This is a genomic window from Chelativorans sp. ZYF759 (assembly GCF_012911015.1).
GTDB lineage: Bacteria > Pseudomonadota > Alphaproteobacteria > Rhizobiales > Rhizobiaceae > ZYF759.
In genome coordinates, this window is record NZ_WVVV01000006.1 from 54,339 (window position 1) to 103,736 (window position 49,398).

General features: G+C 63.1%; 74 protein-coding genes, 2 tRNA genes and 1 pseudogene (2 of these 77 running past the window's edge). 33 read left to right on the forward strand and 44 right to left on the reverse strand.

Annotation, left to right across the window (positions count from 1 at the left end; translation table 11 throughout):
- The 10 genes in view from GRZ55_RS11315 to GRZ55_RS11355 are tightly spaced (each overlapping or abutting the next) and all read right to left on the reverse strand, a layout consistent with a single transcriptional unit that may run on beyond the window.
- A protein-coding gene (locus GRZ55_RS11315) for a hypothetical protein (RefSeq protein ID WP_169287036.1) crosses the window boundary here: on the reverse strand, positions 1-162 show its 5' portion. Its footprint begins 144 nt before the window's first position; 162 of the gene's 306 nt are visible here — the first part of the coding sequence; its start codon is at positions 160-162; its stop codon lies off the left edge, out of view.
- Positions 159-635 (reverse strand): hypothetical protein, encoded by a 477-nt coding sequence (locus GRZ55_RS11320; RefSeq protein ID WP_169287037.1) that lies wholly within the window; start codon positions 633-635, stop codon positions 159-161. The genes GRZ55_RS11315 and GRZ55_RS11320 overlap by 4 nt, the downstream gene beginning before the upstream one ends.
- Positions 632-1,000 (reverse strand): hypothetical protein, encoded by a 369-nt coding sequence (locus GRZ55_RS11325; RefSeq protein WP_169287038.1) that lies wholly within the window; start codon positions 998-1,000, stop codon positions 632-634. The genes GRZ55_RS11320 and GRZ55_RS11325 overlap by 4 nt, the downstream gene beginning before the upstream one ends.
- Positions 993-1,331 carry a hypothetical protein gene (locus GRZ55_RS11330; protein ID WP_169287039.1) on the reverse strand — a complete coding sequence of 113 codons (339 nt, stop codon included), beginning with the start codon at positions 1,329-1,331 and terminating at the stop codon, positions 993-995. The genes GRZ55_RS11325 and GRZ55_RS11330 overlap by 8 nt, the downstream gene beginning before the upstream one ends.
- Complete coding sequence (locus tag GRZ55_RS23235) at positions 1,328-1,678, reverse strand: hypothetical protein (RefSeq protein ID WP_210257326.1); 351 nt, start codon at positions 1,676-1,678, stop codon at positions 1,328-1,330. Before GRZ55_RS23235 ends, GRZ55_RS11330 begins: the two co-directional genes overlap by 4 nt.
- Positions 1,675-4,308 carry a DNA methyltransferase gene (locus GRZ55_RS11335; protein WP_169287040.1) on the reverse strand — a complete coding sequence of 878 codons (2,634 nt, stop codon included), beginning with the start codon at positions 4,306-4,308 and terminating at the stop codon, positions 1,675-1,677. The genes GRZ55_RS23235 and GRZ55_RS11335 overlap by 4 nt, the downstream gene beginning before the upstream one ends.
- Entirely contained in the window at positions 4,305-4,757 is a 453-nt protein-coding gene (locus tag GRZ55_RS11340; RefSeq protein ID WP_169287041.1) for a GcrA family cell cycle regulator, read from the reverse strand. Before GRZ55_RS11340 ends, GRZ55_RS11335 begins: the two co-directional genes overlap by 4 nt.
- Entirely contained in the window at positions 4,754-5,254 is a 501-nt protein-coding gene (locus GRZ55_RS11345; RefSeq protein ID WP_169287042.1) for a phage regulatory CII family protein, read from the reverse strand. The genes GRZ55_RS11340 and GRZ55_RS11345 overlap by 4 nt, the downstream gene beginning before the upstream one ends.
- A complete protein-coding gene (locus GRZ55_RS11350; protein WP_169287043.1) occupies positions 5,247-5,549 on the reverse strand; it encodes a hypothetical protein in 303 nt (100 codons plus the stop codon). The genes GRZ55_RS11345 and GRZ55_RS11350 overlap by 8 nt, the downstream gene beginning before the upstream one ends.
- Positions 5,546-5,803 carry a hypothetical protein gene (locus GRZ55_RS11355; protein ID WP_169287044.1) on the reverse strand — a complete coding sequence of 86 codons (258 nt, stop codon included), beginning with the start codon at positions 5,801-5,803 and terminating at the stop codon, positions 5,546-5,548. Before GRZ55_RS11355 ends, GRZ55_RS11350 begins: the two co-directional genes overlap by 4 nt.
- A 96-nt stretch (positions 5,804-5,899) precedes the next feature.
- On the opposite strand from GRZ55_RS11355, the gene GRZ55_RS11360 reads away from it, so the two are divergent.
- On the forward strand, positions 5,900-6,652 hold the full coding sequence (locus GRZ55_RS11360; protein WP_169287045.1) for a helix-turn-helix domain-containing protein: 753 nt from the start codon (positions 5,900-5,902) through the stop codon (positions 6,650-6,652).
- On the opposite strand, the gene GRZ55_RS11365 is transcribed toward GRZ55_RS11360, so the two are convergent.
- Together GRZ55_RS11365 and GRZ55_RS11370 are read right to left on the reverse strand one after the other, a co-directional pair.
- Positions 6,649-7,299 (reverse strand): hypothetical protein, encoded by a 651-nt coding sequence (locus GRZ55_RS11365; RefSeq protein ID WP_169287046.1) that lies wholly within the window; start codon positions 7,297-7,299, stop codon positions 6,649-6,651. The two genes, GRZ55_RS11360 and GRZ55_RS11365, sit on opposite strands and share 4 nt — an antisense overlap.
- Positions 7,296-7,640 carry a hypothetical protein gene (locus tag GRZ55_RS11370; RefSeq protein WP_169287047.1) on the reverse strand — a complete coding sequence of 115 codons (345 nt, stop codon included), beginning with the start codon at positions 7,638-7,640 and terminating at the stop codon, positions 7,296-7,298. The genes GRZ55_RS11365 and GRZ55_RS11370 overlap by 4 nt, the downstream gene beginning before the upstream one ends.
- Before the next feature lie 115 nt (positions 7,641-7,755).
- Between GRZ55_RS11370 and GRZ55_RS11375 the strand changes: the two genes are divergently transcribed.
- From GRZ55_RS11375 to GRZ55_RS23780, 27 genes and pseudogenes are all read left to right on the forward strand, one after another.
- Positions 7,756-8,019, forward strand: a complete 264-nt coding sequence (locus GRZ55_RS11375; protein WP_169287048.1) for a hypothetical protein — start codon at positions 7,756-7,758, stop codon at positions 8,017-8,019.
- Entirely contained in the window at positions 8,019-8,207 is a 189-nt protein-coding gene (locus GRZ55_RS11380; RefSeq protein ID WP_169287049.1) for a hypothetical protein, read from the forward strand. Before GRZ55_RS11375 ends, GRZ55_RS11380 begins: the two co-directional genes overlap by 1 nt.
- On the forward strand, positions 8,207-8,881 hold the full coding sequence (locus tag GRZ55_RS11385) for a hypothetical protein (protein ID WP_169287050.1): 675 nt from the start codon (positions 8,207-8,209) through the stop codon (positions 8,879-8,881). The genes GRZ55_RS11380 and GRZ55_RS11385 overlap by 1 nt, the downstream gene beginning before the upstream one ends.
- Positions 8,878-9,135 (forward strand): hypothetical protein, encoded by a 258-nt coding sequence (locus GRZ55_RS11390; RefSeq protein WP_169287051.1) that lies wholly within the window; start codon positions 8,878-8,880, stop codon positions 9,133-9,135. Before GRZ55_RS11385 ends, GRZ55_RS11390 begins: the two co-directional genes overlap by 4 nt.
- Positions 9,132-9,296, forward strand: a complete 165-nt coding sequence (locus GRZ55_RS11395) for a hypothetical protein (RefSeq protein WP_169287052.1) — start codon at positions 9,132-9,134, stop codon at positions 9,294-9,296. Before GRZ55_RS11390 ends, GRZ55_RS11395 begins: the two co-directional genes overlap by 4 nt.
- A complete protein-coding gene (locus GRZ55_RS11400) occupies positions 9,296-9,583 on the forward strand; it encodes a hypothetical protein (protein ID WP_169287053.1) in 288 nt (95 codons plus the stop codon). Before GRZ55_RS11395 ends, GRZ55_RS11400 begins: the two co-directional genes overlap by 1 nt.
- Positions 9,583-10,074 (forward strand): single-stranded DNA-binding protein, encoded by a 492-nt coding sequence (gene ssb, locus GRZ55_RS11405; protein WP_306785600.1) that lies wholly within the window; start codon positions 9,583-9,585, stop codon positions 10,072-10,074. The genes GRZ55_RS11400 and ssb overlap by 1 nt, the downstream gene beginning before the upstream one ends.
- A 2-nt stretch (positions 10,075-10,076) precedes the next feature.
- Positions 10,077-10,415, forward strand: coding sequence for a hypothetical protein (locus GRZ55_RS11410; protein ID WP_169287054.1), 339 nt, complete (start codon positions 10,077-10,079; stop codon positions 10,413-10,415).
- Positions 10,416-10,442: 27 nt separating this feature from the next.
- Positions 10,443-11,408, forward strand: a complete 966-nt coding sequence (locus tag GRZ55_RS11415) for a DUF2303 family protein (protein ID WP_169287055.1) — start codon at positions 10,443-10,445, stop codon at positions 11,406-11,408.
- On the forward strand, positions 11,408-12,538 hold the full coding sequence (gene dnaN / locus GRZ55_RS11420) for a DNA polymerase III subunit beta (protein ID WP_169287056.1): 1,131 nt from the start codon (positions 11,408-11,410) through the stop codon (positions 12,536-12,538). Before GRZ55_RS11415 ends, dnaN begins: the two co-directional genes overlap by 1 nt.
- 2 nt (positions 12,539-12,540) lie before the next feature.
- Positions 12,541-12,687, forward strand: coding sequence for a hypothetical protein (locus GRZ55_RS11425; protein ID WP_169287057.1), 147 nt, complete (start codon positions 12,541-12,543; stop codon positions 12,685-12,687).
- A complete protein-coding gene (locus tag GRZ55_RS11430) occupies positions 12,687-13,025 on the forward strand; it encodes a hypothetical protein (RefSeq protein ID WP_169287315.1) in 339 nt (112 codons plus the stop codon). The genes GRZ55_RS11425 and GRZ55_RS11430 overlap by 1 nt, the downstream gene beginning before the upstream one ends.
- Positions 13,018-13,323, forward strand: a complete 306-nt coding sequence (locus GRZ55_RS11435) for a hypothetical protein (RefSeq protein ID WP_169287058.1) — start codon at positions 13,018-13,020, stop codon at positions 13,321-13,323. The genes GRZ55_RS11430 and GRZ55_RS11435 overlap by 8 nt, the downstream gene beginning before the upstream one ends.
- Positions 13,323-13,592 carry a hypothetical protein gene (locus GRZ55_RS11440; protein WP_169287059.1) on the forward strand — a complete coding sequence of 90 codons (270 nt, stop codon included), beginning with the start codon at positions 13,323-13,325 and terminating at the stop codon, positions 13,590-13,592. The genes GRZ55_RS11435 and GRZ55_RS11440 overlap by 1 nt, the downstream gene beginning before the upstream one ends.
- Positions 13,589-14,050 (forward strand): ASCH domain-containing protein, encoded by a 462-nt coding sequence (locus GRZ55_RS11445; protein WP_169287060.1) that lies wholly within the window; start codon positions 13,589-13,591, stop codon positions 14,048-14,050. Before GRZ55_RS11440 ends, GRZ55_RS11445 begins: the two co-directional genes overlap by 4 nt.
- Positions 14,047-14,475: a hypothetical protein gene (locus GRZ55_RS11450; RefSeq protein ID WP_210257327.1), complete on the forward strand. Its 429-nt coding sequence runs from the start codon at positions 14,047-14,049 to the stop codon at positions 14,473-14,475. The genes GRZ55_RS11445 and GRZ55_RS11450 overlap by 4 nt, the downstream gene beginning before the upstream one ends.
- A complete protein-coding gene (locus GRZ55_RS11455) occupies positions 14,468-14,758 on the forward strand; it encodes a hypothetical protein (RefSeq protein WP_169287062.1) in 291 nt (96 codons plus the stop codon). Before GRZ55_RS11450 ends, GRZ55_RS11455 begins: the two co-directional genes overlap by 8 nt.
- A gap of 4 nt (positions 14,759-14,762) precedes the next feature.
- Positions 14,763-14,921: pseudogene (locus GRZ55_RS23425) on the forward strand (helix-turn-helix domain-containing protein); the annotation flags it as partial.
- 14 nt (positions 14,922-14,935) lie between these two features.
- A complete protein-coding gene (locus GRZ55_RS23430) occupies positions 14,936-16,045 on the forward strand; it encodes a site-specific integrase (RefSeq protein WP_246734695.1) in 1,110 nt (369 codons plus the stop codon).
- Between the two features lie 138 nt (positions 16,046-16,183).
- A tRNA-Pro gene (locus tag GRZ55_RS11465) sits at positions 16,184-16,260 on the forward strand.
- Positions 16,261-16,283: 23 nt separating this feature from the next.
- Entirely contained in the window at positions 16,284-16,589 is a 306-nt protein-coding gene (locus tag GRZ55_RS11470; protein ID WP_169287064.1) for an ETC complex I subunit, read from the forward strand.
- Between the two features lie 23 nt (positions 16,590-16,612).
- A tRNA-Arg gene (locus GRZ55_RS11475) sits at positions 16,613-16,689 on the forward strand.
- 537 nt (positions 16,690-17,226) lie between these two features.
- Positions 17,227-17,988, forward strand: coding sequence for a type VI secretion system-associated protein TagO (locus GRZ55_RS11480; protein WP_169287065.1), 762 nt, complete (start codon positions 17,227-17,229; stop codon positions 17,986-17,988).
- Between the two features lie 291 nt (positions 17,989-18,279).
- On the forward strand, positions 18,280-19,488 hold the full coding sequence (locus GRZ55_RS11485; RefSeq protein WP_169287066.1) for a hypothetical protein: 1,209 nt from the start codon (positions 18,280-18,282) through the stop codon (positions 19,486-19,488).
- A gap of 155 nt (positions 19,489-19,643) precedes the next feature.
- Positions 19,644-19,856: a hypothetical protein gene (locus tag GRZ55_RS11490; protein WP_169287067.1), complete on the forward strand. Its 213-nt coding sequence runs from the start codon at positions 19,644-19,646 to the stop codon at positions 19,854-19,856.
- Positions 19,857-20,160: 304 nt separating this feature from the next.
- On the forward strand, positions 20,161-20,736 hold the full coding sequence (locus tag GRZ55_RS11495; RefSeq protein ID WP_169287068.1) for a hypothetical protein: 576 nt from the start codon (positions 20,161-20,163) through the stop codon (positions 20,734-20,736).
- Positions 20,733-21,035, forward strand: a complete 303-nt coding sequence (locus tag GRZ55_RS23780; RefSeq protein WP_169287069.1) for a helix-turn-helix domain-containing protein — start codon at positions 20,733-20,735, stop codon at positions 21,033-21,035. The genes GRZ55_RS11495 and GRZ55_RS23780 overlap by 4 nt, the downstream gene beginning before the upstream one ends.
- A gap of 153 nt (positions 21,036-21,188) precedes the next feature.
- Here the strand turns inward: GRZ55_RS23780 and GRZ55_RS11505 are convergent, their stop codons facing one another.
- A complete protein-coding gene (locus tag GRZ55_RS11505) occupies positions 21,189-21,836 on the reverse strand; it encodes a hypothetical protein (protein WP_169287070.1) in 648 nt (215 codons plus the stop codon).
- Positions 21,837-22,555: 719 nt separating this feature from the next.
- Here GRZ55_RS11505 and GRZ55_RS11510 point away from each other — a divergent pair.
- The gene (locus tag GRZ55_RS11510) at positions 22,556-22,855 is read left to right on the forward strand and encodes a hypothetical protein (protein WP_169287071.1); all 300 of its coding nucleotides are present in this window, start codon (positions 22,556-22,558) and stop codon (positions 22,853-22,855) included.
- A 141-nt stretch (positions 22,856-22,996) separates the two neighbouring features.
- A complete protein-coding gene (locus GRZ55_RS11515) occupies positions 22,997-23,725 on the forward strand; it encodes a hypothetical protein (RefSeq protein WP_169287072.1) in 729 nt (242 codons plus the stop codon).
- Between the two features lie 134 nt (positions 23,726-23,859).
- Here GRZ55_RS11515 and GRZ55_RS11520 read toward each other — a convergent pair whose 3' ends face one another.
- The 4 genes from GRZ55_RS11520 to GRZ55_RS11535 are packed head-to-tail and all read right to left on the reverse strand — an operon-like array spanning position 23,860 to position 26,030.
- Complete coding sequence (locus tag GRZ55_RS11520; protein WP_169287073.1) at positions 23,860-24,189, reverse strand: hypothetical protein; 330 nt, start codon at positions 24,187-24,189, stop codon at positions 23,860-23,862.
- Positions 24,190-24,639, reverse strand: a complete 450-nt coding sequence (locus GRZ55_RS11525) for a hypothetical protein (protein ID WP_169287074.1) — start codon at positions 24,637-24,639, stop codon at positions 24,190-24,192. It abuts the gene before it with no gap.
- A 15-nt stretch (positions 24,640-24,654) separates the two neighbouring features.
- A complete protein-coding gene (locus tag GRZ55_RS11530) occupies positions 24,655-25,053 on the reverse strand; it encodes a hypothetical protein (protein ID WP_169287075.1) in 399 nt (132 codons plus the stop codon).
- Positions 25,054-25,070: 17 nt separating this feature from the next.
- On the reverse strand, positions 25,071-26,030 hold the full coding sequence (locus GRZ55_RS11535; RefSeq protein ID WP_169287076.1) for an SH3 domain-containing protein: 960 nt from the start codon (positions 26,028-26,030) through the stop codon (positions 25,071-25,073).
- A gap of 77 nt (positions 26,031-26,107) precedes the next feature.
- On the opposite strand from GRZ55_RS11535, the gene GRZ55_RS11540 reads away from it, so the two are divergent.
- Positions 26,108-26,653 (forward strand): hypothetical protein, encoded by a 546-nt coding sequence (locus GRZ55_RS11540; RefSeq protein ID WP_169287077.1) that lies wholly within the window; start codon positions 26,108-26,110, stop codon positions 26,651-26,653.
- Here the strand turns inward: GRZ55_RS11540 and GRZ55_RS11545 are convergent.
- From GRZ55_RS11545 to GRZ55_RS11610, 14 genes are all read right to left on the reverse strand, one after another.
- Positions 26,650-27,135 carry a hypothetical protein gene (locus tag GRZ55_RS11545; RefSeq protein ID WP_169287078.1) on the reverse strand — a complete coding sequence of 162 codons (486 nt, stop codon included), beginning with the start codon at positions 27,133-27,135 and terminating at the stop codon, positions 26,650-26,652. The two genes, GRZ55_RS11540 and GRZ55_RS11545, sit on opposite strands and share 4 nt — an antisense overlap.
- Complete coding sequence (locus GRZ55_RS11550; protein WP_169287079.1) at positions 27,132-27,992, reverse strand: hypothetical protein; 861 nt, start codon at positions 27,990-27,992, stop codon at positions 27,132-27,134. Before GRZ55_RS11550 ends, GRZ55_RS11545 begins: the two co-directional genes overlap by 4 nt.
- A gap of 71 nt (positions 27,993-28,063) precedes the next feature.
- A complete protein-coding gene (locus GRZ55_RS11555) occupies positions 28,064-28,312 on the reverse strand; it encodes a hypothetical protein (RefSeq protein WP_169287080.1) in 249 nt (82 codons plus the stop codon).
- Positions 28,313-28,328: 16 nt separating this feature from the next.
- Positions 28,329-32,603: a hypothetical protein gene (locus GRZ55_RS11560; protein WP_169287081.1), complete on the reverse strand. Its 4,275-nt coding sequence runs from the start codon at positions 32,601-32,603 to the stop codon at positions 28,329-28,331.
- A gap of 12 nt (positions 32,604-32,615) precedes the next feature.
- Positions 32,616-33,011, reverse strand: a complete 396-nt coding sequence (locus GRZ55_RS11565) for a hypothetical protein (protein WP_169287082.1) — start codon at positions 33,009-33,011, stop codon at positions 32,616-32,618.
- On the reverse strand, positions 33,008-33,598 hold the full coding sequence (locus GRZ55_RS11570; RefSeq protein WP_169287084.1) for a DUF2163 domain-containing protein: 591 nt from the start codon (positions 33,596-33,598) through the stop codon (positions 33,008-33,010). Before GRZ55_RS11570 ends, GRZ55_RS11565 begins: the two co-directional genes overlap by 4 nt.
- Positions 33,588-34,244 carry a hypothetical protein gene (locus GRZ55_RS11575; protein ID WP_169287085.1) on the reverse strand — a complete coding sequence of 219 codons (657 nt, stop codon included), beginning with the start codon at positions 34,242-34,244 and terminating at the stop codon, positions 33,588-33,590. Before GRZ55_RS11575 ends, GRZ55_RS11570 begins: the two co-directional genes overlap by 11 nt.
- The gene (locus GRZ55_RS11580) at positions 34,241-36,223 is read right to left on the reverse strand and encodes a hypothetical protein (protein WP_169287087.1); all 1,983 of its coding nucleotides are present in this window, start codon (positions 36,221-36,223) and stop codon (positions 34,241-34,243) included. Before GRZ55_RS11580 ends, GRZ55_RS11575 begins: the two co-directional genes overlap by 4 nt.
- Positions 36,224-36,340: 117 nt before the next feature.
- Positions 36,341-36,769: a gene transfer agent family protein gene (locus tag GRZ55_RS11585; protein ID WP_169287088.1), complete on the reverse strand. Its 429-nt coding sequence runs from the start codon at positions 36,767-36,769 to the stop codon at positions 36,341-36,343.
- Positions 36,769-37,239, reverse strand: coding sequence for a phage tail tube protein (locus GRZ55_RS11590; protein WP_169287090.1), 471 nt, complete (start codon positions 37,237-37,239; stop codon positions 36,769-36,771). The genes GRZ55_RS11585 and GRZ55_RS11590 overlap by 1 nt, the downstream gene beginning before the upstream one ends.
- Positions 37,240-37,308: 69 nt before the next feature.
- The gene (locus GRZ55_RS11595; RefSeq protein WP_169287092.1) at positions 37,309-37,527 is read right to left on the reverse strand and encodes a hypothetical protein; all 219 of its coding nucleotides are present in this window, start codon (positions 37,525-37,527) and stop codon (positions 37,309-37,311) included.
- Positions 37,527-37,730: a hypothetical protein gene (locus tag GRZ55_RS11600; RefSeq protein ID WP_169287093.1), complete on the reverse strand. Its 204-nt coding sequence runs from the start codon at positions 37,728-37,730 to the stop codon at positions 37,527-37,529. The genes GRZ55_RS11595 and GRZ55_RS11600 overlap by 1 nt, the downstream gene beginning before the upstream one ends.
- Positions 37,730-38,140 (reverse strand): DUF3168 domain-containing protein, encoded by a 411-nt coding sequence (locus GRZ55_RS11605; protein WP_169287094.1) that lies wholly within the window; start codon positions 38,138-38,140, stop codon positions 37,730-37,732. Before GRZ55_RS11605 ends, GRZ55_RS11600 begins: the two co-directional genes overlap by 1 nt.
- Positions 38,137-38,577: an HK97-gp10 family putative phage morphogenesis protein gene (locus GRZ55_RS11610; protein ID WP_169287095.1), complete on the reverse strand. Its 441-nt coding sequence runs from the start codon at positions 38,575-38,577 to the stop codon at positions 38,137-38,139. The genes GRZ55_RS11605 and GRZ55_RS11610 overlap by 4 nt, the downstream gene beginning before the upstream one ends.
- Between GRZ55_RS11610 and GRZ55_RS11615 the strand changes: the two genes are divergently transcribed.
- Positions 38,576-38,887: a hypothetical protein gene (locus tag GRZ55_RS11615; protein ID WP_169287096.1), complete on the forward strand. Its 312-nt coding sequence runs from the start codon at positions 38,576-38,578 to the stop codon at positions 38,885-38,887. The two genes, GRZ55_RS11610 and GRZ55_RS11615, sit on opposite strands and share 2 nt — an antisense overlap.
- Here GRZ55_RS11615 and GRZ55_RS11620 read toward each other — a convergent pair.
- From GRZ55_RS11620 to GRZ55_RS11670, 11 genes are all read right to left on the reverse strand, one after another.
- Complete coding sequence (locus GRZ55_RS11620) at positions 38,884-39,258, reverse strand: head-tail adaptor protein (protein WP_169287097.1); 375 nt, start codon at positions 39,256-39,258, stop codon at positions 38,884-38,886. The two genes, GRZ55_RS11615 and GRZ55_RS11620, sit on opposite strands and share 4 nt — an antisense overlap.
- On the reverse strand, positions 39,258-39,845 hold the full coding sequence (locus GRZ55_RS11625; protein WP_169287098.1) for a head-tail connector protein: 588 nt from the start codon (positions 39,843-39,845) through the stop codon (positions 39,258-39,260). Before GRZ55_RS11625 ends, GRZ55_RS11620 begins: the two co-directional genes overlap by 1 nt.
- Before the next feature lie 2 nt (positions 39,846-39,847).
- The gene (locus GRZ55_RS11630) at positions 39,848-40,078 is read right to left on the reverse strand and encodes a hypothetical protein (RefSeq protein WP_169287099.1); all 231 of its coding nucleotides are present in this window, start codon (positions 40,076-40,078) and stop codon (positions 39,848-39,850) included.
- A 63-nt stretch (positions 40,079-40,141) separates the two neighbouring features.
- A complete protein-coding gene (locus GRZ55_RS11635; RefSeq protein ID WP_169287100.1) occupies positions 40,142-41,413 on the reverse strand; it encodes a phage major capsid protein in 1,272 nt (423 codons plus the stop codon).
- A gap of 50 nt (positions 41,414-41,463) precedes the next feature.
- Complete coding sequence (locus GRZ55_RS11640; protein ID WP_169287101.1) at positions 41,464-42,051, reverse strand: HK97 family phage prohead protease; 588 nt, start codon at positions 42,049-42,051, stop codon at positions 41,464-41,466.
- Positions 42,041-43,159 (reverse strand): phage portal protein, encoded by a 1,119-nt coding sequence (locus tag GRZ55_RS11645; protein WP_169287102.1) that lies wholly within the window; start codon positions 43,157-43,159, stop codon positions 42,041-42,043. Before GRZ55_RS11645 ends, GRZ55_RS11640 begins: the two co-directional genes overlap by 11 nt.
- Positions 43,160-43,287: 128 nt before the next feature.
- A complete protein-coding gene (locus GRZ55_RS11650) occupies positions 43,288-45,105 on the reverse strand; it encodes a terminase TerL endonuclease subunit (protein WP_169287103.1) in 1,818 nt (605 codons plus the stop codon).
- The gene (locus GRZ55_RS11655) at positions 45,074-45,511 is read right to left on the reverse strand and encodes a P27 family phage terminase small subunit (protein WP_169287104.1); all 438 of its coding nucleotides are present in this window, start codon (positions 45,509-45,511) and stop codon (positions 45,074-45,076) included. Before GRZ55_RS11655 ends, GRZ55_RS11650 begins: the two co-directional genes overlap by 32 nt.
- A gap of 126 nt (positions 45,512-45,637) precedes the next feature.
- Positions 45,638-46,129, reverse strand: coding sequence for a hypothetical protein (locus tag GRZ55_RS11660; protein ID WP_169287105.1), 492 nt, complete (start codon positions 46,127-46,129; stop codon positions 45,638-45,640).
- Positions 46,126-47,040, reverse strand: a complete 915-nt coding sequence (locus GRZ55_RS11665; RefSeq protein ID WP_169287106.1) for a hypothetical protein — start codon at positions 47,038-47,040, stop codon at positions 46,126-46,128. The genes GRZ55_RS11660 and GRZ55_RS11665 overlap by 4 nt, the downstream gene beginning before the upstream one ends.
- A gap of 75 nt (positions 47,041-47,115) precedes the next feature.
- Complete coding sequence (locus GRZ55_RS11670) at positions 47,116-47,460, reverse strand: HNH endonuclease (protein WP_169287107.1); 345 nt, start codon at positions 47,458-47,460, stop codon at positions 47,116-47,118.
- An 87-nt stretch (positions 47,461-47,547) separates the two neighbouring features.
- Here GRZ55_RS11670 and GRZ55_RS11675 point away from each other — a divergent pair, with 87 nt between their 5' ends.
- Positions 47,548-47,946, forward strand: coding sequence for a hypothetical protein (locus GRZ55_RS11675; RefSeq protein WP_169287108.1), 399 nt, complete (start codon positions 47,548-47,550; stop codon positions 47,944-47,946).
- A 469-nt stretch (positions 47,947-48,415) separates the two neighbouring features.
- On the opposite strand, the gene GRZ55_RS11680 is transcribed toward GRZ55_RS11675, so the two are convergent.
- Positions 48,416-48,982 (reverse strand): transcription termination/antitermination protein NusG, encoded by a 567-nt coding sequence (locus GRZ55_RS11680; protein ID WP_169287109.1) that lies wholly within the window; start codon positions 48,980-48,982, stop codon positions 48,416-48,418.
- Between the two features lie 281 nt (positions 48,983-49,263).
- Positions 49,264-49,398, reverse strand: partial view of a hypothetical protein gene (locus GRZ55_RS11685; RefSeq protein ID WP_169287110.1) — the 3' portion only. It continues 174 nt past the right edge of the window; the window shows 135 of its 309 coding nt (coding positions 175-309); its start codon lies beyond the right edge, outside the window; it ends in the stop codon at positions 49,264-49,266.

Genomic DNA, 49,398 nt, shown 5'->3' on the forward strand with positions numbered 1-49,398 from the left:
CACCGGCGTGCCGCGCGACCAGCCGACCAGCTGGGCGGCCCGCGTGATGGTGCGCACGTCGTCGGCAACCTCTACCGCCGTGCCTGTTTCGCAGAGCAGCCCGTGATCGCGGGCGATCTTGCGGGCGGCCAGATGGTCGGGCGCGACGATGAGCAGGGTCATGATTTTCCCCCCGAAAGCGCGATGTCGCCAAATCCATTGATCGCGCCCTTGGAGGGCCGGGATGGCGTCCCGAAGTGGCGGATCAGCGTGCTGAGCAGTGCCCGGTCAGAGGGGGTCGTCTCGCCCTGGTCGTGACAGAAGATGTAGAGCGCGGCCTGGACGTTCTCGATCGGGAGCCAGGCACCAGGCGCCGCCACCACATGTGCGGTCACGAATTCGTCGAGCAGCTGGCGCGCCGTCTTCATGGGAGCGGCCCCCGCAAAACTCTCCTGCACAAGGGCATGCGGCTGGGGCGCCTTCCCTCGCAGCGCGCCGGGCGGCACGGCAAGCCCGGCCTCGCGCGCCAGAAGTCCCGCCTCGTGGCGCATGGCGTCGGGCAAGGCCTCGAGCCGCGCAGGATCGGGAAAGGCCTGCCCGAAGCGATCGGGAATACGAGGACCGCGCGGGCGCGGGATCACACCAAAGGCGGTCATGCGGACACCTCGCCGCCAGCCGCCCGCACCGAGGTGACGGCGGGAAGATGGCCCATGGAAGTGCTTCGGGGCGCCGGCTGCGGAACACCGCGCGCGTGATGGGCAAACAGGCCGAACGCATGCAGATCCTCGAGTTCCAGCCCGACCACGCCGCCGCGCTCGCGCCGCATGATCCACGCCCATTCGACCGAGGAGCGGTATTTGCGCGGCTCGAACCAGATGGCAAAGCAGCGGCTGCCATTAGGAATATTGCCGATCGCCTGGCTGGTGGTCACGACCGAGACGCCTTCGGGCGGCTGCGGGCGGCCGAACAGCGTGACGAGCGCCCGCTCGGGCCGCGTGGTGATGATGGTCAGTTCACCCATGCCTGCTATCCTCCTCAGCTGCCCGGCTGGCCGGGGTCCGTTTCACGTTTGAAGCACTGCAACAGCCTGATTTCGCTGGCATCTGTTCGGGCGGCAGGTAGAAGCGGCGGATGTCGACGCCGAGCCAGTCGCAGATGGCGATGACCTTGTGCACGGCGATCATCTGGCCCGACGCGGCCCGCGACAGATCCGTGAAGGTGACGCCGATCGTGCCGGCCAGCGCCCGATAGCCGCTGCCATCGGCCGACAGCCGCGCGCGCACCAGAATGGCAAAGCCGCGCCAGTCGTAATCGGCCCGCTCGGGCGAGCGCGCGTTCTGGAGCCCACTCATTGCGCGTGTCCCCCGCCCGAAGCACGCAAGCCCGACCGGGCGTCGGGCCGCGTGGCCCGCCCCGCCGGAGTGCCAGCAGGCGAAGCCTGCGGTACGGCGCGTGAGGCATCCCTGAGAAACAGCGTCGGCTGTTCGCCGATCCAGTCGCACAGCGCGAAGAATTCGTAGGCGCCTGGGTTGCGGCCGCGCGCGGCGCGCTGGACGGCGTCCGGCTCGATGCCGCTTTCGCGCGCCACCCGCCGCACCGTCTTGCGGCGATGGATGCGCCGCGCTTCGAGAAACAGCGCGAACACGTCGAAATCCACCATGGCAGGATCGAAGGCGTCGACACGCGGGGGCACGTTCATTCCGCCGCCTCCGCCTGTTCGGGGCTGATTTCGGCGAGATAATCGAACAGCGTCGGCGCCCTGCCCCCGCCCGAAGCGATTTCGGCATAGGCGCAGCCATCGGCGAAATAGCTGGGGTTGAGTTCGACGGCCACGGCCTTGCGGCCGAGGTGAAGCGCGCACCACGGCACCGTCATGATGCCGCCGAACGGGTCGAAGACGGTCTCCCCTTCCATCGAATGCTGCAGGATCGTGCGGTCGACGATGTCGAACTGCAGCGGGCACAGATGCATCTCCTGCCCCTTCGATTTCTGCATCATGTTGAGCGTGCGCATGCGCGCCACGTCGCTCCAGATCTCGGGATGGGCGACATGGGGCGGCGCGATCATGAAGGTCGGCGGCAGCCGGTGTTTTTCGTCCAGCGCCTCCGTCAGCGCGACATGCGCCTCATGGTCGTAGACATTGGACAGTGCCCAGGCCTTCCAGCCGCGATAGACGTCGCGACCGTCGCGACCGACCAGGTCGGCCAGCTCGGCAGGCAGAAGCGGACGGTCTCCGCTTGACCGCCACACGCCATGCGCGTCGATCTGCCAGCGGCCCCGGCTGTAGCCGGCCGCATTGAGCCATTCGTCTTCGGCCCATTCCTTCTTGGCCTTGGTCACCGGCGTGTCGGCATAGCCATTGGAACGGTCGGTCGGCGGTTTTCTGAATTTCAGCAGATATTCGGGCATGCCGTTGCCCATCCGCGTCCCGTCCTTGCACTGCTCCGACCAGCCCAGCCGATAGGTCTGGTTGTTCTCGCGGACCACGTCGGTGGCGATGGTGACGCGCGACAGGAAGGCAAAACCGTGCTTTCGGAAATGCGCCACGCAGTCGTCGGAGAACGGGCTGACGGTCTGGAAGCCCAGCCCGTTGATGCCACCCGGCACGATACGGTCCTTCACGTGGATGACCGCCACCCGGCCGGGCTTGAGCACACGCAGGAGCTGCGGGGTCAGAAAGTCCATCTGCGCCCAGAAATGCGGGTCGTCGTCCGTGTGGCCGAAATCGTTGAAGGACGGGGTGTATTCATATTGCGTGGAGAACGGAATCGAGGTGACGATCAGGTCGACGCTGTCGTCTTCCATCGCCCTCGTCTCTTCCACGCAGTCATTGTGCACGAGCCGGTAGTTCCGGCCGGTGACTTCGCGCCGCTCGACGCCCATGGAACGCTTGAGCGCCCCGTCGATCGCCTGCTCGGCCAGGCCGAAGCGGCGGATGATCGCGGCCATCTTCTCGGCCTGTTCCTCGAACTGGCGCCAGCGGCGCTCCAGCTCGCGGCGGATATGCCGCTCGGCTTCGGTATGGATGAGGTCGAGCCGGCACTGCCCCTCCTGCCCGAAACGCTGGATGCGGAAGACGGACTGGATGAAATCGTGGAACTTGAAGCCGATGCCGAGATAGACCGCCCAGCTGCAATGTTTCTGGAAATTGCAGCCCGAGCCGTTGAGAACGGGCTTTGTCGCCAGCTCCTGGAACTCGCCGCGCGCGAAACCGATGACGCGGGCTTCCTTCTCGTCTTCCTTCAGCGTGCCCCACACGCTTTTTGCGCCGGGTATCGCCTTCTCGATCGCCTTCCGCTCGTCTTCCAGATCGTGCCAGATGATGCGGTGCGCGGCGGGATCCTCGCTGCGGATTTCCATGAGTTTTGCGATCCGGGCGTCGAGCGAGCGCCGTTTTTCCCGGCTGGCCTCGACCACGCCGAGCGCGGTGGAGACGAAGAGCCTCTTTTGCCCGTCCTTCTCGGCACCCGCCTCGCCATGATCCGTGGCAACCTCGTGCCAGCGAATGTCGAGCGGCGGCAGGTCGTAGCCCTCGTCGGAATAGCCGAGATCGGAGGGCTTCTGGACGAACAGCGCCCAGCTCGCGACCCACAGCCAGAACTCCTCCTCCTTGTGAGGGTGGAGCGTCAGCTTGTCGGCCTTTTCCGAATTGCGCCGGAAGAAGCGGGTCTTTGCCTCGCCCACATCCATCACGCCTAGGAACGCGGCATAGGCCAGCAGTTCGATGAATTCGTTCGGGTCGGGAATGGCCGTGGCCACGAAGCGGTACTTCACGCCCTCGCGCTTGACCCCGGCCTTGCGGTCGTCGCCGGCGAATTTCGCCATGAACTCGCGGAACGTTTTCGAGCCGCCGAAGCCGCGCAAGCAGGCCGCCTCGTCGAGCGACGCGGCGGTGAAGATCGACGGGTCGAGCTTGCCGTCGCGCACCGTCTCGTAATTGGTCAGGTGAATGACGACCTGGTCGCCGCCCGCCGCATTCGCAGGCTCCAACTCAAGGGCCGAGCGTATGAACTTGAGCCGGACGTTCGGATGCCGTGTCTCGGCCTCGAGGAAGAATTCGTGGCGCACGCCGAGCGGCACCACGATCAACGCATGGCCGCCCTCGTGCTTCATGCACTGGCGCAGGATCTCGATCTGCGTCGAGGTCTTGTGCAGCCCAAAACGCAGGAAGAGCGCGCGGCGCCCGCCCCGGCAGGCCCAAGGTACGATCGCCCGCGTCATCTCCTTCAAAAGCGGGTTGACGCCGCCAGGATCGACCTCGAACCCGGCCTGCGGGGCAAGCTTCGCCTTGGCTTTCAGGAAATCGGCATAGGCGGGAAGCGCGTTCATTCCGCCGCCTCGAGCAATTCCCGCCCGGCCTGCGTGGCGCGTTGGGCGTGGTGGGCGCAGTAGCGTCCGGAAGCGCGCGGCGCGCCGCAGACCGGCATGTCGGGACCCGAGGCTGAAAGCGGCGGGCCGGCAAAGAACAGGCAGAGCCCGGCTTCGACCGCCTGCAGGAAGGGCGCCGAATCGAGATCGGGCGCCGGCACGGGGCGTGGCGGTGCCGGCTTCGGCTTTTCGGCGCGGCGGATTGGCGCTGCCGCCCTGGGGGAGCCGGGTTTCGGCCCGGAGCGGCCGGCACGGCCGCGCAGGGGAAACCGGTCGCGGTGGCGGTTCATGATGCCCAGCACCGCCGAGCGCGAGACGTCGCCCAACGCGGCCACGATCTCGCCCGAGGAAAGCCCCTCGTTCCACAGCCTGGCTGCATGGCTGATCCGCTTCTCCGTCCAGCTGCTCATGGGAAGTCGCCTCCCGCGTTGTTCTTGACGACGATGCCGATCGTGCCGAGCCGCCCCTGGACGGAGCGCAGCACGCGGCAGGCTTCCTCGATTTCCATGTTGATGCGGCGCCGGTCGGCCTCGCACAGCGTGCCGTCGGCCATGGCATGCAGGATGGCGGCCACGACTTCCGCGCTTTCGGAGCCGATGCGGGCGATCTCGCGCAGGCACAGATCGCCATTGGCCGGCCGCGCCTCGGCCACCAGCCGGTAGCCCAGCAGCGTCGCCATGGCGGCCACGACGACCGGGCCGCCCGCCATGCGGTCGAGATCGACGGCCACGTCGATCGGGCAATGCCTGTCATCCTGTTCGGGCGCGCCGTAACGCGACAGATCGGCCTCGCCGACCCGGGTCATGTGCTGGACGGAAGCCGCACCGCCGCCGAGCTTGGCGGCGCGCCGCACTGACATGGACAGCGCCCGGCGTTCCTGCGGCGTGGTCTCGCGCAGCTCAGCCATGGTCGCCGCCCCGGCAAGAATGAGCGCGGGAATTGCCGTGACGCGACGTGAGCGCGCGATCATGTTCGGCGTAGAGAGCGGAGAGGCCGATCATCTCGCAGCGCGCACACACGAGCTGCTCGACGAGTTTGGCAGGGGAGACACCATCATGGGCGGCAGCCAGGATCAGCAGCGGCCAGACGGTTTCGGGCAGGCGCAGGTCGATACCCGGACGGGGATCGACACCAGGCGCGATGTCCTGCTGCACGAGCTTCTCGCGACCCCAGGGCGCGTAACGGCAAGCCTCACTGCTCATTCTGCTGCCTCCCCCAGTTCCAGAAACCGTTCCGGCCGGTTCGCCCTGAGCCAGTCGAGCCGCGTGGCGTGCATGTCCTGGGCGGCAACCGCGCCTTCGGTGAGCGCCGCGATGCGCTCGACCAGGTCGGCATCGGCCTTGTTCTGGCCGGTCTCGATGCGCTGGAAGGAACGCGCGCCCCCATCGAGCCCCAGCGACATCGCGCATTCGCCCTGTGACTTTCCCGCCGCCAATCGCCAGTGTCTGAGTTCCATGGCACAAAAATGGCCATATGGGCCAATTATTGTCAAGCCATTTTATGGCCTATTGCGCCATGGCGGAAAATGGCGGTTTCGGCCATGATCGCCGCCATGACCGAATCCGCTCCCAAAGCCCCGAATTCGCTGCGCGCGATCCGCCGCGCGCGGGAGATCACGCTCGAGCAGCTGGGCGAGATGGTCGGCACCGACCCCTCGACCATCAACAAGCTGGAGCGGGGCCGGATGCGGCTGAACGAACGGTGGCTCCTGCCGCTGGCAAAAGCGCTGGGCGTCAGCGTCGACGACATCCTGGCATCCCCGGAAGACATGCCGGGGATCGTTCCGCACGACATGCACGATGCGCATCGCGAGCGCGAAATAGCCCGGCAGCCGGGCATCGGCAGCGATTCGTTCCGCCCGGCCGCGGTGCCGGTGCCTGCCCCGCAGGACATGCCCAACGACGTGCCCGTGCTGGGCACGGCCGCTGGCTCGCATCTGCGCGGCGCCTTTCAGATGGACGAGGCGAACATCGTCGACTGGGTGCGCCGCCCGCCCGCGCTGACGGGCGCGAAGAAGGCCTATGCGCTTTACGTGGAAGGGTCATCCATGGCGCCGGAACACAATGCCGGCGATCTTCGCTTCGTGCATCCCGGCCGCCCGCCGCGAATCGGCGACACGGTCATCGTCCAGGTGCGCGTCGGCGCCAATGAGCCGATCGAGGCCTCGATCGGCCACTATCTGAAGAAGACGCCGACCATGATCGTCATCGGCAAGCTGAACCCGGAAGCCCAGGTGCAGCTGAAGCTCGACACGGTGATCGACATCCACAAGGTGCTGACCATGAACGAGTTGTTCGGGGTTTAAACTATCATTCTATAAATTAGTTTGACGACATACCAAGTAACGCCAGCTAACGTAGCTGCGGCTGGTATTGCCAGAATGAAAAAGCCGACGTCATACAAAATGCGGATAGCTCGCCGCCAAGCGGGCGATTGCATGTTGCGCACATGCCAATACAAGGTCAGTTGCTCGATTTCAGATACCGACCTTATCCGATTCGCACCTTGGAGGACGTGATCCTTCTTCAGGCCGCCGGGCAACGGTTCATATATTTCTTCAAACGTCTCTATCAAATAGGTCTTATGAGAGGAGATTGTAAAGAACGTCTGTTCATGGGCGACAAAATCCACCGCTGAGCGGTACCTCTTTGGGACGTAGGGGCAAAACATCCCGAATAAAATGGTAGCAAAACCCACCAAGAAGCTTCCATAGAAAAGCAGCAATAGCCGCCAAGGCACGTCAGTTATGATCAGCTGGAAATCTTCGCTGATTTGCCCCGCAAGCTCGACGAATTGTTCATTGAGGAGGAGAAGATAACCTGCGACCGGCATCAGAACTGAGACGCGAACCGCAGGCGAAGTTCCCAGCGCGCTCAGGTTATGCCAGCGAGAGCCAAACTCGTAGCGGTCGGCGAGCCTAGCCCAAAGGGCCGAGAGATTGACGTCCATCATCGCCAGCACTCCTCTTCCGCCGCATCGTCATCCATCCGGGACGCCGTGCGGATGACGCCCATCTCGTCGAACAGCTCGAGATCCGCGCCGGCGATGCGATAGCCGTCGCCGCCCGCCTCGACAAAGACCCCCTCGCCTTGGTCTCGCAGATCGACTTCGCGCGCGCTGCCGCGAAACAGATCAACCAGCACCGGACCGCTTTCGCGGATCTCGATACGCATCACGCTGTCGAGCGACGCCATGGCCTCGAGCGGCCGGTCGCACCACTGGCCGACAAGCGCGCCGCCCTGGGCAGATGACGCGGCAACCGACAGGGCCAGCACCAGCACCAATCGTCTCATTCCAACCTCCACACAGGGGCCGCGCCACATCAATGGCGTGAATGGCCATTTTATGGCTTGACATGATTTGGCCTATTACGCCATTTTGTGGCCGATCGCAACGGAGGCCATTTCCATGATCGCTTTTCGACCCACCCCGCCGCAAGCCCCTGATCGCAGCCTTGCCGGTTTTTCGACCGCCCTTGCCGCAGCCGGCGGCGCGTGCGTGACGACGAGGATGGCCGAGACGATGCGCGAACTGGCCTTTGCCGGGCGCAATGTGGAGCGCGGCGCGCTTTTCCTCGAAGGCTATTCGCTGGCCGAGATCGACGCGCACTGGGAAGCCGCGGCCAGCCTCGCCCGCCAGCGCTCGGTGCGTCATGTCGGCGGAGCGAGCTGATGTCGGACTTCCCCTCCTCGCTGCAAATCATCGAGATGAACCGCCAGGCGGCGGCCGAGGCCTTTTCGGGCTACGCGCCGCGCATGATGCTCGCGGTGGCTGCATGCCTCGCCGTCGCCACCGCCGGCGTGCTTCTGGTCATCCGGCTGCACGAGCTCGACCTTCAGCTCGCCGCGAGGCTCGTCTGATGGCACTTCATTCCGGCACGCTCGTTCCGCCCGCCCCGCGCAAGAAGGCTGCGGCAGAAGCCGTTCCCTCCTTCCGCCCCGACGGCTCGGTGCTCGACCTGGCGAAGCTGCGGCTCGACGACATCGTCTGGCCGGAAATCGCGGCTGGCCTTTCCAAGATAGCGCGGTTCAATGCGCGCCCGTCAGGCCCCGCCTTTTCGGTCAGCCAGCACTGCGTGATGGGCGCCGACGCAGTGTTTTCCGAGACCGGCGACCCGGTGGCGGCCGGCTATTTCCTGCTGCACGACGCGCATGAAGCGCTTTTGGGCGACGTGCCCCGGCCCACGGCCGATCTGATCGGCCGGCTGCTCGGCGCACGTGGCAGGCAGCGTCTGGCCAGCGCGATCCACACCGCGAAGCTGGCCATCGACCGCGTGATCTACACGCGCGCCGGCCTAGCCCCGCCCGACCGGGTGCCCGGCTACCAGGCGATCGTACGCAACATGGACGAGCGCATGCTGCGCGCCGAGGCACTGGCCCTGTTCGGCCCCAGAGCCGGCGAACATGTCGGCGCGGGCGACCTGCCGCCGCCGAAACTCACCGGCGCGATCCGCGCCTGGGGCGCGATGCGGGCCGAGGAAGCCTGGCTGACGCGCCTCGACCGCTATCTCGGCATCGCGGAGCGGCTGTCGTGAAGACCGAAGAACTCTCGGCATCGGCCACAGAGATTGTGCGGCAGACGCAGCTTCAGGGCTATCGCGCGCTGCTGGCGCGGCTTCAGGCGGGCGATCCGGTCCGCATCGTCATCGGCGCCGACCTCAACAGCGCGATGGAATGCATCCCGCACGCAAACTGGCTGGCCGGCTGCCGCGCCCAGCTGATCGCCGAGGCCGAAAGGCAGATCGCCGAACTCGAGCAGGCGGCAACCCCAGCAGGAGACCCATCATGAAACAGGGCAAGGGCCTCGTGGCCTTCCGCATCCATTTCGCCGACGGCACGACGGTGAACGTCACCGCCCCCAATGCCGCCATCGCCCGCGGCGACGCCAAGCGGGATCACCCCGGCGTGGCCATCACCAAGGTCAAGGTTCTGAAGGGGGAAGAAGTCTGATGTTCAGCAATCGCATGCCCATCATATCCGCCGCCGCGATGGCCGCGCTGGCCGGTTTCGCCGGCAGCGCGCGTGCAGCCAGCGTCGCCGTCGAGGAATTCGGCTCGGCATTGCCGAGGAAAGCCAAGCCGAAAAAACGCCGGCCACGAAGAACCGCCACGGCATCCGCAACTAGAAACCGCATGCCCCATCAGGGCGAGCGCGAGAAGGCGCGGCGACGGCGCCAACTGGCGGCGGGTCAGATCCATTTCATCAGCCATGGCCCGGCTGCGCGAGGACAGGCCTGATGGCCGGCTCCGTCAACAAGGCGATCCTCGTCGGCAATCTGGGTGGCGATCCCGAGATCCGCCGCACGCCCAACGGCGACCCGGTGGCCACCTTCTCGCTCGCCACGTCCGAGACGTGGCGTGACAAGCAGACCGGCGAGCGGCGCGAGCGCACCGAGTGGCATCGCGTCGTGATCTTCAACGAAAACCTCGCCAAGGTCGCCGAGCAATTCCTCAAGAAGGGGATGAAGGTCTACCTCGAAGGCCAGATCGCCACGCGCGGCTGGGAAGACCAGTCCGGGCAGAAGCGCACCACGACGGAGATCGTGCTGCAGAAGTTCCGCGGCCAGCTGGAAATGCTCGGCTCGCCCGGCGGCGGGCGCGGCAATCCCGACCCCGACGATTACGGCCAGACGCGCACGCGCGATCCCGGCCAGGCCGACCCGCCACCCGGCGCCACGGGCGGCCGCGATCTCGACGACGAAATCCCCTTTGCACCCGAATGGAGGTGAGCATGAAACGCATCAGAGATTCCCAGACCATCATCGGTGCGCTCGAGGGCGGCGAGGCCGCGGCCGAGCTGAGCCGAGAAATCACCGAGACGCTGGCCAAGCTCAAGGAGCTTTCCGGCGACCGGCCGAAGAGCAAGGTCAAGGGCTCGGTCACGCTCAAGCTCGAGATCGAGGTCGAGAACGGCACCGCCGTGATTACGGCCGACATTGCGTCCAAGCGGCCCAAGCCGATGCGCGGCTCTTCCTTCTACTGGGTTCTCGACGACGGCTCGCTGTCGACCGAGCACCCGCAGCAGACCGACATGTTCGCCGGGCCCCGCGAGGCCCGCCAGACTTCCTGACCACCCCCGAACCGATAGGAGGCCAGCATGGCCGCGAAAACCGACGCCACGGCAGGCGAGAAACTGCCGGAACTTTCCACCTTTCCCCTCGACCTCGAAACGGCCGCGACACTTGGCGCCGAGGCCAAGGGCGTCGAACTCGCCACGATCGTCACGGACGGGCTGACCGGCCTGCCGGTATCGGTCCCGATCGCGCTGAAACGCGGCGAGCACCCCGCCGTCGAATCGGTGCAGCGCCATTTGGAGGAATACCGCCTCTTCCCGAAGCGCAAGGCCGGCACGGCGCAGGCCCAGACCTTCGACGCGTTCTGCGCCCTGGTGAACCGTCACAGGACGGAACATTCCGCCATCTTCGCCGATGCGGCCTGGCAGAAACCGTCCCTCACCGCCGTGATCGACTATCACCACGCGGAAGAGAATGGCGGCCAGGCGGATTTCTGCCAACACCGCATCCGTTACGATTTCCCGCTGTCGGAGGAATGGCAGGCATGGATCGGCCAGAACGGCCAGGCCATGTCGCAGCAGGACTTTGCCTGGTTCCTCGAAGACCGGGTGGCCGAGCTTTCGGCGCCGACGGATGTGGAGAAGACGCAGCTCGAGCATCAGTTCCAGACGACAGTCGCCACGCCTGCCCAGGTTGTGGAGCTGTCGCGCGGGCTGACGGTGGCCGTCGCGTCGAGCGTGAAGGCCCACACCACGCTGCAGACCGGCGAAGGCTCCATCCAGTTCGACGAAACCCACAATGACGGGGCGGGCCAGAAGCTGAAGGTGCCCGGCATCTTCATCCTCGACATCGCGCCCTTCTTCATGGGCGACAAGATCCGCGTGCCGGTGCGCCTGCGCTACCGGGTGCGCGAGGGCAAGGTGATGTGGTTCTATCAGATCTACCGGCCCGACCTCGCCATCACGGAGCATGTCCGCCACACGCTTTTCGATGCTCGCGAAAACACCGGCCTGCCCACCTATGAGGGCAAGCCGGAAGGCGAACGCTGATGGCCGCCCAGGCGCAGTTCACGATAGACCGGGGCGATCTCGCCCCGGTGCTCGACCGGGCGCACCGCATCGTCGAGCGGCGCAACACGATTCCGATCCTGTCGAACTTGCGCCTGGTGGCCGAGGGCGACCGGCTGGTGGTGACCGCCACCGATCTCGACATCGAGATGCAGGCGGATGCCCCGCTGGCGGCCACCGGCGCCGATCTGGCGGTGACCCTGCCGGCCACCCTCCTGCGCGACTTCGTGAAGAAGCTGCCGGAAAAGGCCGAGATCGCCTTCAAGCTGGAAGGCGGCCAGGTCAAGGTCTCGGCCGGGCGCACCCGCGCCACGCTGCACTGCCTGCCGCCCGAGGATTTCCCCGAGATGCAGGCGGACGGCTTCTCGCACCGCTTCGCGGTCGCCGCGCGCGATTTCGCCCCGCTTCTGGAAACCTGCCAGTTCGCGATGTCGAACGAGGAGACGCGCTACTATCTGAACGGCATCTATCTGCATGTCGTGGAGGATGTGGCGTCGACCCGGCTGCGCTCCGTGGCAACCGACGGCCACCGCCTGGCCCGGCGCGAGATGGCGGCGCCCGACGGCGCGGCGGGCATGCCGGGCATCATCCTGCCGCGCAAGACCGTGGCCGAGGCGATCGCGCTTCTGGCCGGCGCCGACGAGGCGACGGTCGAGATCGAGATTTCCGACGCCAAGATCCGCCTCACCATCGGCAAGGTGACGCTGACCTCGAAGCTGATCGACGGCACCTTTCCGGATTATGCCCGCGTCATCCCGACCGGCAACGCCAACAGCTTCACGCTGGCGCGCGAGACCTTCGTGGCCGCGCTCGACCGGGTGACCACGATCACGGCCGACCGGGCCCGTGCGGTGCGCATCGCCTTCGCGGAGACAGAAGCCGCGCTCGAATGCGTCAACCCCGATTCGGGCGACGCCCGCGACGAGGTGTCGGTGAAGGCCGCGACGGGCGAGCCCGTGACCATCGGCTTCAACGGCCGCTACGCGCTCGAGGTGGCCGGCCGGGTCGCCGGCCCCGAGATCGTCTTCGAACTGGCAGACGGCGGCGCGGCGGCACTCGTGCGGGGTGCCGATCCCGACCCGCTCTTCGTCATCATGCCGATGAGGATCTGACGATGGAACTCCTCCTGTTCATCGGCGCCGCCTCCCTTGCCGGCGGCATCCTCGCCTTCCTGCTGCTGAGGCGCTCGAAGCATACGCGCCGCCGCAAACCGCGCGGGCGGCACGACTTCCTCGAAAACCCGAACGAATGGGGCTGGTGATGGTCCGCATAACCTTCGAACTGCTGCCCGGCGGCGATGAGACCAAGGCCCGCACGATCGGCCTCATGGAGATCGCCAACGTCGCGACATATCTGGACGGCACTGCCGACTATGCCGTCGCCCTCAAGAAGACGCCACCGTTCCGTGGCGCGCTTCGCGAAGCATGGCGCAAGGGGAAGCTCACCAGCGATGACCGGCGCATCAATGGGGCCATAGCGGGAAGTGACGAGGAAGGTGTAACCGCGCTCGTCCAAGGCCATCATCGTACACAGCGTGGCGTCTACGATCTTCTTTTCCGTGCGCTCAAGGCCTGCGGCCTGGAGGCGCGCAATGGTTGATCCAAAGACCACTTATCCCGGCATCGCCCGCGCCGCGCTTTTGATCGCCCTCGACAACGGAGGCATCAACCGCTTCCGCTCGCAGCAGCAGCAGGAACGCGAGATGGCGCGTTGGCTCGCAACGCAGCCGGAACATGAGATCAAGCCGGTCGATGCGTGGCTCGCAACGCTGTCCGACGAGCAGATGGAACAGGTCTGTTGTGGCGGCGAAGGTGAGCCCGAGCAGGCGGCCGCCATGGCGGATGCCCCGCCGTTCACCAACGAGATCCTGAATAGCTATTTCGAAGAGGTGTGCTGATGGCCGATCTGCGCTTCAAGCCGCTTGAGTGGAAAACCAGCGACGACCTTTGTGCCCATATCGCAGACACCCCCTTTGGCCGGCTTTCCATTATCGAAATGGGCGACGGAGACGGCTACTGCGAACCGTTCTGGTCCGCGGCCTACCGCCGGACGCCATCCGTGGAGACGTGCAAAGCGACAGTCGAGGCTGAATACCGGAGGCTTGTCGAAGCCAACTTCGCTACTTCGGAGGACCAACAGCGGGAAATGACGGAGCGGCGGCCATGAAGGCGCTCACCATCTGGCAGCCATGGGCCTCGCTGATCATGGCCGGCGCGAAGCCATATGAATTCCGAGGCTGGCCGGCGCCGCGATCGCTTCGGGGCAAGCGGATCGCCATCCACGCGGGCGCGCGGCCTGTCCGCAAGGCCGAGATCGCCGACCTGATCATCAGCCTTCGATCGGAGGACGCGTGGACGACCGGGCTCATGCCGGAGATCGCAATGCCCCTGCTGGAGGGCGCCTACAGCTCACCCGGCATCCTGCCGCTGTCCTCGATACTCGGCACCGCCATCCTGGGAGAGCCCCGGCCGGCCTTTGAGATCGTCGAGGAATTCGGCGCAAGGCTCAACGACAGCGATCGCCACCAGCACAGCAACTGGGCTTGGCCGCTGACGGAGATCGAAACGCTCGAACCCTACCAGCCCGCCAAAGGGGCTCAGGGTTTTTGGGAGTGGCGCCCGTGAAACCCCGCATGACGACCGGGCTCCTGACCGAGCGCGACACGCCCGATTGTCCGCATTGCGGCGCCTATATGGACGAGGCGTCCGTGTCGCTCGGCGATCTTCTGGCCCACTGGCCGATCCCGCGCTTCGTGATGACCGGCTCGGACGGCTTCAACCATGACTGCCATCGCTATCTGACCGTCGACTGCCCGTCCTGCGGCAAGCCCTCGGTGCTCGCGATCGATCCGTTGCAGCCCGCCATCACCGCCAAGCTCGTCGCCGCCAGGACAGCCAAGGACGTGGCCTATGTGGTCGACCAGGCCAATGCGGCAAAGCCACGCAAAAGTCTTGCGACCCGCATTGCCGAAAGCCGGATTTCCGCTTCAACAGGCGTCCAAACAACCCACCGAGCCGCCCCACGCGGGAAGGGAAACGACGATGCATGACGATCCCACCCTCGCCCGGCTTCTCTTGGCAGCGAAGGACGTCGTCGACGCGATCTCTTTCGACGTTAACGGAATCGCTTTGCCGACAGGCTTCCAGGGCGGCAATGGCGGCCTCGTCTCACAGGAGACCATCCGCAAGTCGGACGAGCTGCGCCGCGCCATCGCCGGCATGACGTCTGCCCTCCAGGCATCGGCGGGAGCATCGGCCGACGTCGACCACCCGCTCCGGAGCGAGGCCGGGCGCGACAGCGCGACCACGGAAGCTGTGGACAAGGGGGATTGACGCCATGCCGCTCTTGACGCCGGATCAGGCAGCCTCCGAACTCGGCATCTCGGATACCCAGCTGCGGCGCCTGACCGAGGCCGGCGCCATCCGCTACGTCAATATCGGCCTGGGCACGAAGCGCGAGACACGGCGCTACGATCCCGAAGACCTCGCAGCTTTCAGGGAGGCCCGCAAATGTCGGTCTACAAGCGCCCCGGCCAGACGGTCTACACGTTCGACTTCCGTTATCGACGCCAGCGATTTTCAGGCTCGACTGGATGCACGACGCGCCGCGATGCGGAACGGTTCGAAGACGAGGAGAAGCGGCGCGTAAAGGCGCTGCAGTTCGACACCACAAAACCCCTGCCCTTCAAGGCCGCCGCCGCCCTCTACTGGCAGGAGGTCGGCTGCCACCATGTCAATGCCGACGAGACGCTGGCCGCGCTCGACTGGCTGGAGCGTCACATCGGCGGCGCCACCCAGCTCGCCGACATCGATGACGCCATGGTTGCCCGCCTGGTCGCGCGGCGCCGCGGCGAGGGCAAATGGCGCACCGACAGGAAGGGCAAGCGCGTCCGCGTGGGCGAACTCTCGGCCGCCACGGTCAACCGGTCCGTCTGCGAGCCGCTGCGCGCCATCCTGCGCCGCGCCAGGCGCACCTGGAAACAGGCCGTGCACGAGATCGAGTGGAAGGACCATGTGCTGAAGGAGCCGCAGGAACGCGTGCGCGAAGCCAGCCCCGACGAGGAGGCGGCCATCATGGCGGCGATTCGCGGCGACTATGCCCCGGCCCTCCGATTCGCACTTCTCAGCGGCTGCCGGCGCGAGGAGATCGTGGGCCTCACCTGGCACGATGTCGATTTCTTCAACCGCGAATTCACGGTGACCGGCAAGGGCGACCGCTCGCGCACCCTGCCCATGACGGATGCCATGCATGACCTGCTGTGGTCGCTCAAGGACCATCACGCCCAGTCCGTCTTCACCTATGTCGCCAAGCGCCCGCGCCCCGGCGCCAGGCGCGGCGCGCGCCAGCCGATCACCATGGAAGGCTTCAAGACGGAATGGCGCCGCGCGCGCGACCGCGCCGGCGTGAAGGACTTCCGCTTTCACGATACGCGCCACACGGCCGCCACCAGGCTCGTGCGGGCGACCGGCAACCTCAAGATGGCCCAGCAGCTGCTTGGCCACACGGACATCGCCACCACCTCGCGCTACGCCCACGTGACCAAGGACGACCTGCGCGCCGGCATGGAAGCCGCGGCGCGGCCGAGGCCCGCCCGACCGGCGCGGCGGGCGAAACAATGAGGGAACGTCCCGTGGGACTTCTGTGGCACTTTCTGCACCGCTTGGTGCCACTGTCTGCCGTTTGTTCCGTTTTTCTCGATTACCGGGCTTGCGCCCGCGCCGCCCTAACCCTATACGCACCAAGGCCTTCGGGCCGCTCGGAGCGTAGCGCAGCCTGGTAGCGCATCTGGTTTGGGACCAGAGGGTCGCAGGTTCAAATCCTGCCGCTCCGACCATCCGCCGAGGAGACGAGCACAGAATGTCCGCCCGTATCTACAGCCCGACAAGGACCGCCATGCAATCCGGAACCGCACGCACCGGCCAGTGGGTGCTCGAATTCGAGCCCTCCCAGCCGCGCAGCATCGAGCCCCTGATGGGCTACACCTCGTCTGGAGACATGAAGCGCCAGATCCGGCTGCGCTTCGACACGGAGGAAGCGGCGATCGCCTATGCCGAGAAGAACGGCATCGCCTACCGTGTCGAGAAGCCGAAGAAGACCAGCCGGCGCGTGATTTCCTATGCGGAGAATTTCCGCTATGACCGCAAGGTCCCCTGGACGCACTGACCGGCGCCGCGCCGCGCCGCAGCGGTCCCGTAGCTCAGCTGGATAGAGCACCGGCCTTCTAAGCCGATGGTCGCAGGTTCGAGTCCTGCCGGGATCGCCAGTCTTTTCAATGGCTTAGCCCGTCCGCCCTACCCTGTTCATGTTGCATCATGTTGCAACTGACTTCCCTTGGTTTCCAAGGGTTTCCGCTGGTGCGCGGCAGTTCCATGCAACATGGAATGCAACATGCTCGACTCCAAGCACGATCTCTGCATTCTTCTGAGGCGGACCTGAAAGGGACCGTGGCGAGGCCGTCTCCTCTAGAAGCCCCCTGCGTTGCCGGCCTCGCCTTCTCCCGGCAAGCCCAGTCATCTATGAATTCTGTGAACCTCTTTCCGGCCTTGTCGTTGTCTTTCCCAAGGAGACGCGACCATGAGTAACATTCGCATAGCACTTACCAGAGCCGCAGACGGTCCTTGGGAATGCCCCCGCTGGGACAATGACACCAAGGTTAAGCTGGGGGTTGGGACCACGATCGGAACGTGCATCGTTTCGATGCTGCTGATGATCCCAGCCTGATTCGAGTCCGCGTTTATCTCTGGCTTGCCCTCGTCTTCCGGTTGCGTCACGATGCAACCGGGATGTGGAGGGGGAAACGATGTCTGCAGTGCTAGCCGCTGGCATACTGCTCAGCCTGGTAGGCTTGGCGATCGGCACACTTCTACTTGTGCTGCCCAGCACCAGGGCCAGGGGCGCGCGGCTTGCAAGGGGCTCGTTCCTCCTATTGGCAGTTACTTTTGTAGGGATGATCGCCGTCATTATCGGCACGGGCCAGGAAACGCAGACTTCTTCGACCCAACCGAGGTTGCAGACTGAACGGCCGGCGGCGGCTGAGGTAGATGCATCGGCAGAAGATTCTGAACTGGACCTGCACGCAGAGGAAGGTGCTCGTCGTGCTGCAGAGGCAGTGCGGTTGGCTCATTGGGACGTAAGGCGGGGCACGTCACAGCTCGATGACAGTGCTAGCGTCCAGCTGGCGCTCAGGTCCAACGATGTCCACCAAGACCGTTACGGACGGAGGAAGCCGCTGACGCTGACGATTATCTGCCGAGAGAATCGTACCAACGCCTATATCAGCTTCGCAGAGCATTTCATGTCCGACATCCAAGGTAAGGGACGTGTCGACTATCGCGTCGATGAAAAGGCGGCTCGGCATCGAAATTTCCGTGAATCGAACGATCATTCCGTTCTTGGGCTTTGGGGAGGGTCTGCCTCAATTCCTTGGCTGCGAGAATTGTTCGGAGGACAGAAGCTGTATGTGCGGGCAACGCCATTCTCAGAGAGTGCCGTCTCTGGTGAGTTCAACATTTCCGGCATTGAGGAGGTCATCCAGCCCTTGCGTGAAGCATGCAACTGGTAGACCAGCCCTGTCGGCGCCACTTTCATCGAGTTGCAACGTCCGTTCGTATTTGGGGCATCTGCGCTGCTGCCGTCGGCCTCGCTGGCTGTGAACGCGCACCCCAGCACCACTACGTACTATGTGAGGAGCGTGACGGAGCCGGCTGGCATCTGGTCGACGTCGAGTATCGCGATGAATATCTCATCGCCTGCACCTACCGTTCCCCGGACCGCCGGGATTGGTACACCGCACGGTGTACGGATAGCGGGTGCGACTGATATTCGATGCGTTTGGCGTGAGAGGAAATCGGTTTTGAAGCGAAGCTTCTCAAGACGGGAACTCTACGATCTCGTCTGGACGACGCCGATCTCGACACTGGCCCAGCAGTTCGGGCTTTCCGACAGAGGCTTGGCCAAAATCTGCCAGGCTCATCAAATTCCCGTTCCCGGCCGTGGATATTGGGCCAGAGTGGAATCCGGCCAGACGGTCAACAAGACGCCTTTGTGGCTCATTGAAAACCCCGCGATAGAGACCGTGCACATCGGCGGTGTGGACCCGGTCGCGAATCCGAGAGCGGCGGTGGCGGTGACCGCCACAAAGGCGGCGAGGCAGCGTCTGAAGCAGGAGAAGGCCGAGCTTCAAAAGAAGAGCACAAGCCCATACCAAGAGCCGGCGCCGATCCCGCAGCGTCCTCGCCCGCTCCATTCCTCACTCAGGTCATTCGCAGAGGAACTACGGACTGCGGAAGCAGACCGGGAGGGCGCGATCGATGTCAAATGGGTGCACATCCACCGCGACAGCCTGCCACGCGTGGTGTCCTTTCTGAGTGCTCTTGCACACAAACTGGAGCCGCACGGGGTCACCTTTTCAGGCGCTGGAAGCCGTGTGCAGTTCGTACAAGGCTCAACTGCGGTCGACTTTATTCTTACCAGCCCCAAAAAGCGGACTGTCAGAGAACAAACCTATGTGGGCGCGTCTGGACGTAGCTATCAGTGGAAAAGCCACGAGAACGTTTTCGTGGGCCGTTTGGCGTTCCAGATTGTCGGCCGCGCGCAAGGCGTCCGAAAGAACTGGGTCGATGAGGATGAAAAGAAGGTCGAACACCGGATCGAACAGATCGTCGAAAACTATCGGATACATCTGGCAGTCCAGAAGGAGCAGGACGAAATAGATCGCGTGGAGCGAGAGCGGAAGCAGCATCTGGCCTTCCGTCGCGAACTCGCTGTCAAGCGCAAATTTAGGGAGGAGGCCCGACATAGATTCCTCACCTCTCTTGCGAACGATCGCCGTGAGGTGGAGGATCTCCGCGCTACCATCGGTCTTGTCCCGCAGGGAGAGGACGGCATGCCGGAATACGAGCGTATGCTTGGGTGGGCTAGAGAGCGGCTAGCACTCCTTATCCAGCGTACGACTGCCGCAGCAGTCCAGCGAGCGCTGCTGGATCAGAACCTCTTTCCTGAGCCGGATGATCTTCATGATCCGGAAGGCGAGCCGCCAGAGAAAAGGAACTACTGGGAATAGGGCCGAGGGCGACATGGCCGACAGAACAACGACGGCTATCCCCATTATCCACATGACGGCGCCAGACTCGCGTCTGGTGGAATGGCGGCCGCTCCAGCTACGCTAAGCGAATGACGAGACGAAAAGCCCGGATATCGCACGACGAGGTTGCTAGATTGGTCAAGGCCGTTCGATCGGCCGGCCTGCCAGTCTCCAAAGTGAGCTTCGATGGCGACCTCGTGGAAGTCTATGTCGGGGTATCGGATCGAGACATTTTGGCCTCCAATGCTGACCGGGTACCCGAGGAGTTTCAAACGCTGGGCGAATATCGTCGTTGGCGCAATGGCAAGAAGGGCGGGAACGGCTTGTTGCGGGAGCCTGTCCTTTGAGTGATCCACCCATTATTCCGAAGCTGATAAGCCCTGAAGAGTTTGCCAGTACAACGGGGTGTTCCGCACGAACGGTTCGCTGGCTGGCCCGCCAGATCGGAGCATGTCGCATAATTGGAAAGAGAATGCTGCTCAGTCAGGATGATGTCCAGGCACTCCTGGCAGCCAGCCAGCCCCAGCCGCGACAACGCAGCGGCTCACTCGCCGGGCCGCTTCGGAAGCCAGGGCCAACGGAGCGGGTTCAAAATACGGACCTAGAACTGGTGCGGGCTCGCTTGGCTGAGGCCAAACGTCAACGACATCGATGACCCGAAAGCTGGACATCACCGCGCGCCAGGTGACCGCGCTCTGCAAGGGCGCCCAGAAGGCCGGATACGCTCCGGTCATTCAACTCGGTGACGTCTTCGTTCGTTTGGTTCCCGAGGAACGGGCCTGCGCTGAGAGCCAGCGGAAAGACGAGAATTATTTCGACCAGATGCTCGATGATTGGTCGCTTCTCCCCCGGCGACCATTGCCGAGCAAGGGCGAAGCACTAAGCCGGTCCGATCTCGAAGTGAGCCGAAGCGGCCGCCACGAAAGCGACCCACAGAGATCGGCACGGCACGCGAAAGTCTTGACCGAATGGAAGCGGGACCTTCCGGGGAGTGCGTTGGACCACCGGGAGACGCGGGTAATGGAACAGCTTCTGCAGCGCGCTGATGAACCCCAATCTGCCTCGACCCTGGAATTTGCAGGACCTGCTACCTTGGAACGCTTGGTCATTCGAGGCTTCATCGGAACCCTTGAAGAAAGACGCCCGACGACTCTTACGCTAACCTCAGCGGGCAAGAGGGCCTTCGCCACGAATTCCAAGGAAGGTCGGAGAAGGATACGTCTATGACCGGATGGCAGCCAGACGTATTCACGCCCGCTACGCTCGCCGAGCGGTGGCACTGTTCCGAACAACACGTTCGCAACATGATCGAACGGGGAGAATTGCGGGCGTTCAGATTGGGCGAGAAGCTTCTCCGGATTCGGATCGAAGACGTGCTTTCGGTAGAAACTGGCATAGCTGTTGAGGCCTATGAGCCCTCCCCTTCCCCCGAACTTGATGACGTCCAGGGGCGCAAGAGACGTCCCGCCGCAGCCCAATTGGACACCCTCACTCGGCACCGGATCCAGAGACTTCGGCGCCATTAGAAGCTGGATTAAGGGTGTAGGCGCGTTCTTGAAGTCACATTGATGATGTGGTGCTAGCCTCAGCACCCCAATCCCATTCGCGACTACTAGCCAGCCGGCTTCTCGCGGGTCGACTTACACAGGACTACTCTCTCCCAGCCATTTGGCGAAACACTAGGGAAATCGGCGCGCGCCAGTGTCGGTCTGCACAATCAGGTCACCCGTCCCGTCAATCTCATAGGTGACCGAGGCATGCCGAAGCCGAGCATCATCGTGCCAGCTCATCATGATCAGATCGAGCTCTACCGAACACAGATACGCGTTGTTGGAGGAACTGCGAAAATGGTGGGTGTCGCCAATTGTTCGCTCGTGTCTGGGTTCTGCTCCCAAGAAGAAGTATGCCGTAATGCCGGCGGCGCATACGTCACGCGGGGTTCGCCGAGCGGCACGCGGGTTTGCCTTGACCGCCGGGGCGACAAAAGTGGGGCTCTCCCCTACACTACCTAAGACCACGCCGGGCACGGGGTAGTAGATGGGCTTGGGGTAGCCAAAAATGCTGCCAAACCCGATGCGGCCATTTGCGCCGTGAACCTGAATGGCGGTGCCAGCAGCCAACCGAAAACAACCTCCCGATCGTGCCGCTTCGACAAGCATCGCATCTGCCGAACCACCAAACATGATGCGCGCGAGCGCCCGCTCGTCGTCACACACCCAGATCATGTTTTGGGCGTGAGCAATTGTGCCCGTTTGCGCCGCATGCGCGAGAGTCACTTGCGCCGCGCAAACAAAGGCAGCGGCAACACCCTGTAGCCAAGTTTTCATCCCCGACCCCTTGCCGATTAATGGGGGCACCATAAGGAGAAGAAGTTGAGAGGTGCTTCGCTGGAAATCTCGCATTCGAAACGTCGGACTAAAAAGTTTCCGGCTTGGCCGCGGCGGGATGCGGTGACGATGCTGCTTATCTCCGAGCGAGGCGTCTAAAGTCGCTGCGGAAAGACGTCGGCTACACTTCCTGATTGCATTACTGCCGTTGCGGGACGATTAGGAGGAGAGTTGCTCTTATGAAGCCGCTGATTGCAGCCGTGCCGGTTTTGTGGCCCGCAGTTGTCGCTCGGATAGAGCGGCGGAGGCGTCACTGCTGCCCGGCTTCCCCATAAAGGACGTCATCAACCGGGTCGGCGAGAAGATCCATCACACACCCTGTTCCCCTTGCTACGACAGGATGCAGATCGACGAACGGAGGCCACCGAAGACCAAAAGATCTATGAATCTGCTGACAAGCATTTCGATTTGGGCACTGTCGTTGTGGAGCAACTTCCGCTTGACGCCGGAGTGGAAGAGGCACTTCCGGCCTAACGCGGCGCGTGCCCGCACTTTTCGATGAAAACTCGGCGAAACATGCCCGAACAACTCGAGTCGCCGCACCACCCGGGCAGATTATAGGCCTCTTCGGGCGAATTGTACGGTCCCCAACCCCACATACCTAAACCTTCGCACCAGACGGCAGGCTTTCCATTTTGATCTGGCGGAGGCCGTCCGATATGACGATCCGGCATGTTGCTGTCCCGGGAGGTTTGAGCCCGAACCCTTGCCTGATTGGCTTCTTGCTGGCGGAGGTCGCGTTCAAGCTGTTGGCGGCGTGCTTCCTGGCGCCGATCCTCTTCAAGCTGCAACCGAGCCCGCTCCTGCTGAGCTTGCTGTTCTTGCTGATGGCGCTGGAGATCTCGCTGCGTTTGGGCTTCCGCGCCGGCCATTGCCGAGAGCAGCCACCCGCCGACCTTGAGCAGCCGCCGGCCGAGCTTACCTTGCTTGCCGCAGGCTATCTCGCAACAGATTCATGATTACTCATCGGCAGCATTCAGAGGCTTGGTCATCTTTCTCCGCAGAAAAATGATTAACTCTAAGTTGATGCGGGTTCTGAACCATTCAGTCCTTCCAACCATTGTTCCTTGTGGGGAGGAAAACCAATGGGAGAGAGAACCATGGCAAAAGCAAAATCCAGCCTCACCTTGATGCTTGCATCAGCATTCGCTCTTGGCGCCAGCAGCCTGATTATGACGGGTCCTGCGCAGGCGAATATCTGCGAACTGCCCGCAAGCGCCCTCAGCCAGGCTCAACTTCAGGCCGTGGCTGATGGAGCCTGTTTACCGAACGCTCAAGCAAGAACCGCCACGATTGGTGTCCCAGGTCAACCCGCGGTACCAAGTCAGCCCGGCGTTCCAGGGCAACCTGCAGTCCCCGGGCAGCCCGGCTCGCCCTCTACCGGAGGCGGTGTCAACGTGGGTGTCGGCGGCGGCGGACAGAACAACACCGGCGGTATCAACGTCGGAGTAGGGTCCGATGCGGGATCCGGCAATACCGGCGGCATCAACGTTGGAGCCGGGACCGGTGCGGGATCCGGCAATACCAGCGGTATCAACGCTGGCGTTGGAACCGACGCCGGGTCTGGCAACACCGGAGGTGTCAATGCTGGCGTTGGCACGGGATCCGCCTCCGGAAACACGGGTGGCATCAGCATCGGTGTAGGAGAGGATGCCGCCACCGGCAACACCGGCGGCATAAATGCAGATGTCGGCGGAGGAGGCACCGGTGCCGGAAGTGGAAATGATAGTGGCATCAACGCCGGATTGGGTGGTGAAGGTGGTATCGGCGTGAGTATCGGTAACGGCGGCATCGATGCCAGTGTGGGAGGCTTGAGCATCGGCCGTTGACCGCCACACACACCCACACAAGCATGCCCGCCCGGTCACTTCGGTGGCCGGGCCTTGAACGGCAGATGCGGAAAAAAACGGTAGGAAGCCCTGCCGGGCGAGCGGGCTTCGGAGCTTTCGGTGGCCGGATGTCATCACCGCCGCTTCATGCGCATCTCGCTCCGGATCTCGGAAAGTTCCCGTGTCAGGCCACCCAGGGTCTCGATAATTTCATAACCGAGCTTGCGGGCGCGTTCGTTCTCCTGGCGCAGCGCGGCGCATTCTGCCGTGTGGGCCGATACCGCGGCCGTCAGTTCTCGGATGGATGAGCTGTCGACGAGAGCGCCGGCAATCTCCATCGTCGAACCTTCTCTTGCCGTCTGGCGCTGCCCCCATCGCTGCCCCATCCAGGCCAGGAGGCCCAGAACGGCAAGGCCGATGAAGTTGGCGACCGGGATGAGGTGTTCAATCGGTATGCCAAGCATTCACCCTGCCTTCCGTGTTGCCCCGACATCGGCCCAAGCCCTGAACAGGTTCCACATCTCGATGATCATGAAGGTGCCGTAGGCCACGACGCCCGTGCCGGCGCCGCCCATTGTCCAGGCGATGATCACGCCCAGGGTGATCTGCCCCCAGAAGATGCAGGCCACGATCGAGGCAAAGCCACGCATATGCGGCGAGTATCGAAAGCTCCGGAAGGTGCCGTTGACGACCAGCGCAGCGAGCCGGACCAGACCGACCAGCAGGCAGAGCATCGCCCAGGCTTTCTCGCTGCCGTAATAGGCCAGCACGGTGAAGGAGCGGGACGTTTCGAACGTGCCTGGATCGGCCGACAGGACGCCGTACCAGCCGAGGATGGCGGCCGTCATGATCCATTCCGACACGCGCGAGGGGAAATGCGCAATGATGCCATCACGCATGCGAAGAATGATCATGACCGACCCCTTGCCTCAGCGCCCCAGGATCCCGCGCGCAGCCCCCACCAGCTTCATCGCCTCCGGCACCTTGGACAGCACGATGTCGGTCAGCTCGTTCGGCCCCAGCCCGAAGCTCTTCACCGCCTCGGAGTTCTTCGCCTGCACATAGGAGATCGCCTCGCTCACCAGCTCGGCCGTCTTCGCATCCGGCCCCAGCCTGGCCAGCGCCACCTTGGCCGCGTTCATGGCCGATTGGTGCAGCGCGTCGCGCAGCTTCGCCTCGATGTCGCGGCGCGCGGCCTCGTCCTCGATCTTCAGAACCTGGGTGAGGCGGTAGGCGAGCCACGCCACCAGCACCGGCCCCACGGTGGAGACGAAGAGAAGCACGATCGGTTGCAGGATCAGCCAGAGATCCCAGAGAAATTCATTCATGATGGTCTCCTTTGGTGTCAGCTATAGGTCTCGAGGTCGCTCGCCATGTTGCGCAGCATGCGCGATAGCGTGTCGCGATCGGCGGGCAGGTTTGCTTCGACCTGGTCCAGAAAGGAGCGAACCGCGGCGAACTGCGTGTGGATCGGATCGGGCACGCTGCCCGCACCTTCGGCCGGCGCCGTGTCGATCATCTGCACATAGCCGCCATGGACCCAGCCGTCGTGCCCGTTGGGCGTGCGGACCTTCAGCCAGTCGCTTTGTGCCTCGAACACCGTCAGCGTTACGCCGGGCGGCAGACCGTCGCCGATGCGCTCGTGGATCACCCCCGGCCCGCGGCGGAAATTCAGATGCGGCCGTGCCATCGTGATCGCCGTGCCCCCCTCGAAGCCGGCCGGCAGCGGCTCGCGCACCGGCAGTGGTTCCGACGGCCCGTTGCCCCGCAGCGCCGAAAGCACCTCGTCGCGCCATTTGTCGCCGATGGCGTGTGCGCCCCGCACGCTCTCGTCGAAGGGCAGCCGCACCACGTCCCACTTGCCGCGCTGCGCGATGCCAAGCGTCGGCTGCACCTCGGCATGAAAAAGGATCGTCTTGCGTGTGACAGGGATCTTGAAGACTTCCGCCAGGTCGGCCGTCGCCATCACGAAGCGGTTCCACTGCACCAGCGTCAACGGCTGGGTGCCGGGGTGCCAGGGCGCCTCGCGCGCGCCGAGCATGCCGCACATGGTCTGGCCGATATTGTTGGTGTTGTTGTTCAGCGTATGGGCGGCATAGCCATCGAAGAGACGGCCCGTCGCCGGGTTGGTCCGGTTGAGCGCGATGTCGACGCCATACTGGATAGCGCCGTCGCCTTCGGTCAGCACGTTATAGTGCTGGAGATCCTTGGCATTGGCCTTGTGGCCGCCGCCCGTCCAGTGGCCGCGAATGCCTGTCATCGGGACACGCGCAAGGCGCCCCGCATCGAGAATGCGAAGTGACATGGGGGTTTCCTTTGGGATTAGTGTTGGTTGCGAAGCCCCTCGAAAGCGGCTATCGAACGGCACGAAGGAGATGCCCGATGAAAGCACTCGTGGCCCTTGGCCTTACATCATGCCTCGTGCTGGCTGGCTGCACTGTTCAGCCGCTCTATGGCGGGCTCACAAGCTCCATTGCAGAGTATCGCGAGGCGGCGCCGGAACTGGCCGCTGTCTACATCTCACAGCCGTCCGACCGATCTCATCAGTTGGTTAGGAACGAGCTGGCCTTCATGCTCTATGGGGGGGCGGCCCAACCGACCGAGCCGCGCTATCATCTTGATTTTTCGGTCACCACCACGGTTCAAGGGGCGGCGCGAATTCCGGCCACGGCGTCGGTCTCGGAGCGCTTGGACAGGCCGACATCATCAATCCTCACCATGAACGCCCTTTATTCCGTTGTGAATGTCCATACCGGGGAGCAGATCACCGTCGGTCGCGCGCAGACCATGGCCAACTTCGACCTCAGCGGCCAGGAATTTGCTCGCGTCCGAGCAGAGCGTGAAGCGGAAGCCAGGGCCGCGCGAGAGCTGGCCGCAATCATTGGCCTGAACGTCGCGGCCAAGCTGCGGACGACCGCCGTCAACTAATCTGGCCACTCCATCGCCGGAAGCTCGGCGAGAAAATCCCCCACCTCTGGCACCGCGCGATCGCCGGCCTCCACCTTCGCGAGTTCGGTAAAGGCATAGACCCAGACCGCATCGCGCCAGACAATGAAGCCTTGTGCCTCTGCCGCCCATGCCGGGTTGGTCGAACTGACATAGGTCGATATCGACACCGCCCCGGAATACTGGCGCTGGCGGGCCACTTCGTCGACATGCGCCTCGATGGCCGTGCGAAACCGCTCGACGATCTCTTCGGGTGTCGGCGCCGGCTCTTCGGGATAGTATGCAGCGTTGTAGGCAGCCTTTCGCGCGGGGGTCCAGAAGGACCCTATCTGCCCTGCGACCTCCACAGGCAGGTCATCCGTTGGATCGTTCGGCCCTCGCACTTCCCGATGGAAGCCGCCGTCCGGCTTCTTCCAACGGATCATGACGCCGGTGGCATCGAGCTGGATCTCGTCAAAGGTCATGATGATGCCTCGTAGGTTATTGTCGCGTAGAGAACGACCGCCCCGCTCACGTCGGTATGTGAGACGGCAGTCGACCCCGTTGTCGCCGTGTGCTTGATAAGTCGCACGACGCTTCCACCGTCCTGAAAGAAGCCAAACAGCGTCGAGGACCCAGAACCCAGATTGATGCCCTGCCAGAAAGGGATCGACATTGAATATCGACGTCCATTCCCGGAGGCACGGCTGAAGGGAAGACCTGTCACGCGGAGCGCTCCAGTCGCACCCCCAAGGCTTGTAACGGTGAGCAGAAAGCTCGCGAGAACACGATTTCCTATTTTGAGATAGTTGCCGTCTTGCGCCGTGTATGTCGGCGTTCCGGGGGTCGTGATGCCTTCCAGTCCCGGCGTGAAAGTGCCAACCTCCTGCGCACTTACTCCCAGCGTCGTCCGCATCGCTGCGAAAGATGTGTCGTCGAGAAGCTGCCGAGCCTGCGTAGTGAATGGCGTGAGGGCCAACTGCCCCGCCCCTGATGCGTAGGGCAGTCGGTCGGCTATTAGGTTCAGGCCCACCAACGCCTCCACATTGCCGTTGGTCAGTTTTTCTAGCACCAGACGGGCCGACAGCGCCACGCGGGCGCCTTCCGCCGCAGGCACGATCTGATAGTTGCCGCCCGACAGATTAGTGCCAGGCCAGCCCGAAACCAGCGTGGCGGCGTTCTGTCCGCCCACTGCGGCAATGGGCATCATGAGCCCCTGAGCGAAGAAGTAGTCGCCCGGCTGTATGCCGGCCGACACGAGTGAGGCACCGGAGAACGTCACGGCCGTCTGGCCGTTATTGACGCTCGCCGTGCCTTGGGAGTGGTAGGATACCAGGCTCATGGATCACCTTTGGATGTGCGCCATCGCCCCGCCGATGAGCAGGGTTGTTGCAGTCATGAATTGTGGAGGGTTCAGCCCTTGGGCTTGGTCTTCTTCTGTGGCGCCGCGTCAGCGAGTTCTTCGCCGAGGGCTTCTTCCTGCTGCTGGAGCAACGCCTGCTGCCGGCGCACGATGTCGATCAGATCGCGGTTGCGCGCGGCGAGGATCAGCGCGTCCTGTTCGGCCGCGTTCATGCGCTTCTGGAAATAGGCCGCGACAGCATCAATCGCGATCTGCTGCTCCTGTGGCTGTTCGGGTGGGGTTTGCGGGTCGGTCGACATGGGTTCTCCTGATCGATCAGTGTCGCGCGACCTGCGCGACGAGGGACATTCTGTGAATTGTGGCTGATGACGGTGTGCCTGACCGGTACGCGCGAGCGCGCAAGACAATGGTCTGGTTTCCCGCTGGATAGCCGTCCGGCGAAGCGAATGCACCAGAGTCGGTAATTCGCAGGATGCCGGAGTTGCCGCCGCGCGTTTGTAACCATTCCCGCAGAACAACGCCGTTGCGCAGGATCTGGATATGGATGCCGCAACCGGCCCCGCCGGCCGTATCAGCAACGGTTTGCGCATCGATATCCGGAAAGCATAGGATCGGCTTGGATGAAGGGCTGTTGAGGACGAAGGTGGCGAAAGTTATCCAGTCCCCCCAGTTTCCGCTGATCCCTATGTTCGGCCATGCGGCCGGGCCGAACATCCCTGAGCCCGAGGAGGTGATCAGATTGGCTGGGATCATCGCGTCTTGTACGGTAAGGTTTCCGACGACTGCTGTCTGAATATCCGCCCAAGCGATATTCGCGCCAACAATGTTGGCCCAGTTGACGTTTACTTCGTCCAACCACAGCGCACCGTCTGTAAAGACAAAGGGCTTGCGGGTGTTGCCGCCCGACAGGACGATGAATTCGTCGACCGAGAACAGCCAACGGGTCGGCAGCGCCGCGTTGTTCGGCACGTCCAGAAATGCCGATGCCAATCGCTCTGCGAAGCCCGCCGTCTTGCCGATGAAGCCGAGACGGGAATAGCCCGAAGGCCCCGACAGCGCCTCCATCTTGATCCGCGTCTGGTTGGTCGACCCGCCGAGTGAGACGAACAGGTCCTGGATGGAGGTGGCTTGCGCGCTTGTCTGCCCCTCCACGGTCTCGACCCGCGTGTCGATCGCATTCAGCGCCGTCACGCTGGCCTTGCCAGGCAGCTCGTTCTGGATCGAGGTGATCGCCGAGCCCTGGCTGACGATGGAGTTCTCCGTCAGCGTCACCCGAGACGTCAGCGCATCCGTGACCGTCAGCTTGGCATAGTCGCCCAGCGCAATATTGATCTGGTTGATGAGCCCGGCCTGGATGCCGATCTGCTGTTCGTTGACCTCGACCCTGCTGAAAATCTGCTGGCTGACGTCGACCACGATCTTTTGCAGGTCGCGCTTGTCGAGCTTGTTTGCGAAGTCCTGATCGGCGGCGAGCAGAGCCAGATTGTTGAGCTGCGCGCGCAGCGACCGGATCGTCTGCCCCTGCACCACGATGCCACCGCCACCCAGGCCCTCGACCTCGGCATAGAGATCGTCGACCACCGTCTGGTCGGCTTTGCCAGGCAGCTGGACGTTGAGGATGTTGTTGAGTGACGCATTAATCTGCGTCACGTTGCCTTCGACGGTCTGGACCCTGCCGGAAAGCTCGCTGATCGCGGTCACGTTGCCAGCAACGGTGCCGTCCAGCGCGTTGACCGAGCCGAAGATCGTCGTGATGTCGGCCGCCAGCGCCTCGCCCTGCGCGATCCGCGCCACCTGCTCGGCCAGAAGGGCGGCCTCCGATGCCCCCGGCGATGCCCGGCCGATCGCGATCCACTCATACTCGACGAAGTCCGTCGCGGTCTGGGCTTCGGTCAGATCGATCCTGATCCGATTGACGGTGTCTTGCCACGGCATGTTGACCGTGACGTTGGCAAACCCTTCCGCGTCGGGGACCGGATCGACAAAGGAGACCCGGCGTGCCGTCTCCCATGTCGCGTCTTCCGGGCGCCGCCACCACACAAACCCGCCAAAGGTCGGCGTGCCGGTGACCCTGATGCGAAAGCGCACCTGCCGGTACTGGTTCGCGTTGATGCCGAGTTCGTCCGGCGAGACGATATAGGGGTCGGACGCGTGGTTGGCGGGGCGCACATAGCCGAGCGAGAAGGTAGGTGTGCCGTTGCCCGACCAACCCTCGATCCCCTCCACGAAACGCCATATCCGGCGATAGTCGAACGCGCTGTTCGATCCCGCCGAAAGTAGCGTGATCTGGTTGGCCAGAGCATCGAACTGAGAAACACGCGCCGTGCTCTCGTTTGATATGGCCGCCGCATTGTCTCCGACTTGGGATTCCAGCGTGACCAGCTGTGTCGCAAGCGCGCTCCCCGGCCCGATGGCGACGGTGATTGCCTCGGTGAAGGCCGCCTCGCTGCGGTCCTCGGCCAGCCTCACCTCGCGCCGGAGCGATTCCCGGTCGCTGTAATTGGCAAAATCCTGTTCGGCCAGCAGCAGCGCGATGCGACCCTGTTCCTCTGCCTCCTGCCTCAGCCGTGCGAAGGTGCGGGCCGCGTCTTCGATGCGCTCCTGCGCTTCGGCCTGCACCGCATCCTGCCGCGCCTGCGCCTCGTCGACGATCGCCTGCGCATTGGTGGCGATGCCGTCCGGCAGCCCGAAGCCGGTGTCCTCGATCCAATCGACGAGATCGCGGAAATCCTCCTTCAGATCGTCGATATCGATGGGATAGCGGAACCTGCCTGTCGAAGTCGCTGTCGTCACCCATGGAGTGAACGTCTTTACCCGGTCGGGAACCGTCGTGATCGTGGCGCGCACCGCATAGGGACGCTCGCCCAGCACGCCGCGCGTGATGTAGTACTCGCCGGCCTCGGGCGCAGCCATGGCATCCCGCATGAGCGTGGTGGCGCTCAGATTGCCATTGCCGTCGTCGATCAGATATTCGAACCTGACCTGCGTGATGCTGGGGTCTTCCGGCGGCGTCCACGTCACATAGATCGACGGCACATCGTGGCCGGCTTCGTTGGTAATGTAGCCGCCAGCGGCGCCAAAATTCTGCACCGTCGAAAGCAGCGACGGATTGATCGGCGATGGCTGCGCGATCACGATAGGCCCCGGCTCGATGCCGGCGCTCGAATAGACATCCGAGCCGGTCTCAGCCAGCGTCAGCGTTATCCGAAGATCCTCGTCAACCTGCCATCCCGTGATCAGCCACGTCTTGCCGGCATAGGGGATCCACTCGCCCTCAAGCCTTTTGAACCCATAGCGGCGCGAAACCGGCACGGTCGCCGAGCCGCCCTTGCGCTGCTGGCGATAGCGGATCTGAAGCAGATACTGCGCAGTGTCCGGATCGGTGACCTGTAGGAAGTCGTTGGAGGTCTGCCGCGTGCGCCCGTCTGCCGCGATGTCGGCATTGACGTAAATCGGCGTCAGGCTTTCCGCGCCCCACTGCGCCTCCTGGCTCGTGAACTGGCCCGACAGATGGTTGTAGAGGTCGAAGGCGCTCTTGCGGTGCTGGATCTGCTTCGGCCGCTCCATATCGATGTCGGCGTCTGTCAGAGGTTCGGCCGGCGTCTGCGGCGCCCCGACGATCACGCCCGACAGCCCACGGCGGTTCATGCCGTAGCCGGCCATGGCGTCGTCGAATTCCTTCAGCACCTCCGTGTGGTCGTCGTCGCCGTTGGCAAACAGCGAGCAGGCATAGGTCGGCTTGCCGTTCCGAAGCGTGTCGCACACGTTCATCGCGGCGAAATAGGAGTTGAGGTCCAGTTGCCCGAGCGTCTTTCCTTCGCCGACCAGCGTCCGGTTGGAGATCAGGCCGCGCAGGCCGAGCTGGTAGTTGAGGCGATGAACGGCCGGGTTCTCGGTCCACACATGCGTGGCGGGATCGTCGAGGCGCTGCGGGCCGTCGCCCCCGACAACCGTCGAATCGTAGCGCGGATCGTATTCCTTGATCCCGCGAAGCACGAAGGTGAAGTCGGGCGGGCCCTTCTCGAAGCGCTCGTCATATTCCCGCTCGACCACGACATAGCACAGGCCAGTGAGCCGCGACGTGTTCTTCCAGGATGCCTCCAGATTGGCCGTGTTCGCCACGAGGCGGCTGTCGGCCTGCTGGCCGGGGCGCCCGTCGAAGAAGCGGAAAGTCAGGTTGTTGCCGAACTTCTGCGTCTCGTAGCGCGCGACCTCGTTGGCATAGGGCGTGCGCTCGATCAGGTCGAACTTCTCGCCGTAGAAATAGACCTCCGGCTCCATCCCGTCGCACCAGCCGTTCGACAGGATGAAGATGTCGGCGTTGAATTTGTTGCCGGATCCGTATTTGGCGTAATAGGCGTGGTGGCCCTTGGTGGCGCCCTTGCCATACAGCGCCTGCACCGGCACGCGGCCGCCGATCTGGACCTCATCCTGATGGGCGGAATAGGCGCGCTTCTTCGGCCGGTTGAAATAGGAAACCAGCAGTTGCGCGCCGAATGCCAGAGCACCCGTGATAAGCGATGCGGCAAGCGCCGAGCCAGCAAAGAGCGCTCCCGCGATGGCTGTGCCGATCGCCGTGAAAATCGCCATGGATGAAACCTGCTAGGTGCGGAAGGCAGCCTTGACGGCCGAAAGGTCGTGATGCGAGCGCCCCTTGGGCGTCTTCGTCATGAACCGCTGGCCGGTGAACACAGCGACATGCTCGCCATCGGGAAGATCCATGATGGCCAGGTCGCCGAACCGGCACTGGCTGGCGCCGATGCGCTCCAGATGCGCGTCGAAGAAATCGACCAGGGACGAGAAACCGCGCTTCCTCAGCGCCTTCTGCGCGCCGAACAGCGTCTTGTAGGCGCGATAATTGTCCGGGCCCAGGCGCCGGCTCTTGTCGAACGCATCCGCCACCCGGCAGCCGAGGAAGAAGCAGTCGCTCTCGCCATAGCGATAGGGCTTCGTCATCTCCCGTTCGATGACGGGATTGGCGATCTCGAAGCGGGTCATCGGTAGACCTGCCCCCACTCGCGCGGCCATTGCGAGGCCACGTTCACGTACTCCAGCCCGGTGTCGGTCGGGTCATTGTCGAATTGCTGCTCGGCTTGCGCTCGGCGCACATGGGTCGCGCCGCGCGCCGATCGGCCGGGCGGCTCGAGTTCCACCGTCATGGTCAGGGTGCGCTCGCCATTGGCGCCCGCCGCCCCGTCCTCGAATAAGACCTGATTGATCTCGTAGAGATGCGAGGCGAGGATGCCGAGGACATTGTTGCTGTCCGGCTCGCCCAGCAGATGCGTGATGATGACCGGCGCGTTGAGATAGGAGAACTCTTCGATCTTGGCGATCGCGTCATCTGGATCGTCGACCGGCACGTTCGAAAACACCAGCTCGCGCGTTGAGACCGCCACACCCAGATCGCCCCGCATCTCGCCCATGGAAAGCCAGCGGTTCGGCTTGTAGACGAGCCCGTTATGGGGATAGGGCCGGCCGCCCATGTGATAGCCGAACGGGCCGCCCGGCAGCTCGAACCGGATCAGGTCGAGCGTGACGATCTGCCCGCTTTCCAGCGCGGCTTCGACGGCAGGATCAGGGCTCATAGAAGAACACCTCCTGGGCGGAGAAGGATTGCGAACGGCCACCGCGGCGGCGCGGCGCCTCGAAGCCGGCCAGCTGCATGATGCAGGAGGGCCGCTCGAACCGGGCGCGCAGCGTGCCCCCGGCCGTGATGTTCTGGGTGTCGATCGCCGGATGCACGGCCAGCGTCACCGTGCCCGAACCGTTCGCCTGGGCTTCGGCGGTGATCCGGTGCAGGCTCGTGACCAACGCCGACATGCGCAGCTCCACGGCATCGCCCGGCCGCAGCTGGAAGGCGGCGGGAAGCTGCTGCACCGTGATCGTGTGCGGGTTGGCGATGGCCGACAGGTGGCCCCTGCCATCGAAGGCACCGCCGCCGGCGCGCGTGCCCGAAAGCGGCGCGCCGGCATAGGCGATCGGCCGCTGCCGGCTCGTGTCGCAGGCGCGAAAGACGGCCCCGCTTTCCAGCCGCGCGAGAAAGGCGTCGACCTCGCCGAAGCTGCCCAGCTTCTGGGAGGGTGAAAGATATTCCGCCACCCAGTAGGGCGTGCCATAGCGCCGTCCTTCGGTGCGCCGCCCGATCATCCGGTTCACGCTCTTCGGCACGATTGGGTCGAAGCGCAGCGTCTCGAGCCCGACGCAGGGAAGATCGAGGATCTCGATGCTCATTTGGGCACACCGCCGCTCTGCCAGTATTTGTTGCGGGCCTTGTCATTGGCCTTGACGACATTCACCGCCATGTCCCGGCTCTCCGCCTGGATCGTCGGACGGAACATCGGGCCTTCTTCGCCGATCACCCGCAGCGTGATCTGACGTGAGCCGCCGGAATCCTGCACGGTTGATGGCGGCATACGCACGTCGACGGGAACCTTGCCGCCATTGGGCAAGGGGATCACCGCTTCCTCACCATGCACGMCGCCGCGCACTTCGCCGCGGCGCCCGCCGGTATTCGCCGTGCCCTTGGCGTAGCCAGGCAGGCTTGCGCCCCACGGGCCCGCACCCAAATTCATGCCGCCCCCGAAGAGCCCGCCCCCGAAGAGCCCCGCCAGCGGCCCTTTACCGAAAAGCGCCGCCTGCGCCACGACCTTGATCAGCGTGTTGAGCAGATTGTCGAGCGCCTGGTTGCCGGTCTCGATCTTCGGCAGCAGCGCGTCGAAAGCGGATTCCGCCTGCTGCTGGAAGAACTGCGCCATCTCGGCCGCCTGCTGCATCGCGTCGCGCTCGGCATGGATGGCCTCGATCAGCTGGCCGATCTTCTCGCGCTGCTCGTCCGTGGCCGCCGCCCCGGCCTGCCGCAGCGCATTGGCCTTGGCCCGCTCGACATCGCTCAGGCCGAGAATGGCCAGCTCGTGTTCGAGGTTCTCGACCAGCTTGGCGACGGCCTCCGCCTCGCGCAGCGCCTGCTCTGCAGCGCGGTCCCGCGGCGTGCGGCTAGCGCGCTCCGGCTTTGTCGGCAGTATGGTTTCGGGTTCGTCGGGCGATGCCGGCGCGGCGCGTGTTGGAGCGGATACACCGTGCAAGCCGGACGTATAGGCCCGGATCAGCCTGTCGAGATGCCTTTCAGCCTCCTCGATCGCCGCCGCCGTTTCGCCCGCCTCAAAGCCCAAATCTTCGGCATTGCGCTGCATCTCGCGCAATTGATCGATGCGGCGCTGCGCGCTGGATACTTCGTTGGGGGCATCAAGCAGACCGGCTATCGTCGGGTTGCCAAGCGCCGCGCCAAGTGGCGAGAAGGTAGCCAGCGCGGCCAGCTGCCGCCAGATCGAGTGCTGTGAGAGCTTATCCAGCTCGACCAGCACCTCCATGATCCTGGTCTTGGCGTGTACGGAGAAGCTGCGCCAACCGGATTCCCACCGGTCGTCAAACTTTTCAGCCTTGCGCAACAGCTCTTCGTCGATAACGCCACCCGCCTCATTCGCGGCGTCTGCCATGTCATCGAGCGCAGCCTCACCCTTGCGAAGCGCATTGACAAAATCCAGACCTGCGCGGCCGAAGCCCTCCTGCGCAAGCACAAGCCTCTCTTGGTCCGAGCCGGCGCGGCGTATCAGTTCCGCGTATTCGCGCAACAGCTCATTGATGGGGCGAATGCGCCCCTCGTTGTCACGAAGCAAAACGCCATTCGCCTCGAGAATGTCTGCCAGGCGACCGCCATTCGTTGCGGCCTCGCCGATACGCCGCGAAAACTGCTCCATGGAGGATTCGAATTCGTTGGCCTCGACGCCAGCAAGCTTGAAACCGAACTGCAGCCGCTGGAAGTCGTCGGTAGCCAGCCCCACCCGATCAGCCGCCTTGGCCAGCGCCGACAGTTCCGAGACGGTCGACCGCGCATAGGCATAGAGCCGCTGCGCCGCGATCGTCAGGCCGGCGACACCCGCCACGGCAATTGCTGCAGCAGGCCCCACCTCGCGCAGCTGCTGGTTGAAGTTGGTGAACCGGCCGGCCACGCCCCCCAGCGGGCCTTCGATCATGCGCACCGTGCCGGCCAGCCGCTGCATGCCGCCCTGCACGTTGCGGTTGGCCGCGTTGAAGCGGTTCTGGATCGCGGTCGCCTGCCGGTTCGCCGTCCGCTCGGCCCTGGCCAGCTCGCGCTCGAACTGCGTCACCCGCGCCTCGAGCGCGACGACGAGGCGTTCCGAATCCTGTGCCATGTCAGAACCCCGCTATGCCGAGCTGGGCGAGACGATCCTCGTCGATCTCGCGCCCCTTGGCCTTGTCGCCCTTGGAAAGAAGGTAGCCGTCGCGCGCGGCGAGGAATTCCCAGATGCTCATTCGGCCGATGTCGCAGCCGAAAATGCCGGTCCAGGCGTAGAAGCCGGAGAAGCGCCATTTTTCGCGCGGGAGCGGCGCCGGCCCGGCTTCGCCTCCCCCGCTTCCGACTCCCCCACCGGATCGTCTTCCATGCCGTAGAGCGCGGCCATCATCACGGCCTGCGCGGTCATCACGGAAAGCTGCAGCGGCTCGTCCTCGACATGCTTCTTGACGAGACGCCGCGCCTCTTCCTTGTCCATCCCGCCGCCTTCGAGGCCGAGCCGGATGGGCTGGATCACGTCGTCGACGGTCCAGAGATTGGCCGACAGCCGCTTGAGCACCAGCGGCGGCCCGGCATCGCACTTGTCCTGCAGCGCACGCAGGAGTTCGATGGTGAGCAGGAAGCTGTGCTCCCCGCCCGCCCAGGTCAGATCGAGGCCGCGCATCAGGGTGCCGGCTTCGTGGTCACGTCCGGCACGCCATCGAATTGGATATCGATCTCGGCGGTTACCTTCGTGCCCTTAGTGCGGCCATTGTTGAGGTTCACCAGCAGGGCCGGCCCGCTCTCCTCATAGATGTCGCCGGTCTCGCCTTCCGCCTCGACCTTCTTGTTCCGAATGCGCGCGTTGAGTGTCGCGCTCGTCCGCCACCAGTTCATCATCTTCTGGTGGCTTTGCAGAGCCCAGGAGCCCGTGGCCGATATGCTCACCTCCTGGCTTCGCACCTGCTTCTCGATCGACAGTGGTAGGCTCTCGTCGTCGCAGTCGGGGACTTCGGACGTATCCACATTGGAGGTGCGGTTGATCGTGACGTCGATCATGCCGCAGATCGGCGTGAAGACGCCTTCATCGGAGACGGGATCGAACTCGACCTCGAGCACCATTTCTTCAAAATTGGCAGTCTTTGCACGTGCCATGATAGTTCTCTCCATGCGGGAAGAGGCCGGTGAGCCACCAGCCGGGTTGAAAGGGCGTCATGCCCGCTCTCAGGTGATGGGCGTGTTCCCGCCCGGGGCGCGCTGGAATGCGCGTTTCTGTTGCGCCGTCGGGCTCTTCGCCCGCTCGGCCGCGCCGGCCTTGACGGCGGCATCGATGATGGGCCCCGGAAACTGCTGCGGCACCGGCTTAGGCTTCACGGTGATGCAGACCGCCCGCGCCGGGCGAAAATCGAAATTGAACTGCCGGTGAAAGATCGCCCAGGGCATCAGACGGCCTCGCCGCTTTCGCTGAAGAACTTCAGGCCATGGCGTCCGATGAAGCAGCCCTGCTTGGAGAGGAATTCGTCGAGGCGGTCGTCATCCTCATCAAGCACCAGCGCTGCCGTCCAGATAAAAGCCTGAAGCAACCATATGTAGGGCCGGACCCACCAGCGTAGCCGCACCGTGAGCGTCAGGTTCGTTTGTGCCATCAATCCGTCTCCTCGATCAGCGCCTGCACCGTCACTACGCCATGCGTGGTCAGCGGGTCGGGATCGCCAAGGATGCGCCGGAAGGTCACGCGGATCTGCACCAGCGCGTTTTCCGCGAGTTCAAGATCCTTCTCGTGCAGCGCCGCCTTCACCCGGTCGACCAGTCGCCGGCAATGCACCATGCCGACGCGCCGCGACCAGCAGTCGATCTGAAATGTGTGCTCCCCGCCGACGATGCATTCGGCATCGTCCTCGACCACGTCGGAAGGCCCGAAGCTGATATACTGGTTGGCCGTCCCCCACGGCTTTTCCGGCACCCGGTCGTAGATGCCATTCACCTCCGCCATCACTTCCGTGTCAGCCGTGAGCGTGTCCAGGATCAGCTTCTGCAGTTCGGCCGAGGCACTCATCCTTGCATCGCCTCCTTCACGCCCTTGCGGATGGCCCGCTTGATACGGTTGGCTGATCGCTTCTTGTTCAGCCGATAGGCCGGGAAGAAGAAGGGCTGCGCCGCCATGGCCTGTGTTCCGAATTCGATGAACCGCACATAGAAGCCCTGGTCGTAATTGTTGTTGCCGCGGATCCCGGCATAGATCGTGATCTTCATGGTGCCGGCGCCGACCGGGGCCGATGAGCCGACGACGACGGCACCCTCCGGCGCATCGCCCCAGGTCCATCCGATGCTGTCGCGCAGCCGCCCCGTCTTCACCGGCACGAGCTGCCGCATGGACTTGACGATCTCCTCGGCGCTCTTCTCCATCGCCTGCCGGGTGACGGCCTTCGCGCGCTGCGGGATCGATTGTGTTAGCTTGCGCTTCAACCGATCGAGACCCTGGACTTTTGCCATGATCGAAATGCTCTTCGTTGGAGGATGCGTCGCGACGGCCGCGATGTTCCCGCTGGAAATCGAAAATGTTCGCCGCGAGGGTGACCGGACCATCACCCTGGTCAGGGCCGAGAACCGCTCCGACTGCGCCATCGACCGTATTATGTTCGAGTGCACCTATCGAAACGAAGCGGGTGAGGCCCTGACGCTAGCCCGTGGCCGTGTACGCTTGTTGGCTCCGGGCACAGCCGGATACGATGAGGTGCCGATGACGATGGTGGGCCTGCATTCGGTTTCATGTAGACCGACGACGGTTCAGGATGCGCCCTAGGCCGGCTGCCCTTCCTCGATCCTGAGCCAGACCCACTTGCGGTCGGTCACGGCATCAACGTCACTGATGGCATAGACCGTGCCGGTCCAGACCGACGGATCATCGTTCGTCCACTCGCCGCTGCGGACGTCGCGCGCCCGCCAGTCCGTCGTGATGGCACATGTCTGGCTGTCCTTGCGCAGCTTCACCCGGATGATCGAGCGCCCTTCGAGCCGCGCCGCCATCACAGCTTCGTTGCCCCGCTCATAGGTGAGCCCGGCCGCGCGATCGAACTGCTCGACCCACTGTTCGCCGACCGTGTTACCGTAGCCGTCATCGACTGCCTCGCGCCGATCGAACGCCAGCCGATGCCGCAGCTCCCCCGCGCCCATCAGGCTAGCACCTTCCCGCGGCGATGCTCTGCGACGATTGCCTCGAACCCAAGTGGAAATTCGGACACGATGTTGCCGACATTGACGGCTTCGCGGTTCTCGTATCGGTGGCCAACCAGAAGGCAGACAGCATCGATCAGGTCCGGCGCCACATTCGCGGCATCGACCTCGCCGAGCACGTAATTCACCTTCACGGCCCCGATGACATGATGTGTGGCAGGCCAGAACTTGCCGACCGCTGGCACGATGCGCACTGGCTCGCAATCCACGTCGACACGATAGGCATCATGATCGAGCGTCTGCTGCTCCCCGGCAGGATCGACATAGGTGATTGATGTGACGCTCTTGATGGGCGCGCCTGGCAGGATGATCGTGTGTGGAAAGGCATCCATGGACTTGCGCCAGGCCTGCTCCATCATGGCAAAGCCGATACCGTTCGGGCCGTCGATGCGTGCAATGGCACCCTTCAGCAGATCGGTCAGCAGATCGTCGTCGTCATCATGGTCCACCCGAAGCCGCGACTTCAGCTTGGCGAGCGTGAGCAGTTCACCGGTCGGCTTTTGAACGATGGAAACACCATTCCACATGATCAGATCTTCTTGCCGCTCTTGCGATTGGGACGATTTGCGCCGCCCGGGCGACCGTCCCCGTTGCGGTCGAACGCCGCGAACTCCGGCGATACCCCGTCCCGCACCGGTACAGCTTGCGGAGGATCGGCCTCGAACATGCGCTTGGCCTCGACATCAGAGACTTCGATCACGTCGCCGGGCGAGTATGCGCCGGCAGGACCGGCGCGAGAGACAAGGAGTTGGATTTTCATTGCTGCTCTCCTTCGGTTTTGAGAGCGGGCGGCCGAAGCCGCCCGCCTTGCAAAGCCGAATTTTCAGGCCATGATCATGTGCTTGACGGCTGCCGTGTTGAGTAGCTCCCCGTCGAAGCGCTTGAAGCCGACCATGCCGATTTGGAAATTCTCGGCATACCGCTCACGCAGGGTCAGCACCGTGAAGCCGCGCACCTTGCGCACCACGTAGCGGCTGTGATCGCCGAAGATGATCGGCTTGGTGCCGGTCGCGATGCTGGCCATCGCCTGGTTGACGGAATACGCATGAGCCAGCAGCCGGTCGGGCTCGCCGGCACGGACGTCGCCCATCTGCCAAAGATAGTTGCCCTGCCCATCCTTCAGCTTGCGGATGGTGGCAAGCGTGGTGTCGCTGAACTGCCAGCGGCATCGCGGCGAGGAGCGATAGGCCGGATCGACCGAATGCAGCAGGTCGATGATCTCATCCGAAGTAATGGCCGTCGCCGATGCTGCCGTCTTGCCCAGCGAGGAGGCCGTCACAATGCCGTGCGGCTGATTGGTTCCGGTACCGGTCGTGAGCACGGCATTCGCCCTGCGCCCAAGACGCTCCCCGAACAAGTCGTTCATCAGCGCCTCGACATCGAAGGCCGAGTCCTGAAGCAGTTCGTAGGGAATGCGGACGATCTTGGTATCGTACACATAGGCATCGAGCGCCTTTTCCCCGAACACGACATCGCCAGAGCCGTCATCCGTCGCCGGATCGTTCTCGTCCTTCAGTTCGCCGTTCTGGCTGGTGTCGTCGACAGTCGGCCACGGCAGATGATTACCGCTGGAGGTGACCAACTCGCGAACGATGTCGGCGTCCCACATCGGACCCCAGGCGGCCATGGCCTTGTCAATCTCGCCGGAAAATCCTTCCGGAACAGTGTAGCCACCTGCGGCGTCTGTGGTCGTGGCCTGAGCGCGCACCTCTTCAGGCACATCGGCACGACCCTGCAGCAGGATCGAGCGCTCCTCGCCCGACAGCGATGCAGCGCCGAAGCGGATCGCCTTTGCGAAGACGTCCTTGTACTCCGGCGGCGTCTCGTCACCGCCGTTGCCGCGCGCTTCGCCGTCATCGCCGCGCGGACGGCGCGGATCGCCCTCGTTGGCGCGGGCCTCTGCCTCTTCGAGCTTCTTCATTCGCTCGATCTTCTCGCCGAGCTTGTCGTACTCGGCCATCATGGCATCGAACTCGCGTTCGATCTCGGCGGCACGCTCAGCCGGCGTGTCGTCCTTGATCTCTTCGAACTTCGCGCGAGCGTTTGTGGCAATACGTGCCTGCTGCTCGCGCAGCTCCTTGAGCTGTACGGACATGGTAGTCTCCTGATCTGGGTTGGTGATGAATAGGCCGCAGCAGGCAGCTGTCAGCCGTTCTCTCGCTCCCGAAGAGCAAGGTCCATTTTCATGCGGACGCGTTTCTGCGCCGCATGGAAATTCTCGGTCCTGCGCACCTGTTCACGGTGCTGCTTCAGGCTTCGAAGCCCGATCTCGGTTCCGTCGTAAGCGGGCATCGTGACGATGGACACATCCAGCAATTCGACCTCCTCAACCTTTCGCAGCGGCGGATCCTGCGTGTCGTCCCACTTCTGCCGTTTGGCCTTGAAGGCGAAGCTCATCTTGGACAGGTCGCCTCGCTTCATTTTCGGCACGATGCGCTGAACATCAGGATCATCTGGATCGAGCACCGTCTCCATGCGGAGGCCCTTGCTGTCTTCGATCAGCGTCAGGGTGCCCGACTTGCTGCGCGCCAGTGGCAGCCCCGAATGCTGGATCAGAAAGGGCACGTCGTCGCGACCGATCGCTTCCCTGAACGCGCCGGGAGTGATGATCTCACGGAACAGGCCGGCAATGTCCGCCTCCTCGTTGAACACGGCGGCGTAGCCGGAGACCCGGATGCCGTCATCCTCGTCCCGGATTTCGGCGGGAATGCCGCCGCGGATTTCACGCGTCATCGTCATCTCCTGCGGGAGGTTGGGTCTGGTTGGGCTGGCTACCAAGAGGCACCGTCGCGCCCTGGACCAGCAGCTTGTCGCCCTCGGGATCGTCGGGAAGGTTTTCGCGCCGGCGCACCTCGTTGGGCTTGAGAATCGCGTTCTGGATGCCCTTGGCGTAACCCTCCATTCGCGCTTTGAAATCGCCGCGCAGAAGGCCGTCGACGTTCATCTCGGCGTACTGGCGATTGTTGTTCCGCCCGAAGAGCTTCAGGTTCAATTCCTGCTCGAATTGCTCCACCCATCGCTTGATGGTGTGTTTGACCAGATGCAGATCCTGCTGCTCAGTGTTGGAAAAGGTGCCGTGCGTCAGGTCCTGGAGGAACACGGGCGGCAGGGAGTAGATGCGCGCGATCTGCTCGATGATAAAGCGCTGCAGCTCGACGAGTTGCGACTTCTCCGGATCGACGCCAAGCTGTTTGATGTCATGGCCAGGCGGGAGCGAAAGCGCCAGGCGATTTTCCTTCGCAGCCTTCTGGACGGCCGCAGCCAGATCATCCGCAGATCGCTGCAGTGCTCCCGCCGACTGGAACGGGCCGGTAATCGCAAAGGGCGGCACACCGCCGTTCTGAAAGAATTTCGATCCGTACCTGGTGACGGCCTGCGCCAGACCGACCACGTCCTTGTTCGTCAGGATTGGCGAGCGGTGCCCCAGCATGTCCCGCTTGAGCATGAACGGGATGTCGATGACTTCGCTCGCTTCGTAGACAACCTTCCGTGACTGTCCGTCGCGGTATTCGTAGACCTTCTGGCCATTCTTCCGCTTGACGGTCACACCGCCCGGATCGAGCGGCCACAGGTTCATGGGCTTGCCGGTCGCGTTCCGCTCGATGAACGTGACACCACGTCCCTCGGTGAAGACCTGTCCGAACATATAGATCCGCCAGTCGAAGGACGACATGCCAGGATTGACGGCATCGTGCAGCACGGTGGCGAGGCCGCCACTGGCCCGCTCCCTCCCGCTGCTGGTCCGCTTGTAGAGGTGGAGCGGCAAGCCAGCGAGCGTGCCGGGAAGAAAGTTCGCGGCCGCCCACACGGCTGGAACGCCAAGCGCGCTGTCGATCGTCACCGTCTCCCCGGAAGCCGACATGGCGTCGAGACCGAGGAAGGCGACTATGTTCGGCGAGGAGATCGGCACGCTCGGGTTTTCGACGGAAGACCGCTCTTCCCTTCCAAGCAACCTGTTCATAAAGCCCATCAGGCTGCCTCGTATTTGTAGTCGGGATCGTCCCATGGTGACGATGGAGATGCCGGCACCAGATCGGCATTGGAGGCGCCTACGGCCTGAGCGATCGAGACCATGCCGTCGATCCTTCCCCGGCTGCGCTTCTTGTCGAAGGCCCGGTTGTTCATTGCATCGGAGGTGATCGCCGCGTTGGCGGCGCACATCGTGGTCACCGGGCTCGCCTCAATCGTGATGTTCCCTGCCAGGATTACGTCTTCCAGTTGCTCAACCGAGCGAGGCATGCACAAGGCGCGATCCTGGAAGACCACCCGCGTGCCCTGGCCATGGCTGACCAGCATCAGGCCTTCGCCGGTCGGCTTGTCCGGCCCCTCGAACTTCCACACATCGAAGCCAATCCGGCCACAGGCGTCGATGAAGTCGCCGATCTTGGCGGGGTCGAACGTCAGGAACTGAACATTGTGCTCTCCGCTGATCGCCTGCACCTTGGCCGCGACGAACTCGTAATCGATCGTCGCGCCGGGAACGGCCTCAATCACCCCTTTCTCTGCCCAATCGGCATAGGGTGCGTTGTCGTCACGCGAGCGATCGTGAATGCCCGTCTTCGTGGTGAAGTACCAAGTCTTGACGTACAGATGCCCGTCCTTGCGCCAGCACGCAGACAGCGCCGTGAGATCGTTCTTCTTCGACAGATCCAGCGACAGCCAGCATGGGCTGCCCTTCAACTCGGCGTCGTTCACCTCGCCCTGAACTGAATTCCAGGCCTCCTCCGAGATCCAGAAGCCTTCGGTTCCCACCGGGATGCCAAAATAGAGCCGCTTGGTAGACAGTGCTTCAGTCAACATCAGCTTGGCTGTGATGACCCGCTTCCGGATATTGTCGATCGGATAGGTGACGCCGAGCGCGGGTAGAGCCTTCTGCCAGCACGCCTCATCATCGAAGACGGTGTCGTAGTCCGCCTTGTCCACCCGCGCGATGAAGCCGAACAGGCTGTCATCTTCGGCCTGACCGCTCACCACCTTCTGAAAGAGCTCGGAATACTCCGTCCCGACGATCTGGTTTGACGCTGGCGTGTTGGTCCCCAGGATCATGAGCGGGTCGCCGCTCATCTTGTCGATCGCCGCCTTCCAAATCTGTAGCGGATAGGACGATTTGAATTCGTGGATCTCGTCAGCCAGAACCGCATAGGGGCGCGGACCAGATATCGAATCCACGCTTGCCATGGATTGAAACTTCGATCCGGTCTCCCGGTGCTCGATCTTCCATGCATTGTCCCCCACGCCGCGAATGATGACCGTGCCCCGCGCCTCCAGCGTGTCGCCTTCGTCACAGTCGGGAATGGTCGACCGGCACATGGCAACAGCGTCCTTGAACAAGACGTTCGCCTGATCTTTGTCGCCTGCAATGGCATAGACCTCCGAACGTTCCTTGCCGTCGAAGCCCATCATGTCGACGCCCATGCCGGCCATGAGCGGCGACTTTGCCTGCCCCTTTCCTGTCTCCAGCCATGCCATGCGGAACCGACGCAGCCCGTCCGACCGTCTCCAGCCGTGAAGCGATGCCACCGTGAAGCCGTGCCACGGCAGCAGGTGGAAGGGCTGGCCCGCCGCCGTGCCTTCCGTCACTGTCAGGACAGCCGGGAAGAACCCACATTTGTGTTTCGCGTGATCCGCGTCATAGGTCAGGCCCCGCGCCGACCCGGTGTCCAAATCCCTCAGATGCCGCTTGCACGCTTCCTTGACCAAACCACCGGCAACCACCTTCCCGTCGAGGACATCGCAGGCATAGGTCGTCGCCGGGTCATTTGCTGCCGGTCTTGCCGAGATACGCATCCGCCGCCCGTTCTCGCTTGACCTTGCGTTCAGCTTTCGTCACCGCACCACGGCGACGCGGCGACAGTCCCAACTCGCCTTCAAGGGCCGTGGCGTCGGATCCTGCTTCCCGCAGTGCCGTGAAGTAGGGGCTAACCCTGGCGATCGATTTCGGATTCCCGCGCTTGGGCTTCATGACGACGCCCTGCTCAGCAACTTCCCGATACATGCGATCGAACATCACGTAGGCGCAGACGAGCCGCTGGATCGAGTGCCCGTTGGCCGCGGCAAGCAACTGTCGTTCCCTCAGCTCGATCGTGATGACGCGCCAATGCTCCTGCGCAGCTGCAATCTCAAGCACGTCCGAAAACAGCGAGGGCCAATCCGGCTCCGCAACGATCGCGCCGGTCCCTTCAATCACATCCATGACACCTCATCCCTTCGGGATGGCCTCAACTTTTTGTTCTGAAACTGGTCTCGGTGAATTCGGAGGTGGGGGTCGGGTTGCCGGCGCGATCGAAAAAGGGATTGCGGCCGCCCCTACCTGATGAGGCTAAAAGGATGTAGATCCGCCACGAGATCGTGCGTCGATTTCCTCAGCGAGCCGCTGGCTTTGGACCCGCGAAAGCTCATACGGTAGCGCAAGAGACGCTATAAAACCGAACGATGCAAAGAACGTGTATACGTAATAAAGCCAATAAAAACTATCCGCTTTCTCGCTTTTAACAATCTCACATATTACAAGAAGGCCAAGAGTGCAAAGGTACAAAAGAAATAGATGATTAAACTTTTGCAGATTTGCTTGAATTGACTTCGCGCTCTCCCAACCCACTCGCACGCCTCCAGGTAGAAGCATACTCGGATCCCCAATAATTGCGATTACCGCAAATAGTGCAGCAGCTAAAATCGAGAAAATTACAGCTATATATTCCGAAGGCTTTTCCGACAGGCGCAGCGGCTCAGCCAGAAAATAGGAAGCTCCAGCCGAAATTAATATCACAGCTATCGCGAAAGCCAGACGTTCGACTGATACGCTTTGTTTCAAGTTATCACTCCGGCATTCTGTAGTTCACCGAATATGCGCTGCAGGGACTGACGTACTTGAGGCTGATTGAGCACGCGCTTATTGCCGTCGACCCGGTAATCGCGCTGCACGGTCATCTTGTCGCGGGTCAAACGCAGCCCATCTTTGGTAAGGATTGTAAACTCATCACTGTGGTTGGCGACGACTGACCTAGCCACCTTTGACAGCACGCTCGCCACTTGCGGATGGCTCCAGTCGCGGCCTGGGCGAAGTGTCAGCCTGCCTTCTACCATGGCAGCCGCTTCGAGTTCCTGTCGTGTTGGCGTAGTTCCCACCAGCGATCTTAAATGATCTACGAACCCCATCCTCGGCAAATTGCCGCCACTCACAAGGCGCTCAAGCGTGGATCGGAAATCGCCGAGCCCCAGATCTATCTCCTCAATTCCCCGCTGAAAAGCGCGTCGGTAGGCCGCTTGATCCAGTATTGCGCGAAGCCCAAATTGGGTTGGGGCCTGGGCTCCAATCAGCGATTCCAAAAAACCTGCGAACAGCATGTAAATGGACGCATCGCGCAGAGGCGTGTTGTGCGTCGTCCAAATGACGTGGTTACCTTGAACGTGGCAAAAGACTTGGGAAATGATGTACTCGCGCCCGGCCGGCGGCGGTTCTTCATTAGCATTCGCCTGTCGGGCTCGCGTCAGGGTACTAATAACCGCAGCACCAGCGCCTTGTTCATAAACGACTAAATGAAGAAATACCGAACCTGCCACTGAATTCGCCACGGCCACAAGGCACTGTTCGTCGTCATTCACGTCGAAGGCGTGAAGTGTTTGCGCAGGTATGGCAGCTATCGCCCGTCCGAGCGCGCTCTGGAGTGTGGTACCCCGGCTCTGAAGCCAAACAGCGCGGCGATAATGACCGACCTTTTTCACAAAGTCCCCCCTATTCTGCTTTCGGTTACATGAAAGCGGGAAACCTGATCAGAGTCTAGCCAGCCGGAAGTCGCGTTATTCCAAATTCCAAGGATGTGCCGGATCAACCGGCCGTCCCTCCCCATCACATCCAACCTTATAGCCGCGCTCTTCCTCACGCTGGATGAGACCGTCGTGGCACGTCTTACAGACGCTCTCGACGTTCTCTAGGTCGAAGAACAGTTCCGCGTCGCCACGGTGCGCGATGCGGTGATTGACCGTCGCGGCGCGAGGGTGGTTGGGGCTGCCCGCTACCAGCATGCAGCCGCAGCGCTGGCAGGTGAATTTGTCGCGCCGGAGGGCCTGCTTTCGGAGGCCGTGGGGTCCGCGCCAGGCTGCCGAGTTGTAGAGATACGCGTGACTGGCGATGCGTCCTGTCATCTGATCAAAACCGCCCAACGGGGTTGTCGAGCCGCTGCGATGGTGGTCAGGTCTGACAGGTTTGACCACGGAGAGCGGGGGCATCCGATGAAGGTACTTAGAACTTCGCTAGTGGCGGCGGCAGCGGCATTCCTTGCTTTTGGTGCTGTGCCAAGCCTCGGCACTCAACCCGGCTTCGCTCAATCTTCTTTCACCTGCCCATGGGGCAAACGCGCGGCCTGTCTCGATTATGGTGACAAGGTCGTCGACAGCAACTCGACCTGCTTCAACCATTTCACGTGCAACTTTCGTGGCTTCGTGTGCAAATCGACGCTTGAAGAGTTGGCAGACGAATGCGAGCGGCTGAGGGGCCAGTACAATGACTTGGTTCGGCGCTTTAACAACCTGCAATCCGAGTTCGACGATGCAGAGCGGAAGATCAGGCAGATCCGGTCTTGCGTGGACGGGGCGTACGATCTGGATGATGCGAAGGTCTGCCTCTGGTGACCAGTGGACGGACATAAACCTCCGCAGCGCGGAGTGGTGAACCTCTCCGCCGGGCGCCGGGACGTATCCCCGTCGCGCCAAATCACCGAACTCAATATAGTTTCGGATGCGAAACGAAGTCAAGCCGCGGTAGTAGTTGTTTGCGCTGATTCTGTCCTTCAGGTCCGATTGGCGCGAATCACAGTTCTCTCATTCTTGCACAGACTGCATTGGCCCTGCCGCCGGTCGAAGTCCGAGGTGGTGCCGAGCGCGCCTGTAATTTGTGCAGCATGGGCATGCGAGTTAAAGCTCATGGCCTCACATAGGCATCTGTCGCAAACGGCATCTGGACGGAGCCCGGTGATGAAATCGTTCACTCGTTGTGCGACAAGCATCAAACTCTCCCATGCTTTTCCGATTAGCGTACAGAAATCTGTGCTCGGACGCGACAGCCGCCTCACCGACGGCGACATTTAGGCGAGATGGCTACTCAAGCAGCCACGTCGAGGACGGCTTCACTATCCAATGGCATGGAGATGGTTCCGGCAATATCCAGCTTCTGGACCAACATCTGCAGCCGCGGATCCGACTTGGCATTCTTCCGCAGCTTCTTGCGGGCTTCTCTGGTTTGCCGATCGAACTCCACTTCGGTCTTCGCCTCGGCGGCGCGAACCAGCAGGATGTCTTCCAGGCGTAGAGGTAGTGGCTCCCCCTTTGGCGATGCCACGATGCCCAGAACACCGGGCGTTTCTCTCAGCACGCCCCAGTCTGGCTCTCGGACGAAGATGTAACCGACCATGAGTGCGAACCGGCGCACCTTCCAGAGGTGAGTATGGCGCCGGTCCCGGACCAACCGCTTCTCGGCCGGCATGTAGTGGTCAAAGCCAGCGTCCGTCAGCGCGCGTTCGATCGCTGAGACGTTCGGATCGAGGCTGGGGATGATCCTGTAACCTTTCCCGCGCGGCCGACCATCGCAGCCCAGAGAGGTGGACTGGACCACGTATTCACGTTTGGGTTTTTGGGAACCGGGCGCGGTGCGAACTGCATACCATGTCATGCGGTGGATTATACGCGCGCGCGCAAACGATCTCTTGCGGAAACAATGGGTTGGAGTGGGTTATTATAGGAATTAGCGCTGGCGTGTCCTGAAGAATTCGATCAGATCGGCCTCTACGACGCAGTAACGCCCGCCGATCTGCTTGATAGGACTGCATGGCGCCTTTGCCAGCTTGTCACGGACAAAATCGGCCGACGTTCCTATGCGCCGCCCGATTGCGGATGCCGTCCAAATGACGCGATGCGATACGGTGGGCTGGGTGTGATTTATCTCGAGGGTCATCAGCCGACTTGCTCCAGTTCGCGCTGCAGCTGGGCGATCACCGCACGAACTGCGGTTTCCGACGATAGAACGACAAACACGTCCTCTTCCTCATCCCATGTTCTCTCGGCACGAATCACAACGCCGTTTGCCCG

What these genes read in the sequence shown, in the direction of transcription:
- GRZ55_RS11610 (WP_169287095.1), bottom strand. Translation starts at nt 38,577, where the DNA reads ATGGCAAAAGTCCAGGGTCTCGATCGGTTGAAGCGCAAGCTAACACAA.
- GRZ55_RS11350 (WP_169287043.1), bottom strand. Translation starts at nt 5,549, where the DNA reads ATGAGCAGTGAGGCTTGCCGTTACGCGCCCTGGGGTCGCGAGAAGCTC.
- GRZ55_RS11325 (WP_169287038.1), bottom strand. Translation starts at nt 1,000, where the DNA reads ATGGGTGAACTGACCATCATCACCACGCGGCCCGAGCGGGCGCTCGTC.
- GRZ55_RS11425 (WP_169287057.1), top strand. Translation starts at nt 12,541, where the DNA reads ATGGAACTCCTCCTGTTCATCGGCGCCGCCTCCCTTGCCGGCGGCATC.
- GRZ55_RS11675 (WP_169287108.1), top strand. Translation starts at nt 47,548, where the DNA reads ATGAAGGTACTTAGAACTTCGCTAGTGGCGGCGGCAGCGGCATTCCTT.
- GRZ55_RS11680 (WP_169287109.1), bottom strand. Translation starts at nt 48,982, where the DNA reads ATGACATGGTATGCAGTTCGCACCGCGCCCGGTTCCCAAAAACCCAAA.
- GRZ55_RS11520 (WP_169287073.1), bottom strand. Translation starts at nt 24,189, where the DNA reads ATGCTTGGCATACCGATTGAACACCTCATCCCGGTCGCCAACTTCATC.
- GRZ55_RS11600 (WP_169287093.1), bottom strand. Translation starts at nt 37,730, where the DNA reads ATGGCACAAACGAACCTGACGCTCACGGTGCGGCTACGCTGGTGGGTC.
- GRZ55_RS11525 (WP_169287074.1), bottom strand. Translation starts at nt 24,639, where the DNA reads ATGATCATTCTTCGCATGCGTGATGGCATCATTGCGCATTTCCCCTCG.
- GRZ55_RS11590 (WP_169287090.1), bottom strand. Translation starts at nt 37,239, where the DNA reads ATGGCACGTGCAAAGACTGCCAATTTTGAAGAAATGGTGCTCGAGGTC.
- GRZ55_RS11445 (WP_169287060.1), top strand. Translation starts at nt 13,589, where the DNA reads ATGAAGGCGCTCACCATCTGGCAGCCATGGGCCTCGCTGATCATGGCC.
- GRZ55_RS11355 (WP_169287044.1), bottom strand. Translation starts at nt 5,803, where the DNA reads ATGGAACTCAGACACTGGCGATTGGCGGCGGGAAAGTCACAGGGCGAA.
- GRZ55_RS11480 (WP_169287065.1), top strand. Translation starts at nt 17,227, where the DNA reads ATGTCTGCAGTGCTAGCCGCTGGCATACTGCTCAGCCTGGTAGGCTTG.
- GRZ55_RS11595 (WP_169287092.1), bottom strand. Translation starts at nt 37,527, where the DNA reads ATGCCCTGGGCGATCTTTCACCGGCAGTTCAATTTCGATTTTCGCCCG.
- GRZ55_RS23430 (WP_246734695.1), top strand. Translation starts at nt 14,936, where the DNA reads ATGTCGGTCTACAAGCGCCCCGGCCAGACGGTCTACACGTTCGACTTC.
- GRZ55_RS11415 (WP_169287055.1), top strand. Translation starts at nt 10,443, where the DNA reads ATGGCCGCGAAAACCGACGCCACGGCAGGCGAGAAACTGCCGGAACTT.
- GRZ55_RS11320 (WP_169287037.1), bottom strand. Translation starts at nt 635, where the DNA reads ATGACCGCCTTTGGTGTGATCCCGCGCCCGCGCGGTCCTCGTATTCCC.
- GRZ55_RS11505 (WP_169287070.1), bottom strand. Translation starts at nt 21,836, where the DNA reads ATGAAAACTTGGCTACAGGGTGTTGCCGCTGCCTTTGTTTGCGCGGCG.
- GRZ55_RS11585 (WP_169287088.1), bottom strand. Translation starts at nt 36,769, where the DNA reads ATGCGCGGCCTCGATCTGACCTGGGCGGGCGGGGAGCACAGCTTCCTG.
- GRZ55_RS11330 (WP_169287039.1), bottom strand. Translation starts at nt 1,331, where the DNA reads ATGAGTGGGCTCCAGAACGCGCGCTCGCCCGAGCGGGCCGATTACGAC.
- GRZ55_RS11605 (WP_169287094.1), bottom strand. Translation starts at nt 38,140, where the DNA reads ATGAGTGCCTCGGCCGAACTGCAGAAGCTGATCCTGGACACGCTCACG.
- GRZ55_RS11385 (WP_169287050.1), top strand. Translation starts at nt 8,207, where the DNA reads ATGGCACTTCATTCCGGCACGCTCGTTCCGCCCGCCCCGCGCAAGAAG.
- GRZ55_RS11360 (WP_169287045.1), top strand. Translation starts at nt 5,900, where the DNA reads ATGACCGAATCCGCTCCCAAAGCCCCGAATTCGCTGCGCGCGATCCGC.
- GRZ55_RS11550 (WP_169287079.1), bottom strand. Translation starts at nt 27,992, where the DNA reads ATGAGCCTGGTATCCTACCACTCCCAAGGCACGGCGAGCGTCAATAAC.
- GRZ55_RS11635 (WP_169287100.1), bottom strand. Translation starts at nt 41,413, where the DNA reads ATGTCCGTACAGCTCAAGGAGCTGCGCGAGCAGCAGGCACGTATTGCC.
- GRZ55_RS11630 (WP_169287099.1), bottom strand. Translation starts at nt 40,078, where the DNA reads ATGAAAATCCAACTCCTTGTCTCTCGCGCCGGTCCTGCCGGCGCATAC.
- GRZ55_RS11495 (WP_169287068.1), top strand. Translation starts at nt 20,161, where the DNA reads ATGACCCGAAAGCTGGACATCACCGCGCGCCAGGTGACCGCGCTCTGC.
- GRZ55_RS11395 (WP_169287052.1), top strand. Translation starts at nt 9,132, where the DNA reads ATGAAACAGGGCAAGGGCCTCGTGGCCTTCCGCATCCATTTCGCCGAC.
- GRZ55_RS11625 (WP_169287098.1), bottom strand. Translation starts at nt 39,845, where the DNA reads ATGTGGAATGGTGTTTCCATCGTTCAAAAGCCGACCGGTGAACTGCTC.
- GRZ55_RS11575 (WP_169287085.1), bottom strand. Translation starts at nt 34,244, where the DNA reads ATGAGCATCGAGATCCTCGATCTTCCCTGCGTCGGGCTCGAGACGCTG.
- GRZ55_RS11380 (WP_169287049.1), top strand. Translation starts at nt 8,019, where the DNA reads ATGTCGGACTTCCCCTCCTCGCTGCAAATCATCGAGATGAACCGCCAG.
- GRZ55_RS11640 (WP_169287101.1), bottom strand. Translation starts at nt 42,051, where the DNA reads ATGACGCGTGAAATCCGCGGCGGCATTCCCGCCGAAATCCGGGACGAG.
- GRZ55_RS11430 (WP_169287315.1), top strand. Translation starts at nt 12,687, where the DNA reads ATGGTCCGCATAACCTTCGAACTGCTGCCCGGCGGCGATGAGACCAAG.
- GRZ55_RS11435 (WP_169287058.1), top strand. Translation starts at nt 13,018, where the DNA reads ATGGTTGATCCAAAGACCACTTATCCCGGCATCGCCCGCGCCGCGCTT.
- GRZ55_RS11375 (WP_169287048.1), top strand. Translation starts at nt 7,756, where the DNA reads ATGATCGCTTTTCGACCCACCCCGCCGCAAGCCCCTGATCGCAGCCTT.
- GRZ55_RS23780 (WP_169287069.1), top strand. Translation starts at nt 20,733, where the DNA reads ATGACCGGATGGCAGCCAGACGTATTCACGCCCGCTACGCTCGCCGAG.
- GRZ55_RS11410 (WP_169287054.1), top strand. Translation starts at nt 10,077, where the DNA reads ATGAAACGCATCAGAGATTCCCAGACCATCATCGGTGCGCTCGAGGGC.
- GRZ55_RS11370 (WP_169287047.1), bottom strand. Translation starts at nt 7,640, where the DNA reads ATGAGACGATTGGTGCTGGTGCTGGCCCTGTCGGTTGCCGCGTCATCT.
- GRZ55_RS11555 (WP_169287080.1), bottom strand. Translation starts at nt 28,312, where the DNA reads ATGTCGACCGACCCGCAAACCCCACCCGAACAGCCACAGGAGCAGCAG.
- GRZ55_RS11620 (WP_169287097.1), bottom strand. Translation starts at nt 39,258, where the DNA reads ATGGGCGCGGGGGAGCTGCGGCATCGGCTGGCGTTCGATCGGCGCGAG.
- GRZ55_RS11560 (WP_169287081.1), bottom strand. Translation starts at nt 32,603, where the DNA reads ATGGCGATTTTCACGGCGATCGGCACAGCCATCGCGGGAGCGCTCTTT.
- dnaN (WP_169287056.1), top strand. Translation starts at nt 11,408, where the DNA reads ATGGCCGCCCAGGCGCAGTTCACGATAGACCGGGGCGATCTCGCCCCG.
- GRZ55_RS11400 (WP_169287053.1), top strand. Translation starts at nt 9,296, where the DNA reads ATGTTCAGCAATCGCATGCCCATCATATCCGCCGCCGCGATGGCCGCG.
- GRZ55_RS11365 (WP_169287046.1), bottom strand. Translation starts at nt 7,299, where the DNA reads ATGATGGACGTCAATCTCTCGGCCCTTTGGGCTAGGCTCGCCGACCGC.
- GRZ55_RS11440 (WP_169287059.1), top strand. Translation starts at nt 13,323, where the DNA reads ATGGCCGATCTGCGCTTCAAGCCGCTTGAGTGGAAAACCAGCGACGAC.
- GRZ55_RS11545 (WP_169287078.1), bottom strand. Translation starts at nt 27,135, where the DNA reads ATGACCTTTGACGAGATCCAGCTCGATGCCACCGGCGTCATGATCCGT.
- GRZ55_RS11455 (WP_169287062.1), top strand. Translation starts at nt 14,468, where the DNA reads ATGCATGACGATCCCACCCTCGCCCGGCTTCTCTTGGCAGCGAAGGAC.
- GRZ55_RS11565 (WP_169287082.1), bottom strand. Translation starts at nt 33,011, where the DNA reads ATGACCCGCTTCGAGATCGCCAATCCCGTCATCGAACGGGAGATGACG.
- GRZ55_RS11515 (WP_169287072.1), top strand. Translation starts at nt 22,997, where the DNA reads ATGGCAAAAGCAAAATCCAGCCTCACCTTGATGCTTGCATCAGCATTC.
- GRZ55_RS11615 (WP_169287096.1), top strand. Translation starts at nt 38,576, where the DNA reads ATGATCGAAATGCTCTTCGTTGGAGGATGCGTCGCGACGGCCGCGATG.
- ssb (WP_306785600.1), top strand. Translation starts at nt 9,583, where the DNA reads ATGGCCGGCTCCGTCAACAAGGCGATCCTCGTCGGCAATCTGGGTGGC.
- GRZ55_RS11335 (WP_169287040.1), bottom strand. Translation starts at nt 4,308, where the DNA reads ATGAACGCGCTTCCCGCCTATGCCGATTTCCTGAAAGCCAAGGCGAAG.
- GRZ55_RS23235 (WP_210257326.1), bottom strand. Translation starts at nt 1,678, where the DNA reads ATGAACGTGCCCCCGCGTGTCGACGCCTTCGATCCTGCCATGGTGGAT.
- GRZ55_RS11535 (WP_169287076.1), bottom strand. Translation starts at nt 26,030, where the DNA reads ATGTCACTTCGCATTCTCGATGCGGGGCGCCTTGCGCGTGTCCCGATG.
- GRZ55_RS11345 (WP_169287042.1), bottom strand. Translation starts at nt 5,254, where the DNA reads ATGGCTGAGCTGCGCGAGACCACGCCGCAGGAACGCCGGGCGCTGTCC.
- GRZ55_RS11655 (WP_169287104.1), bottom strand. Translation starts at nt 45,511, where the DNA reads ATGGATGTGATTGAAGGGACCGGCGCGATCGTTGCGGAGCCGGATTGG.
- GRZ55_RS11650 (WP_169287103.1), bottom strand. Translation starts at nt 45,105, where the DNA reads ATGCGTATCTCGGCAAGACCGGCAGCAAATGACCCGGCGACGACCTAT.
- GRZ55_RS11670 (WP_169287107.1), bottom strand. Translation starts at nt 47,460, where the DNA reads ATGACAGGACGCATCGCCAGTCACGCGTATCTCTACAACTCGGCAGCC.
- GRZ55_RS11570 (WP_169287084.1), bottom strand. Translation starts at nt 33,598, where the DNA reads ATGAGCCCTGATCCTGCCGTCGAAGCCGCGCTGGAAAGCGGGCAGATC.
- GRZ55_RS11530 (WP_169287075.1), bottom strand. Translation starts at nt 25,053, where the DNA reads ATGAATGAATTTCTCTGGGATCTCTGGCTGATCCTGCAACCGATCGTG.
- GRZ55_RS11510 (WP_169287071.1), top strand. Translation starts at nt 22,556, where the DNA reads ATGACGATCCGGCATGTTGCTGTCCCGGGAGGTTTGAGCCCGAACCCT.
- GRZ55_RS11470 (WP_169287064.1), top strand. Translation starts at nt 16,284, where the DNA reads ATGTCCGCCCGTATCTACAGCCCGACAAGGACCGCCATGCAATCCGGA.
- GRZ55_RS11340 (WP_169287041.1), bottom strand. Translation starts at nt 4,757, where the DNA reads ATGAGCAGCTGGACGGAGAAGCGGATCAGCCATGCAGCCAGGCTGTGG.
- GRZ55_RS11540 (WP_169287077.1), top strand. Translation starts at nt 26,108, where the DNA reads ATGAAAGCACTCGTGGCCCTTGGCCTTACATCATGCCTCGTGCTGGCT.